The sequence below is a fragment of the Burkholderia sp. TSV86 genome (assembly GCF_001522865.1).
In the GTDB taxonomy this organism is placed as follows: Bacteria; Pseudomonadota; Gammaproteobacteria; order Burkholderiales; family Burkholderiaceae; genus Burkholderia.
On sequence record NZ_LOWB01000072.1, the window covers coordinates 57306 to 114976 of the forward strand.

Below are 57671 nucleotides of genomic sequence, written 5' to 3' on the forward strand. Positions count from 1 at the left end.
GGTGGTTCAAGTGTCAATGATCAGCGCGAATCCATGGGTAGGCGTATCGCAGGCAGTACATCGGAAGATTCTTCCGGCGAATTTTCAGTGGCTTCGTCCTCTCGGCAAGCTGCGCGGGTTGATAGTCTTTTGAATGCGGGTATCTCCGAATTTGATTCGATACAAAGAGAGCGTTTGAGAAATGCGTTTATGGAAAATATGAACGATCGGTATGGACGGTTGTTGATCGATAAAACTGAACCGGCAGTGCTTGATGGCCGTATCAGGTTTAATTTGCAGGGCGGTCCTCTGGATAATCATATGGATGTGTTGGATGCGGGGGATCATCATGCGCTTATTAGCGTTAATTTTCCAAATGATGATGTCGGGCAGAACGCAAGCGCTCTTCGTAGTGCGCTACGGCAGGCACTGAATATAAGCGACGATATCGACATAGTGCCCAGAGAAGACTTGTAATGCCGCGCTTGGGCTAGGGTTCAAATGCCGTAGCTGTTGGTGCGCTGCGCTTCGTTTGCGTGTCGATGCCTGCTATTTGTGCATATGCCGGCTGAAAGCGGCAGTCATGTTCTCGATCAGTTGACGTAGGGATGTGTACTCGCGTATTCAGTGGGCGGTACGCCGCGATTCGAGGGGCCGCTTGGTGATTCGCGTATTGCGCGCAAGCCGGAAATGCGATGTGGGCCGGATTGGACATTCGGCCCGCGCGTGATGAACGAGTGGTAATGCGGTGCATCCGGACCGGTGGCAAGCCGGGGGCGCAATCGCAGGCGCTGCGGGTGCCGGTGCGGCGCCCGCAGCGCAAATCACAAATAGAACATCCGGTCTTCGTCCGGCCGTGGCGGCTGCGCTTCCTCGGCCTCTTCGCCGCGATCCTCATAAAACGCGAGCACTGCCTCGAGCACCTGATCGGGATCGTCGATCACCTGCATCAGATTCATGTCTTCCGGATTGATCAGACCCATCGGGATCAACTGATCACGGAACCATTGCAGCAGGCCCTGCCAGAATTCGCTGCCCACCAGCACGATCGGCACGAGGCGCGATTTCTTCGTCTGGATCAGCGTCAACACTTCGGACAGCTCGTCGAGCGTGCCGAAGCCGCCCGGCATCACGATCACCGCGTCCGAATTCTTGACGAACGTGACCTTGCGCGTGAAGAAATGGCGAAAGCGCAGCGAGATATCCTGGAAGTTGTTACCGTGCTGCTCGTGCGGCAACTCGATATTGAGCCCGACAGACGGCGCCTTGCCGGCGTGAGCGCCCTTGTTCGCCGCTTCCATGATGCCGGGACCGCCGCCGGAAATCACCGCGAAGCCCGCGTCGGACAGCTTGCGCGCGATCTGCACGGTGAGCTGGTAATGCGGCGAATCGGGCTTCAAACGCGCGGAGCCATAGATGCTGACAGCGGGGCGGATCTCCGACAGATACTCGGTCGCCTCGATAAACTCTGCCATAATCGTGAACATCTGCCACGAAGCGCGAGCCTTCTTCGCTGTCGCGCGTTCTTGATCTGCGAGCGAGCGCAGGCTCGGAATCACTTTTCTCTTGTCCATAATGCCTGAAGAACGAAATCTGGAAGGTAAGACCCTGCTATTGGTTGACGGTTCGAGCTATCTGTATCGGGCTTACCACGCGTTGCCTGATCTGCGTGGCCCCGGCGGGGAGCCGACCGGAGCGCTCTATGGAATCATCAATATGCTGCGCCGTATGCGCAAGGAAGTTAGCGCAGAGTATAGCGCGTGCGTGTTCGATGCAAAGGGCAAAACTTTCAGAGACGATCTGTATGCCGAATACAAGGCGCATCGGCCGTCGATGCCGCCTGATCTCGCGCTGCAGATCGAGCCGATCCATGCGGCCGTGCGCGCGCTCGGCTGGCCGCTTCTGATGATCGAGGGCGTCGAGGCCGACGACGTGATCGGCACGCTCGCGACGCTGGCGCAGGCGCGCGGGATGAACGTGATTGTGTCGACGGGCGATAAAGATCTGGCGCAACTCGTCACCGAGCGTGTCTCGCTGATCAACACGATGACGAACGAGGCGCTCGATCGCGACGGCGTGCTCGCGAAATTCGGCGTGCCGCCGGAGCGGATCGTCGATTATCTGACGCTTGTCGGCGATACCGTCGACAACGTCCCCGGTGTCGAGAAATGTGGGCCGAAGACAGCCGTCAAATGGCTCACGCAATACGGCTCGCTCGACGGCGTCGTCGAGCATGCGCACGAGATCAAGGGCGTGGTCGGCGACAATCTGCGCCGCGCGCTCGATTTTCTGCCGCTCGCTCGCCGGCTCGTGACGGTCGAAACCGCGTGCGATTTGCAGCCGCATGTCGAATCGATCGGCGCATCGCTTGCGACGGGCAGCGAAAGCGTCGAGGCGTTGCGCGAGATTTTCTCTGCCTACGGCTTCAAGACCTGGCTGCGCGAGCTCGACAGCGTGGCCGCCGCGAACGGCGCCTTGGGCGAAACCGTCGGCGATGCGGCCGGTGCGCCGGGCGGGACCACCGCGCCGCTGCTGCCTGCCGCCGAGCGTCATTACGACACGGTGCAGACGTGGGAGCAATTCGACGCGTGGCTCGCGAAGATCGACGCGGCCGAGCTGACGGCGTTCGATACCGAGACGACTTCGCTTGACCCGATGCGCGCGCAATTGGTGGGCGTATCGCTGTCGGTCGAGCCTGGCTATGCCGCCTATATTCCGCTCGCGCATCGCGGGCCGGACCTGCCGGCGCAGTTGCCGCGCGACGAGGTGATCGCGAAGCTCAAACCGTGGCTTGAAGACTCGGGTAAGAAGAAGCTCGGCCAGCATCTGAAATACGATGCACAAGTGCTCGTGAACTATGGGATCGCGTTGAACGGCATCGAGCACGATACGCTGCTCGAATCTTACGTGCTCGAATCGCATCGCTCGCACGACATGGACAGCCTCGCGCTGCGCCATCTCGGCGTGAAGACGATCAAGTACGAGGAGGTCGCGGGCAAGGGCGCGCAGCAGATCGGCTTCGACGAAGTGCCGCTCGACAAGGCAGCCGAATACGCGGCCGAGGATGCGGACATCACGCTGCAGTTGCATCACGTGCTGTATCCGCAGGTCGCGCGCGATGCGGGGCTGCTGTCCGTCTATCGAGACATCGAGTTGCCGGTATCGTTCGTGCTGCGCAGGATGGAACGTACCGGCGTGCTGATCGATGCCGAGCGGCTCAATCGGCAAAGCGCCGAGATCGCGGCGCGGCTGATCGAACTCGAACAGCAGGCATACGTGCTGGCGGGCGGCGAATTTAATCTCGGCTCGCCTAAACAAATCGGGCAGATCTTCTTCGAGCGGCTGCAACTGCCCGTCGTCAAGAAGACGCCGAGCGGCGCGCCGTCGACCGACGAAGAGGTGCTGCAAAAGCTCGCAGAGGATTATCCGCTGCCGAAGCTGCTGCTCGAGCATCGCGGTCTGTCGAAGCTGAAGTCGACCTACACTGACAAGCTGCCGCGGATGGTCAATCCGGATACGGGGCGCGTGCATACCAACTATGCGCAAGCTGTCGCGGTGACGGGGCGGCTCGCATCGAACGATCCGAATCTGCAGAACATTCCGGTGCGCACGCCTGAAGGGCGGCGTATTCGTGAGGCGTTCATCGCGTCGCCGGGCTGCAAGATCGTGTCGGCCGATTATTCGCAGATCGAATTGCGGATTATGGCGCATATTTCGGAAGACGAAGCGCTACTGCGTGCGTTCGCGCAAGGCGACGACATCCATCGCGCAACCGCGGCCGAGGTATTTGGTGTGACGCCGCTCGAAGTCAGTGCCGATCAGCGGCGCATCGCCAAGGTGATCAACTTCGGCCTGATCTACGGGATGAGCGCGTTCGGTCTGGCGTCGAACCTCGGCATCACGCGCGACGCGGCGAAGCTTTACATCGACCGCTATTTCCTCCGTTACCCCGGCGTTGCCCGCTATATGGAACAAACGCGCGCGCGCGCGAAGGAGAAGGGCTACGTCGAAACCGTGTTCGGCCGCCGGCTGTGGTTGCCCGAGATCAACGGCGGCAACGGTCCGCGCCGTCAGGCGGCGGAGCGCGCGGCGATCAATGCGCCGATGCAGGGCACCGCGGCGGACCTGATCAAGCTGTCGATGATCGCGGTCGACGATTGGCTCGAACGCGGCGGCTTCGGCGCACGGATGATCATGCAGGTGCACGACGAACTGGTGCTCGAGGTGCCGGACGCGGAACTGGCCATGGTGCGTGAAAAGCTCCCCGAGATGATGTGCGGCGTCGCGAAGCTGAAGGTTCCGCTCGTCGCGGAGGTGGGCGTTGGCGAGAACTGGGAAGAGGCACATTGACGCACATCCTTGATGCCGTCGTGCGAACTCTTGGAAAATGCCGGCTGGCTATGCCGCGTGCGATCGCGATCCGGCGCATGGCACAGCGCGTTTTGCGCGACGCAGTCAGGCGAACCGGTTACGATGTGGCGTGACTGCGGATTGTGGCGATCGCGAGCGGTATCAAATCGTAAGGGACACTGAATGCATCGTTTCATCATCGTCGGCGGAGGCGCGGGCGGGCTCGAATTGGCGACTCGTCTCGGCGATCGCTATGGCGCGCGCGGCAATCGCCCGGCGCGTGCGCTCATCACGCTCGTCGATCGTTATCCGACTCATATCTGGAAGCCGCTGCTGCACGAGGTCGCGGCGGGCAGCATGGACCCATTTACGCAGGAACTCGAATACGCGGCGCAGGCGCGCTGGCATGGTTTCGAGTTTCATCAAGGGGAATTGACCGCGCTCGATCGCGCGGCGCGGCGTATCACGCTCGCGCCAGTGGCGGATACGGACGGCGCCGAGCTATTGCCTCAGCGCGAGCTGGAATACGACACGCTGATCGTCGCGATCGGCAGCACCACGCACTATTTCGGCGTGCAAGGCGCGCAAGAGCATTCGATCGCGCTCGACACCGTCGCCGAGGCGGAGCGATTCCGCAAGCGCCTGATTGCGGCGTGCATACGCGCCGAGCATCAGCAGCCCGACGCTGCCGGGCCGCGCGTCGATGCGTCGGGCCGTGCCGAGCCGCGCATCCAGGTTGCAATCGTCGGGGGCGGCGCGACAGGCGTGGAGCTGTCCGCGGAACTGCGCAATACCGCGCAGGTATTGTCGGCATACGGGCTGCACAAGCTCGATCCGCGTCACGACGTCGGCATCGTGCTGATCGAGTCCGGCCCGCGCATTCTGCCCGCGCTGCAAGAACGTGTGTCGACGGCCACCGCGGAGCTGCTCGACAAGCTCGGCGTGCGGCTGATGCTCGGCGAGCGTGTGACTGAGGTGGCGCAGGGTGTCGTGCGCACGGCGAGCGGCAAGAGTGTGCGAGCGGATCTGACTGTCTGGGCGGCCGGCATCAAAGCGCCGGCCGTGCTTGCCCAGCTCGACGGGCTCGAAGTGAACAAGCTGGGCCAACTGATCGTGCGTCCCACGCTGCAGACCGAAACCGATCCGAATATATTTGCGCTCGGCGATTGCGCAGGTTGCGCATGGACCGGCCATGACCGCAATGTGCCGCCGCGCGCGCAGGCCGCGCATCAGCAGGCGAGTTTTCTGTTGCGGGCGCTCGCGTGCCGGCTCGAAGGGCGGCCGTTGCCGGCATTTTCCTATCGCGATTTCGGCTCGCTCGTGTCGCTCGGCCATTTCAGCGCGGTTGGCAATCTGATGGGCGGGCTGATTGGCGGCAACATGCTGATCGAAGGGCTCTTTGCGCGCTTCATGTATATGTCGCTGTACCGGCTGCATATCGCGGCGCTGCATGGCTATCCGCGGATGGTGCTCGATACGGTCGCGCATTGGTTGCGGCGCTCGACGCTGCCGCGCGTGAAGCTGCACTGACGGCCGTTTTTTGCCGAACCAAAGGTTGACGCATCCCCGTGTTGTTCGGCATTGTGTGCGAGTCCCGCTTCTGCGGGGCGCAGCGCGATGCGTGCCGCGGTGATGCAGCGCATTGCGCTGCCCGGTTCGAATGCCTTCCCCGACGTCTGTGCGTCGCGGCGGCGGGAGGCAGACTAGAGGAGCGCATCGATGTTGAAATCCGAAGTCGACAGCCTGGTTCCACACATTCCGTTCGATCGCCGCAAGTTCGTCAAGACAGTGCTTGGCGGCACATTCGCGGCGGCGGTGCTGCCGGTGTCGGCGCAAACCATCATCACCGACAGCGCCGGCCTCGATGCCGGCACCGTCGAAATCCGCTCGGGCGACGCAAGAATTCCTGCCTACCGCGCTCAGCCTGCTGGCAAGCGCAACCTGCCCGTGATCGTCGTGATTCATGAAATCTTCGGCGTGCACGCGCATATTGCCGACATTTGCAGACGTTTCGCGAAGCTCGGCTATCTGGCGATTGCGCCGAATCTGTATGCCCGGCAAGGGGAGCCGTCGAAGTATCCGTCGATTCAGGCGCTGGTGGACGAAGTGGTTCGTAAGGTGCCGGACCGTCAGGTCAGCGAGGACCTCGATGCGACTGTCGTGTGGGCGGGCAAGAGCGGCGGCGATCTCACACGGCTCGGTGTGACGGGCTTTTGCTGGGGCGGCCGGCAGGCGTGGCTGTTTGCCGAACATAACCCGCGCGTGCGTGCGGCGGTCGCGTGGTATGGCAAAGTGATCGGCGAGACGAACGAGATGACGCCATTCAATCCGGTCGATCGCGCGGCGCAGTTGAAGGCGCCGGTGCTAGGCCTCTACGGCGCGAACGACGACAGCATCGCGCAGAGTTCGCTTGCCGAGATGCGTGAGCGCCTGAAGGCGGCCGACACGAAGGCGGCGCGTGAATCAGAGATCGTCGTCTACCCGGATGCGGGGCACGCGTTCTTTGCCGACTATCGTCCGAGTTACGTGAAGGCGGATGCCGCCGACGGCTGGAAACGCGCGATCGCTTGGTTCAAGCGTTACGGTGTCATGTGACGCAGCCGGTGCGGCGGCCGCTCGTGGCGCCGACGCAGGCGGTGTGATCGTTGCAATCGGCATCGTGTTGCCGGTGCGATTACGGTGTTGTGCGGCCCGGCTTGCGATCCGATTGCGGCGCGCCGCCGATGCCTGTTTGGATCGATCGGCGCGTGCCGTCCGCGCTCTTCGCTCTTTTCTGCGAACTGGTTACGGGTTGGGCCCGGTTGCGACCGGCCGCGATGGATCGGCGCTCCATTCGCTCCACGAACCCGCATAGAGCGCAGCGTCGTGCAGTCCGGCGATTTCCATTGCGAGCGCATTGTGGCAGGCGGTTACGCCGGAGCCGCATTGCAGGATTGCGCGGTTCGGCGGCGTCGCGCCGAGCAGAGCTTGAAACGCTTCGCGTAGTTCGTGACCGGACTTGAAGCGGCCGTCGGCCGTCAGGTTGTCCTTGAAGAAGCGATTGAGCGCGCCGGGGATGTGCCCGCCGAGCCGGTCCAGCGTTTCATTCTCGCCGCGATAGCGATCGGCGGCGCGCGCGTCGATCACGATCCTATCCTTGGTCGCCAGATTGGCGAGGACTGCTTGCGCGTCGACGACTGTCGCCAGTGGCGCGAGCGCGCGGAAGTCGCCCGCGCTGGCCTGCGGCTCATCTTGCGTCAGCGGCTGCCCCGCCGCTTGCCAAGCTTGCAGGCCGCCGTCGAGCACGGCGACCGAATCGTGGCCGAGCCAGCGCAGCAGCCACCATAGGCGTGCGGCGTACATGCCGCCTTGCGCGTCGTATGCAACGGCCTGCTGATTCTGCGCGCGCCCGCGAGCCTTCAGCGTTTCGGCCAACGCGTCGCGCGCGGGCAGCGGATGGCGGCCGTTCGTGCCGGTTTTCGGGCCGGACAGATCGCGATCGAGATGCAGATAATGCGCGCCGGGGATATGGCCGGCCGCATATGCTTGCTCGCCCGCGCCGGGATCGGCAAGGTCGAACCGGCAATCGAAAACGAGCACGCTGCCCGGTGCGGCTGCGAGCCGCTCGGCGAGATTGTCGGCGCTGATGAGTGTGGTGTAGTGAGTGTGTGGCATGACGCCCCCCAGGAGAAACGGGCCAGATGATCTAAGTCTAAACAAAAAAAGACGGGCCGAAGCCCGTCTTTCTTATCGATTTCGCCCGCCGGAACGAATCGGACCGGTATCGCGGCGCGCCGCTCAGATCGTGCCGAGTTCCCGGCGCAGGAACTCGTGAAAGTGCTGCATGCCATCTTCCATCGGGCTTTGATACGGCCCGGTTTGCGATTCGCCGCGCGCCATCAGCGCCCGGCGTCCGGCATCCATCCGCAGTGCGATCTCGTCGTCCTCGACAGCGGTTTCCATATAGGCGGCGCGTTCCGCTTCGACGAACTCGCGCTCGAACAGCGCGATTTCCTCGGGGTAATAAAATTCGACGATGTTCGTCGTCTTCTGCGGGCCGCGCGGAATCAGCCACGACACCACGAGCACGTGCGGATACCATTCGATCATCAAGCCCGGATAGTAGACCATCCAGATCGCGCCAAATTCCGGCGGCACGCCGTTGCGATAGCGCAGCACCTGGTCGTGCCACTTCTGATAGGTCGGGCTGCCCGGTTTCGCGAGCGCACTGTGCACGCCCACCGTCTGCACGCTGTACCAGTCGCCGAATTCCCATTTCAGATCGTCGCACGATACAAAGCTGCCAAGACCCGGATGAAACGGCACGACGTGGTAATCCTCGAGATAGACCTCGATGAAGGTTTTCCAGTTGTAGTCGCACTCGTGAATCTCGACGTGATCGAACAAATACTCCGAAAAGTCGAAATGGTGCTTCGTGCCGAGCTTCGCGAGATCGTGCACGACATTGCGGCCTTGCGCCTCGAACAACAAACCTTGCCAGTTTTGCAATGGCGTTGCGTTGAGATGCAGGCACGGCTTGTCGTCAAAGTGCGGCGCGCCGAGCAACTGGCCTTGCAGATCGTAGGTCCAGCGGTGCAGCGGGCAGACGATATTCTGCGTATGGCCGCGGCCGTTCAGCATGATCGCCTGGCGGTGACGGCACACGTTCGACAGCAGCTCGATCTGCGAAGCCTGGTTGCGCACGAGCACGCGGCCTTCGTTTTCGGCAGGCAGCGCAAAATAATCCCCCGCTTCGGGCACCATGAGTTCGTGCCCGACATAGCGAGGTCCATTCTTGAAAAGTGTTTCGATTTCGCGCGCAAGAAGCGTCTCATCGAAATAAGCGGTGACCGGAAGCTGGCTGTTGGCCGACTTCAACTGCAGAGCGTCGCTCAGATTGGACATTCCCACTCCCGATGAAAGCGTGAAAGCAGTGAACAACCCAACCATCGAAAATTCGATTTAGGGGAACCGGCGATTATACCCGGATCGGTATCCGTGGGGCGGGATAAGTGACTGATTTGTGTCAAAATTTTTGTGAGGGTGGCGTACCCGGCCAGCTTGCGGGGTGCGCGGCGCGGGGAGCGCAGGCTCTGGATGGCCAAGTCGTCAGGTCGAAAAATTCTCTTTTGCCGTAGAATGTCCGACTTGTTTTGAATTTTTACACCCCGTCCATGGCGAAAACCGCATCTCCAGGCACGCCCGCGTCCGACCCTGGTTCCGAGCCGCTGCCGGAGAATTATGAGATGGCGCTCGCGGAGTTGGAGGCGCTTGTCGCACGTATGGAGAGTGGGGCGCTGAGCCTCGAGGATTCGCTCGCGGCGTATCGTCGCGGCGCAGCGCTTGTTGCGTTTTGCCAACAGCAATTGGAAAAGGCAGAGCAGCAGGTGCGTGTGCTCGACGGTGCCGCGCTCAAGCCGCTTGCCGCCGGAACGGCCGCCGTGGACGGCGGAGACGACGATCTATGACATTCGACCAATGGACGCGTTCGGTGCTCGAACGCGTCGAGACCGCCCTCGGCCATTATCTGCCGGCTGAAACGGTGGCGCCCGCGCAACTGCACGAGGCGATGCGCTATGCCGTGCTCGGCGGAGGCAAGCGGGTGCGTCCGCTGTTGTGCCATGCTGCCGGGGAGCTCACGGGCGCATCCGAAACCGCGCTGAACGCAGCGGCAGCGGCGCTCGAAATGATTCACGTGTACTCGCTCGTGCATGACGATATGCCGTGCATGGACGATGATCCGCTGCGCCGAGGCAAGCCGACCGTCCACGTCAAGTACGACGAAGCAACGGCGCTCCTCGTCGGCGATGCGCTGCAATCGCAGGCTTTCATCGCGCTGACGGATGCCGCCGCGCTGCCGCTTGAGCGGCAGCCCGCGCTCGTGCGCGAGCTTGCGCTCGCGAGCGGCTCGATCGGCATGGCGGGCGGCCAGGCGATCGATCTTGCGAGCGTCGGCGTGGCGCTGACGCGTGAGGCGCTCGAAAAAATGCATCGGATGAAGACGGGGGCGTTGCTGCGCGCGTCGGTGCGCATGGGAGCGCTTGCTGGCGAGACGCCATCGGCCGATGCGATGCATGCGCTGGATGCATATTCGGCCGCGGTGGGGCTCGCGTTTCAGGTGGTCGACGACATTCTCGATGTCACCACCGATTCCGCGACGCTCGGCAAGACGGCTGGCAAGGACGCGGCAAATGACAAGCCGACCTACGTGTCGATCATTGGTCTCGACGCGTCGCGTGCGCTTGCCGAGCAACTGCGCGCCGATGCGCACGCCGCGCTCGAGCCGTTCGGCGCGCGGGCGCGCCGTCTGGCCGAACTGGCGGACCTGGTGGTCAACCGGGTGAGCTGACGAAAGCCCGCCGCCGCGTTCGCGCGTCTTGGCGCAGCGTGCGCGAAAGAGTGCGGGCGCGGATGTTTTCCTACAATGGAACGACGATGTACGACTTGCTGAAAACCATCGACGACCCGGCGGATCTGCGCCGTCTCGATCGTCGCCAACTGCAGCCGCTCGCCGACGAGCTTCGCGCGTTCGTTCTCGACAGCGTATCGAAGACGGGCGGCCACTTGTCGTCCAATCTCGGCACGGTCGAGCTGACGATTGCGCTGCATTACGTGTTCGACACGCCGAGTGACCGGATCGTCTGGGACGTCGGCCACCAGACCTATCCGCACAAGATCCTGACCGGCCGCCGCGACGGCATGAAGACGCTGCGCCAGTTCGGTGGCATCTCCGGCTTTCCGCGCCGTTCGGAGTCCGAATACGATACGTTCGGCACCGCGCATTCGAGCACGTCGATCTCGGCCGCGCTCGGGATGGCGATCGGCAACAAGCTGAACGGCGAGCGCGACCGTTTCTCGATCGCGGTGATCGGCGATGGCGCGATGACGGCCGGCATGGCGTTCGAGGCGATGAACAACGCCGGCGTGTCCGAGGACGCGAAGCTCCTCGTGATTCTGAACGACAACGACATGTCGATTTCGCCGCCCGTGGGCGCGTTGAACCGCCACCTCGCGCGGCTGATGTCGGGCCGCTTCTACGCGGCCGCGCGCGCGGGCGTCGAGCGGGTGCTGAGCGTCGCGCCGCCGGTGCTCGAGCTTGCGCGTAAGCTCGAGGAGCATGCGAAGGGCATGGTCGTGCCGGCGACGCTGTTCGAGGAGTTCGGCTTCAACTACATCGGCCCGATCGACGGTCACGATCTCGATTCGCTGATCCCGACGCTGCAGAACATCAAGGAATTGCGCGGCCCGCAGTTCCTGCACGTCGTCACGAAGAAAGGGCAAGGCTACAAACTCGCGGAAGCCGATCCGGTGCTTTACCACGGCCCCGGCAAGTTCAATCCGGCCGAAGGGATCAAGCCGTCGACGGCGCCTGCCAAGAAGACCTACACGCAGGTGTTCGGCGAATGGCTGTGCGACGCGGCGCAGCTTGATGCACGCGTGGTCGGCATCACGCCGGCGATGCGCGAGGGCTCGGGGCTCGTCGAATTCGAGAAGCGCTTTCCGGATCGCTATTACGACGTCGGTATCGCCGAGCAGCACGCGGTGACGTTTGCGGCGGGTCTCGCGACCGAAGGGCTGAAGCCGGTCGTCGCGATCTATTCGACGTTTCTGCAGCGCGCCTATGATCAATTGATTCATGACGTCGCGCTGCAGAATCTGCCGGTCGTGTTCGCGATCGATCGCGCGGGCCTCGTCGGCGCGGATGGCGCAACGCACGCGGGCGCATACGATCTCGCGTTCATGCGCTGTATTCCGAACATGACGGTGATGGTCGCCTCGGATGAGAACGAGTGCCGCCAGATGTTGCACACGGCGCTGCAGCAGCCGAACCCGACCGCCGTGCGCTACCCGCGCGGTGCGGGCACGGGCGTTGCCGCCGTCAAGGAATTCACCGCGATTCCGATCGGCAAGGGCGAGGTGCGGCGCCGTACAGCGCAGCCGGAAGGCAAGCGCGTCGCGATTCTCGCGTTCGGCACGATGGTTGCGCCGGCGCTTGCGGCTGCCGACGCACTCGACGCGACCGTCGCGAACATGCGCTTCGTGAAGCCGATTGATGCCGAGCTTGTGCGCGAGCTGGCTGAAACGCACGATTATCTCGTCACGGTCGAGGAAGGTTGCGTGATGGGCGGCGCGGGCTCTGCGTGCATCGAAGCGATGATGGAAAGCGGCGTGGTCCGTCCGGTGCTGCAACTTGGTTTGCCCGACCGTTTTATCGATCATGGTGATCCGGCGAAGCTGCTGTCGCAATGCGGCCTCGACGCCGACGGTATCGAGAAATCGGTGCGAGAGCGCTTTCCGGCACACGCGGCGAACGTCGCGAGCCAAGCGAAGCGCGTCGCGTAGGTGCCGCGCGACGTTTTTTCCCGGAAGAATTCCGAATCCACATGGGCCTGCGGGCCCATGTCGCATTTTTAGCGGTTGCGCTGCATGCGACCTCACGAGGATCAAATAAGATGAACCAAATGAATCCCGAATTTGCGATGCCCGACGTGCAAAGCACGGTCGATACCCGGCAGTTACCGATTCAGCGCGTTGGCGTGCGTGCCGTGCGCCATCCGCTGACGGTGCGCACCGCCACGGGCGATACGCAGGCGAGCGTTGGCATGTGGAACCTCGACGTGCATCTGCCGGCCGATCAGAAGGGCACGCATATGTCGCGTTTCGTCGCGCTGCTCGAGGCGAACGACGGGCCGCTGACGGCCGATTCGTTCCGCGCGATGCTCGCAACGATGTTGGAGAAGCTCGAGGCGCAGGCGGGGCGCATCGAGGTGTCGTTTCCATATTTCGTGAGCAAAACCGCGCCCGTGTCGAGCGTGCGCAGCCTGCTCGATTACGAAGTGACGCTGATCGGCGACGTGCGCGGCGGCGTGACGCGGCTGTTCGCGAAGGTGCTTGTGCCGGTGACGAGTCTATGCCCGTGCTCGAAGCAGATCTCGCAATACGGCGCGCACAATCAGCGCTCGCACGTGACGATCGACGCCGAACTCGCCGCCGACGTGCCCGTCGAGGATTTGATTCGGATTGCAGAGGAAGAGGCGTCGTGCGAGCTGTGGGGGCTGCTGAAGCGCCCGGACGAGAAATTCGTCACCGAGCGGGCCTATGAAAATCCGAAGTTCGTCGAGGACTTGGTGCGAGACATCGCGAAGCGGCTCGATGCGGACGAGCGGATTGTCGCTTATGTGCTCGAGGCCGAGAATTTCGAGTCGATTCACAATCACAGCGCATACGCGTTGATCGAGCGCGACAAGCGTTTGCCGGCGTAAATAATACGCGCCGCGCTGCGTTTTATGCAGCACGAGAAGGGCCGTTCGCAACGAACGGCCCTTCGTATTTCGGGCGCGGCTTATCGATCGAGCGGCAGCGGGTGCGTGCGGTTGTCATTGCCGGATGCCGCGCCGGCCGGCAGCCGGCGTGCGGCGCATGCGCGCTGGTCGGCAGCGTGGCCGTCGCGTCATACGTCGATACGCGGGCATGCCGGCAGCGTGTATCCGTTGCTGTCATGTCGGCGCGGCGAACGACGAGTGCCGCCGCTGTTTCGGCCGCGCGGTTGCGAGGCGTCCGGCATAAAGGGAAAGGGCAGCCGGATTTCATCTACCGCAGCGGGCATCGCCCTCAATGCGCAAGCGAAGCCAGGTCCCAGCGCGGTTTGACGGTGAATGCGTAATCACGGCTCGCCTGCGATGGCCAGCGCGCGAGCCGCAGCGCGCCCGCGAGCGCGATCATCGCGCCGTTGTCGGTGCAAAGCGCCAGGTCCGGGTAGTGAACGTCGAAGCCGCGCTTGGCCGCGGCCACCGACAACGCAGCGCGCAATTGCCGATTCGCGCCGACACCGCCCGCAACGACAAGCCGCTTGAGCCGCGTTTGCTTCAGCGCGGCGAGCGATTTCGCGACAAGCACGTCAACAGCCGCGTCGACGAAGCCACGCGCGAGATCGGCCTTCGCGCACTCGAGTGCCGCGCCGCTCGCATGCGCTGCTTCAAGCTTCTTCATTTGCGTGAGCACGGCGGTTTTCAGTCCGCTGAAGCTGAAGTCGAGATCGCCGGAATGCAGCATCGGCCGTGGCAGCACGACCGCGCCCGGCGTGCCGGCCTCGGCGAGCTTCGACACCTCCGGCCCGCCGGGATAGCCCAGGCCGATGAGTTTCGCGGTTTTGTCGAACGCTTCGCCGGCTGCGTCGTCGAGCGTTTCGCCGAGCGTCTCGTAGGCGCCCACGCCGGTAACGCGCATTAACTGCGTATGGCCACCCGATACGAGCAGCGCGACAAACGGAAACGGCGGCGGCTCGGCGACGAGGAGCGGCGACAGCAAATGGCCTTCGAGATGATGGATGCCGATCGTCGGCTTGTCCCACGCGAACGCCAACGCGTTCGCGATGCTCGCGCCCACCAGCAGCGCGCCTGCCAGGCCCGGGCCTTGAGTGAATGCGATCGCGTCGATATCTTCACGGCGTGCGCCGCTTGCGGCGAGCACGTTTTCGAGCAGCGGCAGCGCGCGGCGGATGTGGTCGCGCGATGCCAGTTCGGGGACGACGCCGCCGTATTCGCGATGCATCGCGATCTGCGAATGGAGTGCGTGTGCGAGCAAGCCGCGCTCGGAATCGTAGAGCGCAAGGCCGGTTTCGTCGCAGGAGCTTTCGATGCCGAGAACGAGCATGGTGGTGTTCAAAGGCCGCGAGCCAGGCGCGGCCGGGAAATCGACGTAACAGAAAAGTATACCAGTGCACACGCGGCCTGCCCGTGCGCGGAGCGCAGGCGCGTCACGGGTACAATCCGCGCCATGGAAAATTTCGATATCGCAGTGATCGGCGCGGGCGCTGCCGGGATGATGGCGGCTGCGGTCGCCGGCCGGCTTGGCCGGCGTGTCGTGCTGCTTGATCATTCGCCGCGGCTCGCGGAGAAGATTCGTATCTCCGGTGGCGGCCGCTGCAATTTCACGAACCTGTACGTGGGGCCGGACAATTATCTGTCGTCGAATCCGCATTTCTGTCGATCAGCGCTCGCGCGCTATACACCACGCGATTTTATCGGACTCCTGAAGCAATACCGGGTCACATGGCATGAAAAGCACAAGGGGCAGCTATTCTGCGATCATTCGAGCGACGCGATCATCGATGTGCTGAAGAACGAATGCGAAGCGGGGGGCGTCGCGTGGCGGCGGCCGGTGTCGGTGGAGGCGGTCCGGCGAGCCGAGGCGGGCGGTTTCGCGCTGGATACGAGTGCCGGCACGATCGCGGCGCGCGCGCTCGTCGTCGCGACGGGCGGGCTGTCGATTCCGAAGATCGGCGCGACCGATTTCGCGTATCGGATCGCCAAGCAATTCGGTCACAAACTGATCGACACCCGGCCAGCCCTCGTGCCGCTGACGTTCGCGGCCGATGCGTGGGCGCCGTTCTCGGCGCTCTCGGGGGTATCGTTGGAGGCGCGGGTGTCGACCGGGCCGAAAAAAGGCGGCGGCGAATTCGTCGAAGATATCTTGCTGACTCATCGAGGCTTGTCCGGGCCGGGCATCCTGCAGATTTCGAGCTACTGGCGCCCGGGCGAGCCGATTCACATCAATCTGGTTCCGCAATTCGACGCGGCAGACGAATTGATCAATGCTAAAACGGGGTCGCGGCGGCAACTCGGCACGTTGCTTGCCGAATGGGTGCCGGCGCGCCTTGCCGACGCGTGGCTCGTGGCGGCGCGCGTGCGTGCTGACGCGCGCATGGCCGATCTGCCCGACAAGACGCTGCGTGCGCTCGGCGGCGCGTTGTCGCGCTGGACACTCACGCCCGACGGCACCGAAGGCTACCGGAAGGCGGAGGTGACGAAAGGCGGGGTCGATACGCGCGAGCTGTCGTCGGCGACGATGATGAGCGCGCGGGTGCCGGGCCTCTTTTTTATCGGTGAGGCGCTCGACGTGACGGGTTGGCTCGGCGGCTACAACTTCCAATGGGCGTGGGCGTCGGGCGTTGCGGCGGGCCGGGCCGCAGCGGATTTCACTCGAGGCTTGACGGATTAGTGCGTTTGTGCCCAGCCTCTGCTATACTCGAAAGCCCTTTTCCCACAATATTTTGTGACGGATCATGACGATCATCCGCGTTAAGGAAAACGAGCCTTTCGAAGTTGCGATGCGCCGCTTCAAGCGCACGATCGAAAAGAACGGTCTGTTGACCGAGTTGCGCGCACGGGAGTTCTACGAAAAGCCGACCGCGGAGCGCAAGCGCAAGAAGGCTGCTGCGGTGAAGCGTCACTACAAGCGCATCCGCAGCCAGATGCTGCCGAAAAAGCTCTACTGAGTATTTCAGCGCCGCGTGGCTTGCCACGCGGCGCCCCGACGGCCGGCGCCGGGCGCGCGGGCCGTCGATGCCCGAATCGCAAAGGGCAGAGTGTGCAAACCCGCTTGGGAAAATGTCTCAAGCGGGTTTTTGTGTTGATGCCGCAAGGTGGCGGCGCGTGAGATTTTTCATACCGGGTGTGTGATGAGTTTGAAAGAGCAGATCAGCGAAGACATGAAGGCCGCGATGCGCGCGAAGGAAAGCGAGCGTCTTGCGACAATCCGCCTGCTGTTGGCCGCGATTAAGCAGCGCGAGGTCGACGAGCGCGTGACGCTCGATGACGCCGGCATTACCGCAGTCATCGACAAGATGATCAAGCAGCGCAAGGATTCGATCGGTCAGTTCGAGGCGGCGGGGCGTGCCGACCTCGTCGCTAAAGAGCAGGCCGAGGTGACGGTGCTCGCCGCGTATATGCCGGCGCAGCTCTCGGAAGCCGAGGTGGCGGCTGAAGTGCAGGCGGCCGTCGCGCAGACGGGCGCGGCTGGCCCGCAGGACATGGGCAAGGTGATGGGCGTGCTGAAGAGCAAGCTGGCCGGGCGTGCCGATATGACCGCCGTGTCCGCGCTCGTCAAGGCGGCACTGTCGAAATAACCCCGGCCGGCGCGACGCGCGCCCGCCTGTCAAACGGCCTGTAGGGGCCGCGGCGGTGTGCGTCGGCCGGCGCCTCTTCCGATCGATTCAAAGGTGATTCCGCACTCATTTCTGCAGGATCTGCTGAACCGCGTCGACATTGTCGACGTGGTCGGCCGGTATGTGCAGCTCAAGAAGGGCGGCGCCAATTTCATGGGCCTCTGCCCGTTCCACAACGAAAAGAGCCCGTCGTTTACGGTCAGCCCGACCAAGCAGTTCTACCACTGCTTCGGTTGTGGCGCGCATGGCACGGCGATCGGTTTTCTGATGGAACATGCGGGGCTCACGTTTCCCGAGGCCGTGCAGGAACTTGCGCAGTCCGTCGGGCTCACGGTGCCGCACGAGCCTTCGCCGTTGCGCGGCGGGGGCGCGGGCGATGGTCATGCGCCGCTGCCTGCCGCATCGAAGGCGGTTACGACCGCGCTGTCGGATGTCATGCAGACGGCGTGCGATTTCTACCGCAAGCAATTGCGCGGCGCGCCGAACGCGATCCAGTATTTGAAGCGGCGCGGCTTGACGGGCGAGATCGCCTTGCGTTTCGGGCTCGGCTATGCGCCGGACGGTTGGCAGAATCTGGAATCGGCATTTGACGACTACCGCCACGATTCGCTCGTCGATGCCGGCCTCGTGATCGTCAGCGAGAAAACCGATGCGAGCGGCGTTGCGCGCCGCTACGACCGTTTCCGCGAGCGGATCATGTTTCCGATTCGCAATGGGAAAGGGCAGGTGATTGGTTTCGGCGGGCGCGTGCTCGATGGCGGCGAGCCGAAGTATTTGAATTCTCCCGAGACGCCTTTATTTAATAAAGGCAGCGAACTTTACGGCTTGTTCGAGGCCAGGCTTGCGATTCGCGAGCATAAGTACGTGCTTGTCGTCGAAGGCTATATGGACGTGGTTGCGCTTGCGCAGCTCGGTTTTCCAAATGCGGTCGCGACCCTCGGCACCGCGTGCACGCCGATTCACGTGCAAAAGCTGCTGCGGCAGACCGATACCGTCGTGTTCAGTTTCGACGGCGACGCCGCCGGTCGGCGCGCCGCGCGACGTGCGCTGGAGGCGTGCTTGCCGCATGCGGCTGACAATCGGACGATCCGCTTCCTGTTCTTGCCGGCCGAACACGATCCGGACAGTTACGTTCGGGAATTCGGGACGGATGCTTTTTCGGAGCAGGTGAGGCGGGCGATGCCGCTATCGCAGTTTTTGCTGAATGAGGCGCTCGCGGGTAAGGAGCTGGACCAGCCGGAAGGGCGCGCGAAGGCGCTTTATGATGCGAAGCCGCTATTGCAGGCGCTGCCTGCGAACGCATTGCGCGCGCAAATCATGCACATGTTGGCGGATCGTCTCGGCATTACATTCGACGAGGTCGCCGCGCTGATCGACGTGGATGCGCGTATTGCCGCACCGGCCCGTCAAGCGCCTGCGCGTAGCGATAGGCGGCGGGTGACGGACAACGAAAAGCGCGCGCTGCGCAATTTGGTGATGCATCCGCGCATCGCGGCGATGCTCGACGACGAAAGCGTCAATACGCTGCGCATGCTGCCGAGAAACGGCGAACTGTTCGACGAAGTGATCGCTCATGCGCGTGCGCTGGGCGACGCTGCGGAGTTCCGGCTGCTGTCGGATGTATTACGTAATTCGGTTAACTCGGCCACGTACGACGAAATATTCAAGGAAATTCTGGTCTATGATGAAAATGTCCGCGACTTGATGCTACAGAATCCGGAGGGCGATGACGCGCTGCAAGGCGTGCGCGAGCAGGAACGGATTGCTGCGGAGGAACTTCAGGCAGCGGTGCTCAAAATGCGCTACGACGCGTGCCGCGACAGGCTCAACGCTTTGTCGAAGCGATCAACGCCCACTGCCGAGGAATTGGCGGAAATCAAGGACTTACATCACAACTTGGCAGACATGAAGCGAAGGCTGGGGTTGTAAACCGGCCGGGGAGGGGCTACCTCAACGTGCTATAATATAAGGTTTTCAGCGGTTTGTTTTCTGAGCGGAGGTGAATTTCGCGATGGCAAAGACTACCGGCGGGAAAAAAGCGGCGGGTAAGGCAGCCGAAGTGGCCCTGACGGGCCAGGCAGCCAAAACCGCGGCTTCTTCCGTGGAGTCGTCTTCGGCCGGCGCGACGCCTTCGGCGAGAAAGCAAACTGCGGCCGGCACCGCGAAGGCTGCGCCGGCGCCAGTGGTCAGCGCATCGCGGGCCACTGTGAAGTCCGGGACGAAGGCGGCCGTCAGGCCGGCTTCGGCGCGGGCGAGTGCGAAAAGCCTCAGGGGAGCGGCAGCCGGGCAGGACGAAACGGCAGTTGCTCGATCCACGGTCCAACCGGCTGTAGTCAAGCAGCCGCGAGTCGATTTAGCCGGTACGGCGAACTCCATGACGAAAAAGCTGAACGAAGTATCCGTCGATGACGACGCAAACCAAAGCGACGAGCAGCAGCCTGTCGCTGCGGCGGGTAAGGGCGAAAAGGCCAAGGCGCGAGATCGCCGCGCGAAGGAAAAGGCGCTGCTGAAGGAAGCGTTTGCGACGAGCCAGCCCGGCACTGCCGAAGAGCTCGAAGAGCGGCGTTCAAAACTGCGCGCGCTGATCAAGCTTGGCAAGGAGCGTGGCTTCCTCACGTACGCCGAGATCAACGATCACCTGCCGGACAATTTCACCGAGACGGAAGCGCTCGAAGGAATCATCGGCACGTTCAACGATATGGGCGTCGCTGTGTACGAACAGGCGCCCGATGCCGAAACGCTGCTGTTGAACGACAACGCGCCTGCCGCGTCGTCCGACGACGAGGTTGAGGAAGAGGCGGAAGTCGCGCTGTCGACCGTAGATTCCGAGTTTGGCCGCACGACCGATCCGGTGCGGATGTACATGCGCGAGATGGGCACGGTCGAACTGCTTACGCGCGAAGGCGAAATCGAGATCGCGAAGCGGATTGAGGATGGCCTGCGCCACATGGTGATGGCGATCTCCGCGTGCCCGACCACGATCGCCGATATTCTCGCGATGGCCGAGCGTGTCGCGAACGAGGAAATTCGCGTCGACGAACTCGTCGATGGCCTGATCGATCCGAACGCGGAAGATACCGACGGCTTCTCCGAAAAGGATGCCGGGGAAATCGAGTCGGAAGGCGAGGAAGCCGAAGAGGACGAAGAAGAGGAAGAGGACGACGACGACGGTTCCGCGCAGGCCACCGCCAACGCGGCTCAGCTCGAGGCGCTCAAGCGCGCGTCGCTCGAGAAGTTCGCGCTCATCAGCGAATGGTTCGACAAGATGCGCCGCGCGTTCGAGAAGGAAGGGTACAAGTCGAAGTCGTATCTGAAGGCGCAAGAAACGATCCAGAACGAGCTGATGTCGATCCGCTTCACCGCGCGCACCGTCGAGCGTTTGTGTGACACGCTGCGTGCGCAGGTTGACGAAGTGCGTCAGGTCGAGCGTCAGATCCTGCACATCGTCGTCGACAAGTGCGGGATGCCACGCTCGGAATTCATCGCGCGCTTCCCGGGCAATGAGACCGATCTCAGCTGGGCCGAAAAGATCGCGAGCGAAGGGCATGCGTACAGTGCCGTTCTGCTGCGCAACATTCCGGCGATCCATGAGCAGCAACAGCGTCTGCTCGATTTGCAGGCGCGCGTCGTATTGCCGCTGAAGGACTTGAAGGAAACCAATCGCCAGATGGCGGCGGGCGAGTTGAAGGCGCGCCAGGCGAAGCGCGAGATGACCGAGGCGAACCTGCGTCTCGTGATCTCGATCGCGAAGAAGTACACGAACCGCGGTCTGCAATTCCTCGATCTGATTCAGGAAGGCAACATTGGCCTGATGAAGGCTGTGGACAAATTCGAGTACCGCCGCGGCTACAAGTTCTCGACCTATGCGACGTGGTGGATCCGTCAGGCCATCACGCGCTCGATCGCGGACCAGGCGCGGACGATCCGTATTCCGGTTCACATGATCGAGACGATCAACAAGATGAACCGCATCTCGCGGCAAATCCTGCAGGAAACCGGTCTCGAGCCGGATCCGGCCACGCTCGCCGAAAAGATGGAGATGCCGGAAGACAAGATCCGCAAGATCATGAAGATCGCGAAGGAGCCGATCTCGATGGAAACGCCGATCGGCGACGATGACGATTCCCATCTTGGCGACTTCATCGAGGACACCAACACGGTCGCACCGGCGGATGCCGCGCTGCATGCGAGCATGCGCGACGTCGTGAAGGACGTGCTCGATTCGCTGACGCCGCGCGAGGCGAAAGTGCTGCGCATGCGCTTCGGTATCGAAATGAGTACCGATCACACGCTCGAGGAAGTCGGCAAGCAATTCGACGTCACGCGTGAGCGGATTCGCCAGATCGAGGCAAAGGCGCTGCGCAAGCTGCGTCATCCGAGCCGTTCGGACAAGCTGAAGTCCTTCCTCGAAGGAAACTAAGCGCGCCCAATCGCGATTACCGCCGCCGTGGTGTAAAAAGCGGCAGCAGTTTTATCGTGAACGGTTACAACTCGGCCCCGGCTTGTATGACCGGGGCTTTTTTTTGATTGGTGCTTTTCGGAAGTTGCGGCTACTGTGCTTCGATACGAAAGATCCCTGTATCGTGCGAGCTTCAGTAGGGTACAATCTGGCGCTCTGGGCCTCTAGCTCATGCTTGGTTAGAGCAGCGGACTTGATCAGTGTTGCCCTACGGCCCTTGCGGGTACGGGCAGCACAACACGGGTTGCCGCAGAGTAAGTTCACTCTGCTTTGCGGTAGAACTGCTCAAATTCGGGGAAACCTCTGCCGCTAAATAGTTGGTGCGCGGCGTGGCAATCCCGAGCGAAGCTCTCACTAGAGAGAACGTGTAGAGACTGGACGGGCAGGTCGTAAAGACAAGAGACAGTCCAGACCACAAACTCGAAAGGGGTGGCGAAAGCCATAGTTGGTAAGCATAATCCGTTGGTGCCGGGTTCGACTCCCGGGGGGCCCACCAAATATCTGTCTCGGGATGTCCGGGGACATCTGGAAACCCGCGTAGCTGAAAGGCTTCGCGGGTTTTTGCGTCTAGGGGGTGAGGGGATTTTTTGACATCTGAAGGGAGCTGGGGCGACATTGGGGCAAGTATTTCAACTTTAAGCCTATTCTGACCAGTTGCCCCCATGTGCTCGTCCGATATCGCCGTCAGGAACGCGAAGCTTGCAGATAAGCTTGTCCACTTGTTTGATGAGCGCGGACTGTATCTGGAAGTGGTTCCCAGTGGCGGTAAATGGTGGCGTTTTAAATATCGGTACGGGGGCAAGGAGAGGCGATTGTCTTTGGGTACGCTGCCGGTGCTGGAACTCAATGACGGAACCTGTATTGCCGAGCACCGCCATTACTGAATACCTTGACGCGCTCGATGGCGTATCTTTCTCGAAGATGCGCGGGATCATCGCGAGCGTGGTCTGCGCCACCGCACGGGCCGCACGCGCAATTGCCTGTCGCGCGCGATCTGCCTCGCAATGGCGTTCAAGCTGATCGAATCGGCCGAGCAGTCCTGACGGAAGATTCGCGGTATCGACAAGATCGAGTCGCTCTTGAAGGGTATTCCATTCGAAGACGGAGTCCCCCGTGACCGAGAGCACACCGGCCCCTCAACCGCTGGCCACCTGATCACGCTGATCTGACCACGTACACCAGAATTGACGATTGCTCACCGAGGCGCTGGAAGAAACGTTCGCCTGCTATGGCATGCCCGACATCGTGAACACCGATCGGGGCAGCCAGTTCACGGCGAGCGCATTCACCGAGGCCATGCTAGGCAGGGGCGTCCGGCTGTCGATGGACGGCAAGGGCTGCTGGCGTGACAACATGTTCGTCGAGCGGGTCTGGCGTAGCGTCAAGTACGAGGAGGTCTATCTGAGGGCCTACGAGTCAGTCATCCATGCCCGGCGCTCCATCGGCGACCTCGAGCTGTACAACCGGAAACGGCCCCATTCGAGCCTGGCGAATCGCACGCTGGATGAGGCATCCTTCGCGACGCTGCCGGCGATCAAATCGGCAGCATGATTGCCTCGGACATTCCACTTAAAAATCTCAGAAACTGTCCGAATGAGCGAGCCCACCTCTTAAACCGTTGGCCTCCACGAATTCCGTCCGACCTCAATTCGATGCACATCGATGACCGCGGCCATCTTGCGCTCGATGTCGCGTAGCAACCGGCCGAGCACGGTGCGCTATCGCTTGTCTGCCCATCCTACCGACTGGCGATAATCTACCAACTACCTGCGCATCGTGCTTGCAGTAACGAACAGCGCCAGCAGGAACGCGACCGCGGCGCTTGTCGCCGATACTGACAGCGCGTGCGCCAGGATGTGCCGGACGTTGTTCGGGGCAATGGTCGCGCTGATGGTCCACCTCGCGATGCATATCATTACGGCGGTTCCCAGTGCGCCGCCGAGATAATGTGTGATATTGACGAGGCCGGATGCTGCGCCCGCATCGTCGGATGCAACACCGGCCACGCCGGTGATTGCCAGTGGAACGAGCGCGGCGCCGGTCCCAAGTCCGAGCAGAATGATCGGCATGGCCAAACCGGGAAGGAATGGCGTATCGGGTTCGATCCGGCTCAACCACAGCATGCCTATGCAGGCGACCAACAGCCCCGCCATCAGCATCCTAGCGCTACCTAGGCGAGGTCAATTTTGGTACGCCCAGCAGTACCATCAGGCATTGCGTCACCGAGAGAGGCAAAAATATGGCGCCGGCTTCCAGTGCGCTGAAACCGAGCCCGCGTTGCACATATTGCGTCAGGAAGAAGAAGGTGCCCAGCATGCCGCCGACTAATAGCGATTTACTGAGATAAGCGCCTGCGCGCTGTGCATCGCGAAACAGCCGTAGCGGCATGATCGGCTGCGCGGCACAACTCTCGACCCACACGAACGTTGCTAGCAATACTACACCGACGACAATGGGCGCCACGATGCCGGAAAGTTGCGCGCCATCGTGGGCAGCTTGGACGAGTCCGTAGATGAGTGCTCCCATGCCGAGCGTGACAGCCAAAGCGCCGACGAGATCGATGTGCACCTTGCGGCCAATGCTGGCCGGAAGACATCGCTGACCCAGCATCAGCACGACGGCACCGATCGGCAGGTTGATCAGGAAGGTGGCCCGCCACGACACGAAGCTTGTCAACAAGCCCCCCAGTATCAGTCCCAGTGCACTGCCGCCGCCGGAAATGGCGGTATGCAGCATGAGCGCTCGCGCACGCGCTGGCCCCTCGGTGTACAGGGACATCAGCAGCGCGAGTATCGATGGCGCGGTAAAGGCGGCCGCTACGCCCTGAATCCCACGTGCGGCTACCAACCACGATGCCGAGGGCGCAAGCCCAGCTGCAACGGAGGCAACAACGAACAGGGTGGTGGCGGCCAGGAATACCCGCCGATGTCCGGCCATATCGCCAGTTCGCGCGCCGAGCAGCATGAAACCGCCAAAACCGAGCAGGTAAGCGTTCTGCACCCAGGAAAGGGTAGCAGCGGAAAAGCCGAGGTCCGCGAGAACTTGTGGCAGCGCAGTGTAGATCACGGTTCCGTCGAGCACGATCATCAACTGCCCGCCGAGGATGATGGTCAATGCCAGCGGGTGCGCCGACCTGCTCTGCTCCCCAGTCGCCGAAGCGGTGGAACGCATCATCAACATCGGCTCAAATTCCTTGCTCGTAATCGAGGTTGGCGATTTGCACGAGCGACAGGCCCATCTGCTCGTGTAAAAAGCGCACCATGGTCCAGTGCGGTGCTGAGTGCTTGTCGAATGGACCGAAGGTGTTCCGATAAAGCGGCAGCCACCGCAGCGCTTCCTCGATGACTTGCTCTCGGCTCGGCGATTGCCGATATTCTTCGTAAGGCAGACTTCGGTGCTCGATGAAGAAGCGGCCTGGTAGACTCGTTTCGCATAACGCGCGGTATTCCCGCGTTTGCAGGATCAGGTAGTGCCAGATTTCGTCGATCGACTGTTCGACTGGCAGAAACAAGCCGCCTAACTGCTTGGGATAAGCCGATATCAGGTAGAGATAGCGCAGGCACTCGATGACGGCATGTTCGGCCCGGGATTCGTTCTGCCCACTTTGCCGTGCCGCATATCGAACGACCTCGCGATACAATTTCTCGTCGAGCAGGGAGGTCAGCGCGACGGCGCTTACTGCTGCGGGCCGGCAAGCCGTTCGGTCTGTGCTCATTTCGTTAACCATGCGTATTTCCCTGATTTTCCGATCGCGATGTGCGGACGGTGTTCGATGGAGAGCGTTAGCCCAGTCGTATCTTCCACTGCCGCACGGAGTGTTGCGATTGCATCGGATGAAATCGGTTCGCCGTCGAAACACGTGTAGATCAGATGCGCGTGGCGCGCGTCGTCGGTCCGGAGCTGGTACAAGAAGATTTGGGGAGCAGCGGCTGCGATCAGGTCGTCGAAATCTGCCTGCGAAACGATTCGGCGCGGTGCGTGCAGCATTTCCTTTTCCCGACCACAAAACCGCATGAGCTTCGCTGGGTCCGCCGAACCATCGGTGGTTTGGACGCAGTCGCCCGAGCGGTAACGGATCAGCGGCATGAAGGGATTGCGGATACTCGACACAATCAGGCTGTAAATCCTGTTGTCGGATTCGAACGGCAGCAATTCCACCTGCATCTTGTCCAGGTAGGGGACATAACAGCCTTCCCGATTGCTGTAGTACAAGTAACCGAGTTCCGTGCTGCCGAACAGGTCGACGATCGGGCACGCGAAGTGGTGCTGCAGGAATCGCCTGACGTTGATGGGTGTGTATTCATACGCATGCACGATGCTCGCGGGGGGCGGGAGATGATGTTGCAGCCCAGCCTGGTAGAGCTTCAGCACGAAATGAGCGAGGTGATAGCTCGAACAGTCGAGATGATAGAGTCCCCGCGGGTGTAAGCGCGATGCCGCCTCGATATCGGTCAGCATCTGCTCCAGATCGTCGATCGTCCACTGCGACGGTTCAAGCGTTCGGTTCAGGTACAGCGTGCGTGCGTCGAGCCAGCGCGATTCGATATCGGAGGCACCAGCTGGCGTGCCGCCACGTTTTTTTGCGTTGGTGCGGATCACATGCTCGGTAGCCAGTACGGTCGTCAGCGAGACGCGCCGGCAGCCTTGCTCCCAGGTGAAACCGATGTCGGGATGTTCGCTCCAGAGCCGGTAGTAGGAGTTGAGCAGGAAATAGGGTGGACGAATGAGTTGCATCCGCGCGTGATGTGTTCCGGTCGACATGACGAACTCTGCTTCACCGGTGGCCAGCGCGTTCGCGACGCGCGGCGTCATCCAGTTGTCGGGAAAGTCTCGCGCTATCTCGGGCTTTTCGAGTATCGGAAATGCATTTTTCGCAATCGCTTGGCGATAAATAGGGATGTCGCGGACATAGTCGAGCATGTCCGCTGGCAACTGCAGATGGCGATGCATCAGTGGCTCCCACGAAGAAGAAAGACGGCTTAGCCCCGCGAAGTCCGGGAGCAACGCGATGACACAAGCCGGCAGATCGTGGGCGACCTGCCGGCTTGCTCAGTGCTCAGGAAGCGTTAGCTGATGCAGCCCGGCTTGGCTGCGGGTTGGGAAATACAACCTTGCTTGGCAACGGAGATGCAGCCGTTCTTCGCGTCGGAGATGCAGCCGGCTGAATTGGCCGCAACCCATTTGTTCCAGTTGGCATCCTGAGCGAGCTGCTTGATCAGTTTGTCCATATGCGAACAACTCCTGTTATGTAAATGAAAGGAGTGTGTTAGTAATGGCAAAAAATGTGTAGTTCATTTTTTTTTGATAGGTGAAAACCCTAGCTCCATCGACTTTGTTTAGCAGGGGAGGAGCCCAATGGGGCGCTTCGACGATTGCGATGAGAGGTGGCGCCGCTTGTTCGGATGTTGATGGCGGTGCAGAACCGTGCTTAAACGGCGGCGCAATGTTGAGCAATCCAGACGCATTAACCAGCGCTCACGTTCGGTATCGAATCTAATCAGCCGCGCGATTGGCGTCAGCGTCGGCGCTATCTCGACATACGCCGCGCGTGTCAGCGCGGCGGCACTCGATTGCGCTGCCATCGAACCGCTCGCCGACGACGAACTCGAGATCAGGTTGGACTTGCCAGCGGAGACGACAGCCCCGACTCGGCGAATCGAACCGGACTACGCGGCAATGCACCGGGATTTGCGTCGCAAGGGCGTGACGTTACAACTGCTCTGGGAAGAATACGTCGACGCCCACTCCGGCCAGCACACCTATCGCTATACGCAATTCTGTCAGCGATATAACACTGGGCCGCCGCGCTGAAGCGCTCGATGCGTCAGCAACACCGCGCCGGCGAGAAGCTGTCCGCCGACTGTTGGTGATCACCGAATCTTGACCCCGGTGGGGATGCGGCCATTTTCTTGGACTGATTTACGTCGTTAATCCGAGGCTTTCACGGTACTCAATGGGGCTGAGATAGCCAAGGGAGCCCTTGATCCGTTTTTCGTTGTACCAGCGAATATAGGCGTTCAGTGCTTCAACGAACTCCGCGATGGTCGTCGAACGCCAGTTCCCTGGATAGAACATCTCGGTCTTCAGCCTGCCGAAGAATCCCTCACTGGCTGCGTTGTCTGGTGAGCAGGCTTTACGCGATATGGATCGGATCAGTTTAACCCTAACCAAAATGAGCGTTCACGAAAAATTGCTGGAATGTTGGCCCGGGGGATATAAATCCCTTTCAAATAAATAACGCAATCAATCAGTTGAATATCCTTGAATTCCAATTCGGGCTCACTATAGTGATTACGGTTCGAGACGGAAATAGTTCGGCTAAATGGGATAGGGGACTGGACCCGGTTGAATGTGTGTGCCGAGCCGCGTCGCCAGGACGAGTTCGGCATACGGGGCGCGGGGCACAAGCGGAAGCGTATTGAATGGGCAAGGAATTTAATGGGTATTTCTCTGTAAATTTTAAGAAAATTACCCCTGATGCTGCATGACGCGAGGGCGTGGGGTATTCATTCTGGGGGATTAGTATGCGCAAGCGTGTGATGGTGGTCGTGGCAGCGTTGACTGCGGCCGGCGGCACCGGTTCGCCGATGGCATGGGCATGGACAGACGAAACGCCGTCGTCAGCAAGCCAATGCAGCCCAGTGGATATCAACGATGCCGGGGTGGGCGCCGAGAATTGCTTGGTGGGCAACGCGCGGATCGCATTCAAGACCCAATTGTCCGGCGGATCGACCCCACTGTCCCCGCTGTTATCCACCCCGGGTGGGGCGCCATGTTTAGCCGGCGCGATCAACAACGCGGTGGTGGGACAGGAGACCATCATTGGGGCGTGTGCGGACGGGAATAATGTGCCGCAAGGCGTGATGTGGGCGCATGGCGCCACTACGCCCACACAACTGCAGCCTGCCACCACGCTGCTCGGTCTGATTAGACTTGGCGTGTCGACGACCGCGGCCGCTGTCAACGATGCAGGGGTGGTTATCGGCCTGAGCACGGATGCCAATGGCACGGATGCGCCCACGTATTGGTCGGGGAGTGGGGTAGCGACCTTGCTGGCGCCCCCCTTGTTGGGATCGTCGGCTAACTGCGAACCGGCGTCGATCAACAATGTTTCCAGTCCGTCGGTGGTGGGGAATTGTCCGGGGGGCGGAGGCAAGAACAATCCGGTGTTATGGACAACCCTGTCATCCGGATATCAGACGCTGCCGATTCCGTCAGGCGCCAGTTATTGCAGTGCCAGGCACATTAATGCCGCCGGTCAAATTTTAGGCGAATGCGTCTACGGGACGGACCGCTACCAGGCGGTTCAATGGGGCACGGGTGGGACCGGACCGGCCGTATTGCAGACGGTCAATGGGAAGGTGGCGCCCCGGACTCAGGTGGCGGCGCAGAATGACGCGGGCGTGGTAGCGGTGAACTATCTGGCGGTGGGTAGCCAGAACGGTTTCAAGGAGCCGGCGGTGTGGAATCCGGCGAGTGGAAATACCAATGCGAGTGCCATCAGCCTACCGGCCGGGGCCGTGAAGGGAAGCGTGGGTGGGATTGGGAACAACGGCAAGCTGGTGGGGAATTTCGAAACGGCGTCAGGCGGTGTGCATCCCTTTCATGTGGAGCCGAACGGTGTGGTGGCCGTGGACGATGGGGATCCGGCGGGTGGATCGAATGCGGGGGTGATGGCGCTGTCGCGAGGTGGGGTGAACGAGTCAGTGACAGCGGAAGACTCGTCACAACATGCGCACGCGGAAGCGCAACCGATCCCCTGACCCCCCCCAAGGGAAAGGCCAGGGCGCGAAGTCGTGATCGTGATGAACCGCATGGCGGATCTTGTTCGTCTGCAATTCTTTCGTATCTCCTGAAATCCTGCTTCCGCGAGCCACACCGTCTTCATGCATGATTTATGCAGTAACGCCGTGGTGGATCATTAAGATTTATTCTTATCAGGCAACTTTATAAACTATGGAAATAAAGATGATTGCTATAGATGAAAGAAAGATAGCGCACTGGAATATGACGGAACACATTCGCGAATGGTTGGTTGCGCTCGCATGGTGTCTGTGCCTAAGTGCTTTTTTTACCATTTCGACAAGTGCAGTGGCTGAGAGAGTTTGTGCAAATTTAGGATTGGATAATCGCCCGGCAACCAACAAAGGATTTAAAGGATTTTGGGAGTGTGGAATCATGGGTAAATGCGGGGCTAAATATACGTGTTGGGAAAAATCTGCGAATCGTGGATCTGATATAATGACTTACCCTATCATTTTCCAACTCGATGAAGAAGCGATCTCCCAACGAGCTGACTATAATCATATTATTCTAACTCAATGAAGAAGCGATTTGCCGACGAGCAGATCATTCGCATCTCGCGCGAGGTCGAGATGCCGGAATGAGCCGGTGAAGGATCTATGTAAGCGGCACAACATTTCGGAATAGACATTCTATCGTTGGCGCAACAAGTTCAGCGCGGCGGCATGGACGTGGCGGACGCACGTCGGCTCAAGGAACTGGAATCAGAGAACGATCGGCTTAAACGCCTGATCGCCGAGCAGATGCTGGTAATCGATGGCCTGAAGGGGTTTAGCCGAAAAAAATGATCACCCCGACGGGCCGACGCGAGGCGCTGGAAGTCCTGCTCGGCGGGGGCTCTCGCAACGCAAGGCATGTCGCTGCCTGGGCTGAGCCGCCGAGTGGTGTTGAAGTTCGTAGATCCTGTTAACGTAACCGCCGATAGTTCCTGAGCAAGCTTGTCTCTCGATAGCGGCTAATCGCACGCAGCGCAGCCTCGAAATGACCTGCCCGGCGAAAAATCGAAGCAGGAACGGTATCGAGGAGCGTGGAGCCTGTCAGAATTTTAGTGTGACGAGGTCATGAGACGATAACTGCTCTTCCGTAAACTTGATTGTCTTCATGGCATGATGTGTCCAGTCGGACACATCATGCCGAATTTCTCTACTTTTGAACCGGACTATTTCTTGGGGCAGGGTCAGTATCAGCAGGTTCGGATTATCTCTGTCTAACTAAACAGTGAGCTTATTTTTGTTTTCAAACCAATGATTGGCCTTGACATTCCCTGGAATTTTTATCTCCAAGGGGCCCTTGAATTTTTCATCAAGTGCCTGGAGAATTTCCTTTCCTCCCATTTTTTTAATAAATAATGGAGGAAGGTTGAGTTTTTTGAGAATAATCGACTTCAGGTCGGAAAGTTTGCCTTTTACGGCAGAAGCTTTGCTCAAATCCTTTACGGCTATTAAATCCTGTGATGCGAAAAAATCTACATTTTCAAGTCCGAGCGATTCGAGTTCTTCAATATTTTCCACGTCGATCTCTGCATAGTGCGTTCTATCTGATAAAAATCCACGCTTAGGCACTTCTCCTTTAATTGAAAGAAGAAAGAATGTGAAAAATGTATTTCCAAGCCTCTCCCAGTCATCTCTGTTTGTATTGCTTCCGGATGCTCTTGAGTTATCTTCCTTTATGTTTTTGGCAGTCAGGTGGAAATTTGAGGCGATCTCATCGAATTTAGATGCTCCGGGCTCAAATTTTGTGTAATGTCTAATTGTGAATTTTATGTCCTTTGCTGCATTTAATATATTTTCGTTCGCCATATCTTGTTCGAATTTTATCAATCCGCCTGTTACGCGCTCCATTATCTCAAATGGAAGGTTTCTGTCGTGGGGGTCATAGGAGTCCCTGTATTGCTTCAAAAGCTCGTCCTTCGTTGTTGGCGCCAGGCCGGCGGCGTCAACCAACTTAGTTGGATTATTCATGACCATCCGATAGAGGTTAAGGCCATCTACCGTACCGGCCGGGTCGGGGTTGAGCCATCGTCCGATCCACGGCTGGTAGGCGCGCCAGCCGTAGTCGTATAGGCCGGTTGCATCGCGCTCCTTGCCCGAGTAGCGGACGTATTTCATGTCCGCCTCCACTTGACTGCACGCGGTCCACACCGCAGTTCCACCATACGGGTAGTACTCTTCCCGGCTGATCAGGTTCGCCAGCTCATCCAACTCCAGCCCGATCGAGTTGATCAGATCGCCGATGCCATAGCGCGTCGTGCCGTTCGCGATGCCCGGCGGTTGGCCAGTTTCCCAGTGCAAGGTTCGCGCGCTTAAACGGCTAGCGTCGACTTTGACTTCCTGTAGCGCCGCGACAACTTTCACGGCTTGCCCGTCGTCATTCATCGTTATCCGCAACGTCAGCCCAGGAAGGTAGATCACTTCCGATGTGCGGATCGTGCCCGACGTCCGCAGGGTTGCCTGCTTGCGCACCCGCATCCCGTCCGCGCCGTATTGGTATGTCTCGCGGTCCGGCTGGCTGGGGCGTGGAACCAGCGTGACACCCGAGAGCCGGTTGCGATCGTTCCAGTTCAGCGGCTGCAGCCGATCCGGCAGCAACATGCGCTGGTTACCCGACGCATCGAACCATGACCCGTCGTCAACACCAGCCGGGGTGAGGGTGCCGGTGGCATTTTGCTGGAGCGCATGGTTGCTACGGTCGGATACGACGATCTCTTGCGTGTAGTTCACCGCGCCCCGATGTTGGATTCGCGTCAGATTCCCGCCTCGGTCGTAGGTGTAGGCGCGGGTGGCCGTCACACGACCTAGTGCATCGAACAGCACTTCGTGTACGTTTGCATTCAGATCCACGATATGTTCAGGCATCAGAAAACGATAGTCGTGGCTGGCGGTGGTTTGATTGCCGACGGTGTCTGTCGTCTTCGTCAATACACAGGTGTACTCGTCGTATTCATATCTCACGAACCCAGTCAGCAAGCTTGTCCGCTGGCGTTTCGGACGATAGAACCCGGACGCGTTTCGATATTCGGTGTATCCGCGCGGTGCGATCCAGACTTGTGGTTCTGCCTCGTGATTGGGCGGCAGCAGGCGATCAGCCAGCCGATAGCCGGCGTTGATGAGCTGCGCGTCGCGCGCCGATTCAGTCAGCACGCCATCGAACGCATCGAGCGCCGGGGCGTCGAATTCGGCCGTCTCGATGTGATCGACGAGCGCTGTCAGGCCAGCCTGCGCTTCCGTATAGACTGTCAGCTGCTGCCCTGCGTAGGTGCGCGGCTGGGCTGCATCCAGCAAACCGCCCGCCTGCGTCAGCACCTCGAAATTGACTCCTCCTGGAGGCACCCGTTGCGCCCCGTAGGTCAGCACATTCCTACGCTGCCGGTAAGGAAGTCCTAGTCGCCATGCGTGCGCCGCGTCGAGATCGATGAACTGGCTCCGCGTCTCGTTCAAGATCAGGTTGCCTTGCTGGTCGTCGTAGCTGCTTGGCCAACTGGTGGCGGGCAGCGTGTCTGGATACGGATTGCGCTGTGGTTTCGGGCGACGCGGATAGTGGATAGCCCCGCGCCAACCAGATCGGCCAGTTGTGCCTGTGGATGAAGAAATTCGGGCGGCAGTGCATTGAACGGGATGAAATCCGACCATTGGTTGCCTTCCTTGAATGAAAAGTAACCGCCCATGTCAGGTTGAGCGACCAGCCAATCGAGACGAGCGTCACCGTCGATATCCATCAGCGCCAGCCGTACAGGCTGCATCCCGGGGACAGCGGGCAGTGCCTGCCAGTCGCCATACGCAACATTGTCGGTGCCGATCTCGCGTCGGATCGGTGCCCGGTAGCGCCAGCCGGTACTGTGACGAAACAACACGCCTGGCAGGCCGTCGCCGTACAGATCCACCATCTGGTAATGCACGCCGTCATTCAATTCGGCGACGCCATCGAAGACGCGATAGCTGTCGGTGAGCACTTTCGGGTCGAAGGTGCTGTACCCGAACTCGAGCGGCGCCAGACTTTGCACGGTGCCGTCGGTTTCATAGGCCAGAATCCGGGCCTGTGTGAGTTGGCTGAGCACCGCCGATTCGCGATACGTGAGAAGCAGGCGCCGGACCAGCGTATGGTCCTGCTTCAGCTCGTCCGGAAAGTGATGAAACATCAGCACCTGGCGGCACAACCGATGTGTACGCACCTCAAAGCCATACTGGTAGCGGGAGAAGCTGTCCGTGCGCAGCGGCCAAGTATGGCCGTGCGCAGCGGTGTAAGGCGGCGCCGTGTTGAAGTTGACGCCGCGCTCACCATAATCCAGCACGACACTGAACAACCAGCCGACGCTGCCAGCGTCGTCGTGATCCCAAAGGTACAGGTCGGTCGCGGCTGTCCGATTGCCATAGAAGACCTCGGCGAGATAGCGATTGGCCGAGTGATCGCGTGTTGCTTCGTTGCTTGCCGTGACGCCATCTCCATTTTCGGCAACATGGCGGTAATAGATATGCTCGCCGAATGGATTGACCGATTCCTCGATGCGCCATTCCGCGATCTGTTCTGGGTGGTCGGGGTTCGCTACGCGTGCGGCCGCCGTTTTGCCGAGACAATGCAGTTGACCGTTTGCACCATGAAGCAGCCAGAAGTCGTCCGTTGCGCGCTCGCCTTGCCAATGCTCGATCCGATCGAAAGCGCTTTCGATGCGCGGGAAATAGCGCGTGACACGGTATGTCGCGCCTAGGTCCTTGTCGTTGTAATGGGTGACCGTTGTCGCTACCGTTACGCCGTGTTCGTCGCGTTCGGCGACTAGCACCTCCTCGTCCGGGCCGACGAATTCGTCGGCGGGGCCGTTGTCGTAGCGCGGCACGCCGCGATTTGTTCGACGCCGAACATAGGGCAGTGCAAGTAGCCAGCCGATCCCGAATGTGCCGTTGCCCGCGCCACTACTGTAATTGAGCGTGAGGGTTTGCGCCTCGGTATGCGCGTCCATGACCAGTTGTTCTCCGCTCGAAATATTCTCGTCGTAGAGCGTGTAATAGCTGTCATGGCGCTGTTGCGCGGTGCTGCGGGTGGCTTCCAGTGCCTGCCGATCCGCGGCCAGTCCGTCGATGGTTTGCTGTTGCAGCGTGATCGCATAGCTCGACATGTCAAGAAGCTGTTGTTGCTGCAATTCCTCTTGGCTGGCGCGATCCGCTCTCTCTATCAGCGATAGCAAGGTGTCGCCAAAGCGGCTCAAGGTTGACACGGCGTTATACGCTCGCGGCAGAATCGCATTGAAACGATAGTGGGGAACCGTCAGCTGCGCGGCGCTGATGCCGCTCACGAGCGTACCCGATTGCGCGCGTTGCGAAAGCAGCGCGACCGGATCCGCCGGAGGGGCGTACAGTGGCAGCGATAACGGCTTGCCGTCGACCGTCAAGTTGTGCCGCAGGTTATACAGCCGTGCGTCTATCGCGTCCCAGTGTGCGAGCATCAGTGTATTCAGCGGTGCCTTGAAATACTTGTTGTCCGTCAGGCGAAGATAGCCGACGTGAGTGCTCGGCAGCGTCAGCCACTCTTTGCTGCCAGCGTCGGACGCCTGCTCGAATTCGCGCAATTCGTCATTGATCGCGGAGGCGAGCGTGTTCACGGTGCGCGGTATCCATGTGCTGCTCAACGATACGTCCGGACGCGGTCCTAGCAGTTCCACCGCCAGGTTGTAAAGCACCCGGGCCTGTGTCAGACCATCTCGTGTGAGTTGACGATACCACCGGTCGCCTTGCGAGATCAGGTTGCTGACATACGAAATGAAGATGGCTTTTTGATAGATCTCGGGAGAGGCATAAGCGAGCGCATCGGGGTCCAGCGGCGCTGCGAGAAGACGGGAAAAATTCCCCCGGTCGACCAACGGACGCACGTTCCAGTAAGGGGGCGGTTGGATGCCGTCCACGGACGGCTTTTTCCCCATCGCCGGATCGAAAATATAGTGCAGCCACTGGCGCGCTTGGTCGAACGCCTGGTCGTTGCCAAAGCGCCACGCAACCAGATATGGCAGATGGAAAAACAGCTCCCAGAAGTACAAGCCATTGGCGCCGCCGAAGTCCATCGGTTCGCCCTTGCGGTCATCGTCTTCGAGATCTGCTTCGAGCCGCTCTGCTTGCAAGACATAATCGAGTAGTGCATCGAGCCCCTTGTCCGCGGTTTCAATCAATTCGCGTACGAAGGTTGTATTCAGGCGTGTTTTGGCCGGCAGCGACGCGTCGCGGAAGTCCAGGTATTGAACCAGGCCTCGCTTGCTGTCGTAGCGTGATTTCAATTGAGGCGGGTTGAGCGGCGCCTTCAGGTCAATTTTTCGAGATAGACCTTGAACCATTTCCAGACGTAATTGAAATTTTTCATGTCGGTATTACTGGGACGATCGAAGTGATCGTCGCCGACGATCAGGCAAACAGAGATATAACGCTGTTCCGCCGTGAAATCGGATTCTGTAATTCGATGAGTTTTGCTATACGGTGCGCCGCGCGAGCTGTTGGTGAGCGTGTAGGAGGACTCTCCATAATCAACTTCATTTGATTGGGCTGTGTAGAATCGGATTCCCTCGAAGAATTTTCGAGTGTCACCGATCTTGCGGAAATTTTTGATCGAGGCAAGTTTGTTGTTCTTGTTGTCGAGAAAAAATAATGAATTGAGTGAATTGTTTTTTATGGAATTGTTTGTCACGTCCCGCCCGTCGGACAAGCGGCACCCGGAAATGTCAAGGGTCACGCTCGTCGGAGGGTCATCATCCCATGCTATGTAATCGTGGAGTCCGATGTTGACGTGGAAGTGGTCGTCAATCAAGCTGGCAGGTTTGCCTTGCTCGTCCAAATTGCACAGCGAGTATTGGTTTATTGGCAGGCTGTAGTCGCCAAATAAATCTTGCGAATACCTGATCGCGGTATTTTCAAACGTATAGAAATTGACGTTATTGTCAACGTCTTTTCCGAAAGTATTCGCGTCGTCACCATGATACCGGATGGTTACGCCCCATTTCCCATCTGGTCGACAGAAGCCGAATCCAGTATTGCTGCCAGAATTGGTGTCTTGCTGGGTGAACGTAAAATCATTCACAAAATCCGTCTTGAGCATGAGGGTGGCTTTTATTTCGAAGGGGCCTTTCATTTGAATGTAAGAATTCGGCCCGCGATTGCCTTGCACAAGATCCTCGATTCTCTTCCACCATTTTTCCAGATAGCTCTGGTCTTCTTTCGAGGAACCGTGAATGTCGCCGCCATCAGGCGCTCTTTCATTATCCTTGTATGCTTCTACCGACTCGATCTCGTACTTCTGCTTGTACAGCGCGTACTGCAAGGTATTATCAGTATCTATTCGATCCTTGAATATCGCAAACAGCTCTTCCTTGAGCTGCGGCCCCAATGGAACGTGATGGAATGCGGAGTCGCAATATTGGTAGCCATAGATGGTTGGGGAGTTTTTCCCCTTCTCACCCTCAGCATTGAAGTTCCGGACGAATACGCCTAGCATCAGCCGACCATACGGATTGGAGTCTGCGTCATGGCTCGGTTCGTGGCTATGATCCACCGTTGCCAACAGGTTGACGACGCGCAGATCAAAGTTTGACACTTCATCGATCGTCACCGAGGAGCGGTCGATCTCGCCGAATCCCGGGTCGCCTTGCTGCCGAGTCTTCAAACTCGTGCTGTTGGGCGCGGTCCACGAGTCGTCAAAACGCTTGTAACCGAACTTCACGCGATAGACATGGCGGGTGGTGTTGGCGCCCGCGCTGTCCTTGATCGGCACTGGATCGCGTTCGACCCAGGCGACATAGAGGCGTTCGTTATAGAACACGGGACGAACCGTGTGCTCCAGTATCGTGTCGCTTGCCAACGGCAGGTCGATCGGCAGCCAGTCGCTCCAGCAATTGGGTGTGACAGGCTTGCCTGGGCGCGCGCCGTTCTTGCTCAGGTCCATCTGCCGCCAGAAATATCGATATGGCCTGGTTGTGGTGCGTCCGATGAAGTAATACGCAGCCGTTTTCAACTCGTCTTGCGTGATATAGCCGCTTAGCAAATAGAGATTGCTGACAGCTTCAAATTGATTCAGATAGGCGAGCGCCGCACTTTGCACACGATCAGGGTCGAGCTGGTTCTGATTGAGCGTCGTTTCGAGATCCTTGAAATAATGGCTTTTCTCGAGGCGAGTAATCGGCGAAATGTAATCTTCCGCGTAATTTTGAACATCGACGCCGGCGGCCCACACGGCGTATTGGTTGTCGCCGTCGCGCCACGCATTCACATCCCCCGGCTCGACGGGTTGAAAGCCGGGTTCTGTGCCGTTGATGATGCGCGTAACGTATTGTTGGACGCTCGAAATCGCGCTGGCGACGCGGGTGGCGGGCACCTCATCGCCAACTTCGGGATCGATCAGCAGATATTCGTACAGATCCTCGATTGTGAGCGGCGTATTGCCGACGCCCTTCAAGGTCGGTGCGACAAAGCTCATATAGCCCGCCACCAGCGCATCGCGCTGGGACTCGTTCAATTGCTTTTCCATTGCGAACGGCATGGAGGTCTACCTCATTACGATTGGAGCGAGCCGGCATGTCGCGCGTTCGCATAATGGTTTGAGGAGGCTTGCATGCGTGTGTCATGTGCGGTTAGTGGCCGCCGCCGTTGGCATGAGTGGCACCCGCAACCGATGCCTGCCCGACGGCTTGCCAGATGTCGTAACCGCTGTCGCGGCTCAACTTGAAAGCTTGTTGCTGTTGGTTCACGGTCAGCCCGGTTTGGCTTTCCGCCTGTTGCAGTCTCAGCACGATATCCAGTTGCGGCACCGTTTTCGCGATGCCGCCCAGCACCGACCAGGCTGCGGAGACTTCACTGTGTTCCCAGCCCAGCAAGGCGGCCAGTGTGGTCGTCGCATGGCCTTGATCCGGCAGCACGGTCGCGTTGACTGCCTGCAGATAGGCCAGCACGTCGTCCTCGGTTCCATTGCTGCTGATTTGCGCCAGCAGCGCTTGATAGCGGCTTAGCATGTACATCATCTGCAGCGTGATGGTCTGGACGTTTTCCTTCGTCAACGCAAAGTACTCGGGATGAGCCAGTAACATCTGCAGGAGAGCGGGGCTCAGCGAGAAATACTGGCAGAGCAACGCACGACGCACCAATTCGCGTAAGACATTCAGCGGCAGTGGCGGGATATTCAGCGGCGTGGTAACGGAAGAATGCAGCGCCCAGGTCTCGCTTAGCCATTGGTAGATCGTATGTCCGATCCAGCGCATCAGCAGCGCGGGGAACGTCTGGGCCACATTCAAGGTTTGGGCGAGCAGGCTGATCGCCATGCCATGTTGGGTTTGGCGAGACTGAATGATCGTCGCGTTCAGCGCCGATTTCGCGAGGTTCTTGTCGTCGTCAGTCAGTGTCTGAGCATCAACGGTGTCATTGATCGCCTTGATGATCCAGGCATTCTGGCCGAAGATCTCCACATAAACCAGGTCGTCCGCGAGGTCGGTGATGAGGCCGGATGAATCCACGAGCCTCGCGGCAAACAATTTTTTCAGCCAGTCGATGCTGGGCGGAGCGCCACTCTGCTTGAGAAGCGTGTCGTCGACGAACGTGGCGGGCAGGGACTGCCAGACTTGCTGCATAAAGAACAACTGGCTGGCCGTTCCCTGAGCGTTACCTGCGTTGTTGCCGAGAATGCCGCCCGGGGAGAATGGCAGGTGATATTGTTGCTGCCAATTTGCAATGGCACTCAGCGCTTGCAACAGGCTGAGGAAGTCGTTGGTCAGCGGCGCGTCTTTCTGTGGCAGCGCGATGACGGGTTGGCCTGCCAGTTGTTGCCATACATCGTCGGTGCCGCCATCGATCTGGTCGATCAATGCGCAAAAATCCTCGGGGCGGATGCCGAGTGCGCGCGCGAGCGACGCGAGCCGATAGAACGCGGACACCACGAAGATGCTGCAATAGAGTGTCTGCTCATTGGGGTCGCCGAATTGCCGAGCGATCTTGTCGGCGAACAGCAGGAACTGACGGTGATTCAGTCCAAGTGCCGTGCATATTTTTTGGACGCGGTCATTATCGTCGTCGGTTGTTGCAGTATAGACGAAACTTTGGTTGTCGATCACGAACGGGGTGTCGAATGCGCCGCTGCTATTGAATATTTGATCGAGGAACGGCCGGTCTGGCGTGATGGCGAACGGCGTGACGATATAAAGCCATGCGGCAAACTGCTTGGGCGTGACGCCATACGTCGATTGATAGTGCTTGAAAACGCCGAGCATGCGCAACGTGTTGTCGTTCATCAGATAGGCTGGATTCTCTCCGTTCTCGGCTTCCATCACCGAGGTCACCAGGAGGTCGATATCCTCGAACGACAAACCAAGCCATTTCTGGAGCCGCACCATGCGGTTGACGCGATCCAGGCGATCGTCCGTCAGGTTGGCGACGGAAAGCGTGTCTTTGGCACTTTCCTTGAGATAGATCGCGTTGGGTAATCCAGCATGAATGTATTTCGCGCCATAGACAAAGGGCAATGCTGCTCCGGTCGAGACAGGGTAAATGCCATGTCCATTGGTGAAGATGGGATTGAGCCTCACGAAATTACCGGATTGAATGATTGTGTGCGTGAGCTTCCCTCCCGCGGTGGCACATAGCATTTTTTCGACATCGGGCACGGTCAATCCGGTTCGGGACGTCAATTCCGATATCGACGCCAATGCAAATACGTCGAGGTTTTCGCTACCGAAGCTCTTCTGGTAGAACTGTTTTTGATCGGTGTTGTATCGAGCTTGATGGTCGTTGCTCAGAAAAAGCGAGATGATCAGGTCGCGATACGGATGCGGCCGCGTAAATCCCTGGAAGCTGAGTCTGAATTGGTTGTACCAGGGCCCTTGAGATAAATTCAAGCTCAAGTTGTCGGCTTTGGCAAACCGGAGGACAGGCCGGGAGTCATAGGGTTCACCTTGGATGGCGACCGCATCATTGATTTGAAATAAGTTCTGGTCTTTATTGTTTCTTCCTCGGAGCGTAAGAAGCGACTTACTACTTCCGTTGGTGACGGAGAGTTCGATGATCGAGTCCAGCGTGGTCTCGCCCGACACGATGACTTGTCCTGGGCGGCCACTGTAGTCCTTGACGATGTCGTTCTGTAGCGGAAGAACAAAGGCGCCGCTCGAGTAATAGGCCTCGTAAGGCAGCGATTCTGTCAGCGATGGCCCACGCCACGTATCCGACAACTCCGATAGCGTGAGATGGCAATGTCCGAAATAGGCCGGTTCGATGATGATTCGCTGCTGCTCTGGTGAGAGCTGACTGGCCATGACTTGCAGGCGCACGAGCGCATTTGCTGCCACCTCGTTCAAGCTTGTACAGACCGCCCAGAAGTTTTGCGGAAAATGGAGGGACTGCGCCAGCGTTACGTCTTGCAGTGTCGTGCCGATGACACCTTGCGCGGCCTGGATTTGCTGATGTCCATAGTGATACGGCAGCGTGTTTGGGTAACGCGTTGTCGCAAGTAATGCGTTGACGGCATCTTGTCCGCTCAGCTGTTTGACGTTCTGAATCGCCGAACTGAGAATCTCGTTGACCAGTTGGATCTGCGGAATCACTTCGTTGAGTGCCGCATCGTTGATGATGAGTTGGCCAATATCCGGTCGACGGTTCGCTAACGTGTTCACGTTAGCGCCGCTATCTTCTTCCCCCAGCGCATAGTGATAGATATAGGCTAGGTAAGAGACCGGGCCGTCATTTGCCTCTGGCGAACCGACGGGCGCCTTGTTCTTCCAACTGCTCTTTTGATCCGGAAATAAATGTGAGTACTCGGGACCTTGCGCGGAGAATGCGCCATGCAAGGTTGAGTACTTGCGTTGAAATCGGTGGCCGATTTGGTGAGCGAAACCGATCGCCAAATCATAGATGTCTCCGGTGTGCCGACCAAGCGAAGCATGATGCTTGCGAATAAATTGCTCGCGGGAAATGCGAGTGAAATCGAACACGGAGCGGTATCCCAATTTCGCTAGCGGCTCCTTGTCGAGTTTAAAGATATCTTCGATCCGTGTGATGAAAGGGCTGGCCGACGTCATATCTCTCTCTGGGTAGGTATGGCGAATAATTGCCTAGTGAATTGCGTATAAATTCTGGATCCAATATGCGCATCCCGATTAACAATGATTCGATATGACTGGTTTGCGTGTTGGCGGGCGAAGCTATAAATTTAAGCGCGTGAATGTTCCGAATTCAACTGAAAGTGACCAATGCATGCTTGATGCGTGGGTACGATATGTGGTGCCACCAGGTCTGAATAGACTCGAGTGGGGGCGAAATGAGGCATCTGTTATCCAACGGAAACGAGGCATGGAATGCCAAGAACATTTGACGCAACTGCAGTCATGATCCGTTGGATACAGCGGATGCCGCGCTTCGGAATCGATCAATCGATAAAACTTGGAACGATCACGATGGCACCCAATTCTATCGAGGGTTCAATAATGAAATTGACGGTGCCGTTTTCAATCACGGGTATTCGGTAATTGTGCACAACACCGCATTGCTGTTCTTCTTCGAAGAGTTCTTCCGATTCTTGTCGGAGGGTGCGTTTCTGACGATACTCGATGGTAACTTTACCGTCTTTGGGAAACGCTTGTCCAGAAGGAGCGGTAAACGTAAATGCCATTTGCATCGACTGTGTTCCACCGCCCACATGGGCTGGTACGATAATCGGCTTGGTACTTACCTGGCCATGCTGAAATGTTCCGCTGTCACTATACGGAGAGGACAATCGTCGGTCGCTGCATTGCGCGCCCCAAGTCGTTCCGGGTTGCACGTTATGTGGTGTCAAAATAAAGTAGAAATGGCCGGGTTTCGAATTTAAATTGCTAATGGTTCCATATTGTGTAACATTGGAATTGGAACCTGAATTGAGTGAAATATTTCGTTGGGCTACGTTTGGATTTTCCTTGACCCATTGAGCGAATTTCGCATTACTCGAAAATTCAGTTGGAATTTGAAATTTCTTGTTTTTGTTGTTGACAACGGCAATGAAACACCAGTGTTTGTCGGGTGGCAGTTTGCTCAAATTGAAAGGCGCTTCTACCAATCCAATTTGATTTTGAGGAATGTTTTGACTGAAATTGGATCCGAAATTGATCCCAAATTGATTGTCTTGGGCTGGGAGTGTGACGGGATTCCATTTTTCTGGCGACAAAAATAAAGAGGACTCTGCGTAGTAAAGGTTGACGTTGCCATACGTGGTTTGCTCGGAGAGGTTTATATTTTTGCAGCGAACATAGACATTGTTGTTGAGATTGTTGACTATGGGCTGCGCAATGTCCCGATTGTAGGTATTGACGGCTTGTTCGTAGGTAAGAACCAGTGTTCCATACGGAATGATGTCTGGTGATACCCATTCCATGCCTTCGGCGGGTATGTTGCCGACGTCTTCAGGGTTGATACGCACTAGTAAACCAGAGTACTTGGACATGAATTTTCTCCCGATGAATTCTCTTTCGTGAATCGAATAGATGGCTTGAGCTGATTTTGACGGATGACATCGACTGCACAATCGTTCAGCGGTGATGCGGGAGTGCTATGGCGACCTATTGCCCGTGCCAAGGAGAAGCCACATTCGTTTCCTCACGCTTTATTTGGCGGTGCGTGAATGATTTGCCGGATGTGTCACTTAATATCGGAGGTTGGTCGATGAGTAATATTCGTTGGTGTTCAATGTTGCGTGTGAAGTACTTGTCTTCATTATTTCAGGTATTTTTTTGGGGGGCAACTAATAAAAAAGGTGGATCGGATGATTAATGCTAAGTCTTGTATTCCGGCCTCAATTGTTGTGTTGCGCGTGGATAATCTGATGGCTTGATACTGTTGTTGTGGTGCCGATATTGCGTTTTGTTTGGGATGACATGAACCTGCGCCGTTGAAATGGAAATACGCCGATCCTTCACATCGCATCCGGTGCGATTCATCCGGTTCAGGGGACTAGTGTCCGCTAGCAGTTGATTGACGGAATGTGCCGGGGCGATACAGGAGCGTCGGGTGCGTATGAGGCTAGGGTCATAGGGCCAAACGAGTGGATTGGGAGCGAAGCGAATGCCGCTTGTCACGCGATAGCAGCAAGTCATCATGCCGACGCCATGCCGGCTTGAGTTGAACGCGCATGACGCTTTGGCTACGTGCCCCCGGTATTCGGGTAAGACAGACTGAACCTTCGTCAGCACGGCCTGAACGCGGTGGCCGACTGCAAGTGCGGCGCGGGTCGTTCAGAGGCATTTTTCGTGCCGTTCTTCAATGGGCTGGCACCCGCGAATTGAAGTCAAGGTGGATGCAGACGGCTGCTCGACGCATCTCTCTGCATGCGCAGCGGTGGGCGGCACCCTTTATCGGGTTATTGGCTCGGGCAAAGCCGGCGGTGAACGCCCTGCAGTGTTATTCGCACGTGCGTTGATACCTCGCGATCGCGTGTCATGTGGAAGCATGGCGGGCGTCAATTAAGTCTCACATGCACCACTGCGACATTGACACATCTGAGCAGCGGCAATGTGTAGAGGACTCTTGATTCGATCAATCTTGAGACCATCATTTCACAATCGAATATGTCAGGGAAAAATCCTGCGGCGCATATATAACAAGCGGCTCTGGGGTTTCATAAGGAACGGATAGATCGCCCTCCACCCGGACCCTGCTCTTCGGCTCCAGCGGGCATGGCGCCATTGGCCCGAGATGTTGTCCGCGTCGGATCCGTAGCACGTAGTAGTGAGTGTTGGAGTCTCGAAGTACGTGGTCTTCGACGCTACCGATGTATGAAGGGTCGTTGCAGCTTCGCGCTTCAATTTTGGTCGCGCTCAACTTGATCCGATATTTGCCATCGTCGGGGCGCGATGGCAGTTCGAAAACAGCTCTCTTGTAACCCACCTCGGGGACCGGGTAGTGGTCGATCATGCTTGTACGCTCGGTTCCTGCGATTGAGCATGCCGCGAGATTCATCGACAACACAATTGCTGCCGGAATATATTTCGCTTCCATGGATGCCATCCTTCCGCTCACTGATCCTTCCGGGTTTTGTAAACTTCGACGCGTTGCTAACTAGCAAGCGGAATTTTCATAAATATATATGCGGTTATTTCCGTATCAATGTCGGACAATATCCATCTTCATCATTTTGTTGGGTCCCGCCAGCAATGGGGTGTAGTGGCTATGTGTCGAAGCCAGCGGAGTTCCACGCACAACGTTTCATCCTCATGATTCGATGGCCTGCCTCCTGTCGTCTGAGCGTGATAGATTACATGCCGTTAACTCAGTTCGGTATTGGTATGCATTAAATTAGGTTAAATCTCTGTCTCGACCTGAGCACCAACGGATATTTATTTCCTGTCAATAAGAAACGGGGCATCCTACGAAGAGATCTTCGATCATCGCAGCATGCTGGACGGCCGGGCTATGCGCCGCACTCCCTGCGATTGCGCAGGAGATGCTCGCGGCAGCCTGTTCTGCTACCCATGGGCCACCGTCCGGTTGCCGTTTGCGTCGATTTCGACCACGACGCTTTCCGACCGCTTCACTTTGAGCCCAGGGTTGACGGCGTGGTTTGACAGGATGTCGGCAGCGAATGTCATGCCGTTGTGGCGCTTGCCCCGATTCGTCACGAGGTCCGAATTGGATGTGTACTGATCAGCGCGTGGATTGACGAGGCGGCAATCGAGTGGTTCCGGCCGGCGCTACGTGATGGTCTGCCCAAAATCTTGCGCGCGGCCTTCGACTGGCATCCCGTTGTTTATTCAGTATTGGCGCCCCAGCTCTGTCATGCTTCTCCATAGCCGCAAAGAGTTCTGCGGCGGATGGAATCAAGACCGGTTGGGGCGCGCTCTATCGGTCAAACCCTTGATGAACCGCTGTCGACGCGCCACATTCGCGCGCCGCTGCGAATCACGACGAAAATTTGATCGCCGAAATCGAATGCGCGGGGAACGTCCAGTTGAACGACCCGGTTCCGACCTGGACGGTACGGCGCGCGATTTGTACTGCAGTCGCGTTGGCCGGATTGTTCTCGTCGGTAATGTTCGCGGAATTCAATGTCGAAACGCTCACGCTGTTGCCGCTCCGCGGGAGGCCTTGCGGAGAAACCAGTGCATTCACCGCATTTTCCGGGTCCTCGTTGATCACGATCAGATACGCGTTGCCGGCGGCATCGACGGTTGCCACGGTTTGCAGCGCCGCGAGCGTCTGGCCGTCGGAAAGCGTGCGCGCCGGATTGTTCGTGACTGCGCTGCGGACCAGCGTGCCGCCAGTGTTCTGGGTGAACAGCTTCATCGCGAGTGCCGTCGGGCTTTCGATCGTGTTCGGTCCGGGGCCCTGCAGCAGTGCGTTGTCGCTGGAGCTGATCGCGGCAAGGTCCGCCGGCGCGGTTCCGTATGTGTAGTCGCTCAAGACGTGCCGATCGGCTGCCTCGATGCCGTTGATCATCCATTGACGCAGAAACAAGCCGTGCATCACGCCTTCGCCGAGGCTGCGCGGAAAGTACGGCGCATACGCGGGCATGGTGCCCAGATGACCATATTCGCTCAGCAGCATGCCCACGCCGGCCGCGCGGGAACCGGCGTATTGTTTGATCGCCGCCTGAGTTGCCTGTACCTTGGCGGCCTGGCTGTTGGTTGACAGCATGACCTGACCGAAATAGTCCGACAATCCCGTGCTCTTCGATGCATCGAGCTTTGCATAAAGATGCTGGGCGACGCAGTCATACGCGTATTGGGATCCCATCAGCTTGAGGAATGTGTTGTCGAAGATCGACGAGCACACCTTGATCGCTGGATTGACTGCCTTGATTGCGTTGTAGTGGTCGACGAAGCCGGCATGCGTCGTGGTGTATGTCACGGTGATGGTGGCGCCTGCCGGCGGGATCGCGCCGTGGGTGCCATCGCCGAAGCGGATCGCACCGGTTGCATTGTCGAGCTGATAGAAGTTGCCCGCACCTGCCGCGGTGCCGATGTCCGGGACGGATTGCCATGCGACGCCGTTGACGTACACGGTATCGCTGGCTTGCGCGACCGACGCATAGCGCGCATAGAAAACTTGCCCCGCGGCGCCGCTGCTGATCGACGTCTCCGGTCGCCAGTCGTTTTGTGCGACGGCGGGCTCGGCGGTAAAGCGCGTGCTTCCGCCGAACGCATACAGGCATTCGCGCTTGTTTGCCGCACATGCCGGCTTGTTGAATGACACGGGCTCGCCGTTGATCCAGTAGGTCTGGTTGACGATGACTCCTTGGTAGGGAAGGTCGACCGACGGATCGTACTCGTTCCCCAGCTCGGCATACGCGATCTTGTAGGGCGCGGGATGACCGTTCGCTGCGCGCTTTGCCGCCCAGTCCACCCCGTTGACGGGCGCGCTGCCCTGCGGGGCGGTCATGTACGCGATGAAATTGGCGGAGTCTGCTGGGCCGGCAGTCGCGACATTGAGCATCAGGTCGCCCGTCGCGCCTGTCACGTCGAGCAGGTTGCCGTACTCGTCAGGGCCGAACGTGCTGTCCCGCGGCAATGCCAGGCTTGCAACCGGTATTCCGCCGACCTGCCCGCCGCGCTGCGCCTGAGGTCCGATTGCCCGCTCCCACTGGAATGTATTCGCGAGCGTGCCGGCCGGATAACGGATCATCGTGAAGCCGATGTCCTTGATCTGATCGGATACTTGTGGATACGTGATGCCTGTTTGCGGATCGGTGGTGCCGACGCCGTTGCTCAGCCATCGATGGTTGATGCCGAACAGCAGTGGATTGACCGTGCCGATGCGGGCGGTCGTATCGAACGATACGACCGGTTTGCCGGTACTCGTCACGCTGCTGCCGCATCCGGCGATGACGGTGGCGAGCGTGGCGCTTGCAAAGGCGCCGGCGAGCAATTGCGTTCTGCGTGTTTTGTACATGCTTGTCGTCTCCGGGCTGATCGGTATGTTGCGGACTGGCTTGCGACTTGTAAGCCCATATATGATCATAAATTCCGAATTGAAATCTAAAAACGATGGTTAACACCGATTTTATGATCAAAATTATGGGGCTGGAAAACGGCGCTTTTGTGCGCGCAGGGGCGGCCGGGCGATGCGGCGCGCCGCTGTAGGGCGCTTGAAAGGGAGTGGTGTGTGCCGGGAAGCTGCGAGGAGGCGTTGACGGGCCGCGGCGGACGAGCGATGGCACGGGCAAGGGCGGCGGCGGGCGGCTCGTTCGGCTGCGATTGCTTTTTCGGCGCGGAACCGGCAGCGGCGATCTATGCGATTACGCGGCGGGGAGCGTGCTGGCGTCTGAATTGTCCGGTTTGGTACGTCGGCTCCCGCGCTTGCGTGCCGATGTTTCTTCCGGGGCAAATTGCAGTCGTTCGAGCAAGGTGTGCCGCGCCTTGATCACGTGCGCGCTCATCAGCGTGCCGGCCGCCTCGACGTCGCGCTCGGCGATCGCGCTGATCAGATGGCGGTGATCGTTGATCACGCCGTGAAAGCGTTCGGCGCCGTAATCGAACCGATGCCAGAGCGCCGCGATCAGCAGCCAGTGGCGATCGAGCAGTGCGACGGCATCCGGGTTGTTCGCCACCGCGTTGATGCGGGCGTGGAATTCGCGGTTTGTGCGCAAGGCGGACTCGTAGTCTTCGGCATCGACATAAGCCTCGAAACGGGATTCGATGTCCCGCAGCGCTTCGACGTCTTCCGGCGTCGCGCGTATCACCATCTTGCGTATCAGCAGCACTTCCAGCGCGCTGCGGATATCGAAGACGTTGCCGATGAATTCGCGATCTACGGTACGGATGCGCGCGCCGCGGTTCGGTTCGATGACGAGCAGACCTTCCCCGTGCAGCGCCCTCAGCGCTTCGCGAATGGGCATCTGGCTGACGCCGTAGCGCTCGGCCAGATGCGCGATCGTCACGCGCGAGCCGAACGGCAGAATACCGGCGACGATATCGTCCCGGATTTTTTGTTGGACGTCCTGGATGTGAACCATGGCAAATACTGAATTCCGGCGTTCGGATGGAGCGGCCGCGCTGCGCGACCGGACGTATTGTCGCGCGTTCGTGAAATGCTGTACAGAATACGGCGCTACCTGAATAACGCGCGTTTGTCAGTCGTCCGCGGCGATACGGTATTCCAGCGTCTGGTACAACCGGACTGTGTCGACATCGAGTGTCGCTCCGTGTCCTGGGCGGTCGGACAAGCGCGCACGACCCTGATGCGGTGACGGTGGGCGTTGCGCGAGCAACGCGTCGAAGACAGGCGTTTCGTCGAATTGCATCTCGAGGCGCCGGAAGTTGGGCACGATCGCCGACAGTTGCAGGCTGACCGCGTGCGCGATCGGGCCGCTCGGATTGTGCGGCGAGAATTCCACGTGATAGCGGTCCAGCAATGCGGCGACCGCGAGCACTTCGCGCACGCCGCCCACGTATTTGACGTCCGGCATCATCACGTCGTAAGCGCCGGCGTCGAGAAACGGACGAAAGCCACCGACACCGATCGCTTCCTCGCACCCCGCGAGCCGGATGCCGAGATCGTTCGCGCGGCTGCGAATACGCCGGATCGAGTCCATCTGCTCCGGTATTTCCGGCACGGGGCATTCGAGCCAGTAAAGCGCGTAAGGCGTGAGTTCGTCGAGCAGCGCAAGCGAAGCGCAGGTATTCAACCGCCAGTGACAGTCGACCATCAGGTCGATCGACGCTCCGACGGCCGCGCGCGTGGCGGCGATGCGTTCGAGCCCGCGTTCGATGGCGGCGCGTTCGGTCGTTGGATCGGCCTGCTTGCCGTAGAGCGCCGCCTCGTCGAACGGCGCGATCTTGATCGCGGTAAAACCCGCGGCGACGGCTGCCCGCGCGCTCGCGGCGAAGTCGGCGGGCGTTCGCGCGCTGGTGCGGCGGTTGATGTTCGCATAGAGCGCCACCTCCGGATGGCGCACATCGCCGAGACATTGCGCAAGCGACTGCGATGCGTGCTTTGCGCGCAGATCCCACAGCGCATGATCGATTCCGGAAAGGATCGCGGCGGTAGGCAGGTGCGATACCGCCGACAGCGCGACGACCGGCTCGCCTTCGGCGACCGGCCGGTGCAGAAAACGCGGAAAAAGCGCGCGCGCGGCCTGTTCCAGGTCGCGCTCCCGGCCGGTCAGCGTCGCTTCTCCAAAGCCGGTCGTGCCGTCGCTGGCGGTCAGCTCGATAAAGGTCCACCAGGTTTTGTCTGTCACCTGCGCGACGCTCAACGCAAGGCTGGCGATGATTGGGTGTTGCATGAAGTTCCTCTCGAATATCGTGGAATGGGGCGGCCGGGATGCGCTTACAGGCGCCCGCCGCCGTCGACGGGAATGTCCGCGCCGGTGATGAAGGCGCCCGCGTCGCTCGCGAGCACAAGCGCGAGGTGCGCGACTTCCTCGGGTACGCCGGCCCGATGCATCGGGTTCGCGGCATGCTCGATCTGCCGCCACGCCTGCAGGTCGGCGCGGCGCCATGCGTTGCGCGGGGTGGCGATGAGGCCGGGAGAGAGTGTGTTCAGCGTGACTGCGTCGGCCGCGCAATCCCTGGCCGCATTCACGATCAGGTTGTGGTGCGCGGCCTTGAGCGCGGCGTAGACGCCGAGCTCGGCTTCCGGGCGCACCTGGTTCACGCTGCCGATCGCGACCACGCGCCCCCAGCGGCGCGAGCGCATGCCCGGCAGAACGTGCTGCAGGATCTCGACCGACGCTTCGAGGTTGATGCGGCTCAGGCGACGCATCGTTTCAACGGTGATTTGATCAAAAGACTGACGGATCTGTACGGATGCGCAGAGAATCACCACATCAAGCGCGCCAATCCGGCCGGTACTTGCGTTCACCAGCCGGCGGCCTGCGTCGGCGTCGGACAGATCGCACTCGATCTCGACCGCATGCACGCCGGCGGCTTGCAGTTGCGCCGCGAGTTGCATGGCCGCGTCGGGATGGCCGGCCTGGGTGTCCGCCGCGCGGCTGTAGTGAAGCGCCAACCGCGCGCCATGCGCTGCAAACAATTGCGCAATCGCGCGCCCGATGCCGAGGCTCGCACCGGTAATTAGCACGTTGCGTCCGGACAGGGACAATCGCGCGTCGGTAATGTTGCGATCGATGAAAGACATGTGGAGCAACTCCGTTCATTCCGGTACCGAATTGAACCGCTGTCGATATCGGTTCGACATCGGGGAATACACCTAATTTGATCAAATACATGCTTTGGTAGCATTCTTTATGTGTTAAATGCTATTTTTGTGATCAAATTTATTTGCATGAGAACCATGCCGGATATGCTGAATTTCGATATCGAAGCCATCACGCCCGCCCATGACACGCTGGGCGAGTCCCCGGTCTGGGACGAGGGCTCGGGACGTCTGTACTGGATCGATGTCCGGCGCGGGCGCGTGCAGGCGCTGACGGTGCGAACGGGGGCGCTCGACGCATGGCACTTCGAAGGACTGGTCGGCGGAATCGCGCTGCGGGCCGACGGGGCGTTGATCGTGGGCCGCCGTGCAGGCATCGAGATTCTCATGCCTGACGCAAAGGGCGGTCAGCTGCCCGGAATGTTGGCTGCCGCCGACGGGCTGGAGCCGCTCGCGCAGTTCCCGGACCATGGCGCCGATCACCGCACCAATGAAATGAAGTGCGACCGCGACGGCAATCTGTGGTGCGGCACGATGCGCGATTTCGGCAAGGATTCGAGCGGCTCGCTTTATCGGATCGATCGATCGGGCAATTCGAGCACGGTGAGGGGCGGCGTGACCATTCCGAACGCGCTCGATTTTTCCCCCGACGGCAAGTGGATCTATTTTTCGGATACGGCGACCGGCCGTATCGACCGTGCGTCGTATCAGTCGACGAGCGCAGAGATCGGCGAATGGCACACGCTGGTGGAGGCGGACGCCGCGCCGGGCAGGCCGGATGGCTTGGCGATCGATCGCGACGGCTACTTGTGGAATGCGCGTTACGGCGGCGCTTGCATCGCACGCTTCGATCCGCAAGGCAGATTGACTGCCACGCTCGCGCTGCCGGTCTCGCAGCCGACGTCCTGCACGTTCGGCGGGGAGCGTCTCGATACGTTGTTCGTCACGAGCGCCCGCCAACGGCTCGACGATGCGGCGCTGGCGCGAGAGCCGGCGGCGGGCGCGCTGCTCGCATGCCGGACGTCCTGCGTCGGTTTGCGTGCGGCGCGCTTCGGCGCCTGAGCGACGTAAGACGCGGGCGCGCGCCCGCTGATCGAGCCCGGCGGCAACCGGTGCCCGGACGGCAAGAACATTACTGACGGAGACAAACGCATCATGAAGTCACTCGCAATGGAATCGCCCGAGCGCATCGCGCGCGCGGTCAAATGGGCGCCCCGGCTGGTCGCGTTCGGCGAATTCATCGACGGCTACGATCTGTTGTGCATGGGGGCAGCGCTGCTTTTTCTGGGGCCGCAGTTTCATCTCGACGGCCCGACGAAGGGGTGGCTGGCCGCCGTTGCGTTTATCGGCACGGCGTTCGGGCTGGTTGTGTTCGGTGATCTTGCGGACCGCTTGGGGCGCAAGGTGATCTTCGTGGTCAATCTGGTGTTTTTCGTCGCCGCGTCGATTGCATCGGCCTTCGTCACGGAGGTGTGGCAACTGATGCTCACCCGTTTCCTGATCGGCGTGGCGGTCGGGATGGACATTCCGACGTCGCAGAGCTTTCTGTCCGAAATCGCGCCGGGGGCGCGCCGCGGGCGCATTGCCGGATCGCTGCCGAACATGATGTGGCTCGGCGGCGCGATCGCGAGCATCTTGATCGCGCTCGCGATCGAGCCGTTCGCGGGCGGCTCGACTTGGCGCTGGCTGTTCGGCCTGGCGGCGATCCCGGCGCTGGCCGTGCTGATCGCACGGCAGTTCCTTCCCGAATCGCCGCGCTGGCTGATCGCGCAAGGGCGCGTCGACGAGGCACGCGCGATCATGCAGGTACTGGGCTTGCCGATGCCTGTCGTCCAGCAGCGTGTCAAGCGCGAATACCGGACGCTGTTTTCCGGCGGAGGACTGCGCCGGCTGCTGTCGGTGAGTGCGTTCTTCGCGCTGCAGGCATTCGGCGGCGCAGTGGCGACGATTGCCAGCCCGCTGGTGTTCTCGACAATCGGCCTGCGCGTCGATCAGTCGCTTTATTTCGCATTGGGCGGTTTCGTGACCGGGTTGATCGCGGTGATGTTGGGCGCGCTGGTGATCGACCGGGTGAATCGGCGCCGCATGGGCATTTACACCTGCTTGGGCGCGTTCGTTTGCGGGATCGGGATGGCGGCGTTCGGGCAGTCGAACACGTATCTGCTGGCGGCCTTGTACGTTACCTATTCGCTGATCGTCTGGTTCGGCCCTGGCGTGCTGTCGTGGGTCTGGAGTTCGGAAGTCTTTCCGACCGAACTGCGTGGCCTGGGATCGGGTATCGCGCAATGCGCGACGCGCTTTGCGATCGCGTTGAACTTGATCTTCGCGCCGACGCTGGCCGCGAACTTCGGTATCGGCGGGCGTGCCGTTGACGAAGCGCCCGAACCCCCATCCGCTCGTCGATGCATAGCGACGCGAATCCTTCACCATCACCTGCACGGTCGTTGCCTGGCCGGGCACCGTCGCCGTCGGCAATTCGTCGGATTGCTTGCGTTTGTAGGCGAGCTTGACGAGGATCGTGCCGTCCGGGAACGGCAACGTTGCCTGCTCGAGCGCGCGGATCGCGGCCGGATTGCCGAGCACCACGCGCAATTCGTCGAGCGGCGCGGCTTCTTCGGCAGGCGCGACCATTTCCCATTTCCGATAGCCGGGCGGAATCGTCACGCCGTAGATCGGCGATGCGGCCGGTCTCGACGAGTCGGCGCGCGCGGCCGGACCGCTCGCGGCAAGCGTGCCGGCCAGCAGCGCGGCCGCGGCGAGCGCGCGAGCCGAACCGCGAAGCCCGATATTGATTGCCGAGCGCATCACAAATGCTCCACCTGCAGGATCGCATCGGCGAACGCCCGCGGTGCTTCCTGCGGCAAGTTGTGGCCGATGCCGCCGCTAATCGTGCGATGCTGGTAGCGGCCTGTGAATTTTTTCGCATACGCGGCGGGCTCAGGATGAGGCGCGCCATTCGCGTCGCCCTCCATCGTGATCGTCGGCACCGTGATCGTCGGTCCGGCGGCAAGACGCCGTTCGATTTCGTCGTATTGCGCTTCGCTGTTCGCGAGTCCGAGGCGCCAGCGATAGTTGTGAATCACGACGGCCACGTGATCGGGATTGCGGAATGCCGCCGCAGTGCGCGCATAGGTTGCGTCGTCGAACTGCCACTTCGGCGACGCGAGCTGCCAGATGAGCTTGTTGAACGCATCGCGGTTTTCTGCATAGCCGAGCGCGCCGCGCTCGGTCGAGAAGTAGAACTGATACCACCACTGCCATTCCGCCTTTGGCGGCAGCGGCTTGCGATTCGCTTCCTGGCTGCCGATCAGATAGCCGCTCACCGACACCAGCGCCTTGACACGCTGGGGCCATAGCGCCGCGATGATGTCGGCGGTGCGCGCGCCCCAATCGTAGCCGCCGAACACGGCGCGATCGATTTTCAACGCGTCCATCAGCGCGACGATGTCGACGGCCGTCGCCGCCTGCTGGCCGTTGCGCGGCGTATCCGGAGAAACGAACGTCGTCGAGCCGTAGCCGCGCAGATAAGGGATGATCACGCGATAGCCGGCGGCCGCGAGCAGCGGCGCGACATCGGCATAGCTATGGATGTCGTAAGGCCAGCCATGCAGCAGAAACACGGCCGGGCCGTTCTTTGGCCCGGATTGCGCATACCCCACGTTCAGCACGCCTGCGTCGATCTGATGGATCGTGTCGAACGGCACGCTGCCGCTGCTCGCGCGATTCGTCCGCGGCTCGTCGGCCGTCGATTGCGCACGGGCCGGACTGCCGAATCCCAGTTCGGCAAGGCTCAGGCCGGCCAGCGTCGTGCCTAGGATCAGACGGCGCCGGGTATTCACGGTATCGGGCATGATTCGTTCTCCATGATGGGTCGTTCACGAAAGCGCATTCGGCAAAGGCGCGGGCGCTCGGGAATCGCCGCGTGCGAACACGGTGCCGGTGACGCCACGCCGCCGCGCGCAACACTACGCTGACGTTTTATCCGAATCGGCCGCATGCTTTGTATCGTCGTGTATCCGCATCAGCGGGCGACACACAAGAATTCAAAATCCCGCGTCATGCATGCACCGCGCCGCCGCGCGGCTCACGTCGGGCGGCGGCGCGGCCACGCCGAAACCGTGTGGCGAGCGCGGATGTGCCGCCATACGGTCGCTCACGCATAGGCGGGTATCGGGGGTGGGGCGGGTGGGGGAGGGGTGAGTAAGTAGGCAGCCGACAGGCGCTTCGCCATACCGCCGGTTACATCGACGAAGCGCGCTCGAGCGTCAGAGATCGCCCGCGCGGCGCTTCGCCGGCGCGCGGGCGGGCGCGCGTTGCGCCCCCTTGAGCGTCAGCATGGCGCTCAGCCCGCCGCCGGCGCGATTGCGCAGCACCAGCGTAGCATCCATCGCCTGCGCCAATTGACGGGAAATTGCCAGCCCGAGCCCCGTGCCGCCCGTGCCCCGGTTGCGTGACGTCTCGATTCGGTAGAACGGCTCGAATACCTTGTCGAGCAGCTCTGCCGGAATGCCCGGCCCGCGATCGAGCACGTCGATGGCGACGCTTCCGTCCGCAAGCAGCGCCGCCTCGAGCGTTGCCGCCGCGCTGAATTTCAGCGCGTTGTCGATGAGGTTGCCGACCACGCGGCGCAGCGCCTGCGGCCGCGCGACGACCGGCGTCGCCACCCGCTTCGTGATCGACACGTCGTGGCCGGCATCGGCATAGTCGCAGACGAGGCTGTCGAGCAGCGCATCGAGATCGATGCTGCACGGCGCTTCCGCTACGCCGTGCAGCGTGCGCGCGTAAGTCACGCCCTCGCGCACCAGATTTTCCATTTCGAGCAGATCCTGGCGCAGCTTCGCGGCTTCGCCGTTGTCGTCCATCACGTCCACGCGCAAGCGCATTCGCGTGATCGGCGTCTGCAAATCGTGCGACACCGCGGCGAGTATCTGCACGCGCTCGGCCGTGTAGGCCGCGATGCGCTCCTGCATCGCGTTGAACGCACGCGCGGCGCGCGCCACCTCGGACGGGCCCGCTTCCGACATCCGCGCGCCTTTCAGGTCCGGCCCCAACCCGTCGGCGGCGCGCGCAAGCTCGTACAGCGGCCGCGTCGCGAGCCTGACCGCAAACCAGCAGCAACTGGCCAGCATCGCAAGCTGCGCGACGAGTACGAGCGGCAGCCAATGCGAAAGCGGCACGCCGGACATCGGCCGGAAATCGATCGTGAGCGGTGTGCCGTCGGTGAGCGTCAAATGGGCCTGAAAGCGTTCGCGGCCGCCCGGAATCGCATTCACCTTCACCGCGTATGTGCGACCTACTCCGTCCGTTATTGCTTGCGCGAAACGCTCGGACAGGTTCGCATCGATCGGGCCGCCGTTCTCTCCCGGCCCGAGGATGAATTGATAGCTGCGCCGGGAAAGCCGTGGCAGCCACCATGAGCGCTCCGTCCGCGGCAAGCGGTCGAGCAGCGCAACGGAGCTCACGACTTCGCGCTCGACATAGCCCGTCATCAGGTCGACGGTGGCCCGGTCGCGCTCCATCCACGTCAGCCAGAACGACAGCGCCTGCGCGAGCGCGAGCCCCACGAAAAGTATGACGGCGAGCCGGGCAAACAGCGTGCGCGGCCAATGCCAACCCGCGGACGATCTCATTGCGGCGCTTCGATCACGGTGACCGCCGACGAAAACACATATCCTTCGTTGCGCAGCGTCTTGATGTAGCGCGATTCGCGCGCCTCGTCACGCAAACGCTGCCGCAAGCGGCTGACCAGCAGGTCGATCGAACGGTCGAACGCGTCCGACTGGCGGCCCTGGGTCAGATTGAGCAGTTGATCGCGCGTCAGAACCCGCTGCGGATAATCGAGGAAGACCCGCAACAGCCGGTATTCGGCGCCGCTCAGCGCCACCATGGTGTTCTCGGCATCGAGCAGGTGACGCGCGGTGGTATCGAGCCGCCAGTCGCCGAACGCCAGCAGTTGCGCCACCTCCGTCACCTGCATGCCCGGCGGCAGCATTCGGGTGCGACGCAACACAGAACGGATCCGCGCGAACAGTTCGCGAACGGCGAACGGTTTGGCAAGATAGTCGTCGGCACCCATTTCGAGACCGACTATGCGGTCAGTTTCGTCGCCGCGCGCGGTGAGCATCAGCACCGGCACGGCGCGAAACCTGCCCGCGCGCAGATCCCGGCACAGAATCAGCCCGTCGTCGCCCGGCAACATCAGATCGAGCACGATCAGGTCGGGTGCGCCGCTTTCGAGCACATTGCGCATTTCGCGGCCGTTGGCGGCCAGCGAGACGCGCATGCCGTTCTTTTCGAGGTAGCTTCCCACCAGTTCGCGAATGGCGCGGTCGTCGTCCACCACGAGCACATGATCCGGCTTCTCCGTCATCGGTTCGTCTCTCTTCGTTTTTCCGTCCGCCACGCACGCTCCTGAATACACGGACAATACGCCGGATGCATGATTTCCGTGAAAATCGCCCCCGCCGCAACCCAAATGGCCATGATGACGCGTTTCATCTCGAGGCGATTGGCGCCCATGTCGCTCTCCATGCGGATGACGTGAGCTTTATAGCGCAACGTGTGGGCCGAGACGTATCCTAATGTATCCACGCCGCGGCCGGACACAACACCTTGCATTCGGCCCTTCGCGGCGACACATCCGGGATACAGAGCGGGCTTTCAATGGCGCCATGCCGTCCAATCGGACAACGGGAGCCTTGTCATGCCCAGCTTGCTCGAACCGCCGCTAGCGCTACTCGCGGGCCTGTTCACCGTTGCGTCGCGTTGCGTTCTGTCCGTGATGCCCATTCTGCTGGGTGCGGGCGCCGAATGTGCCGGCCGCGTGCGTTTGCTGTTCATTGTCGCCGGGTTCAGCGTGGCCTTTGCGACGCTGGCGCTGACGTTGGGCGCGATGCCGAGCGCCGTGCACGTCGCGCAGCACGCCGTCCGCGACGCCGCCACGGCCCTGCCGGCGCTGTTTGGCCTGCTGCGGCTGTGGCCCGGCCTTTCGACTGACTTCGGCGTTCTCGTGATCATCACGGCCGCCGCGATCGGCTTCCAGTACGACACGCTCGCCCTGAGCGTTCTCTCCGCGCACCTTCCTACCTTC

42 protein-coding genes and 7 pseudogenes (2 of these 49 cut by a window edge) are annotated in these 57671 nt (G+C 60.1%); 23 read left to right on the forward strand and 26 right to left on the reverse strand.

Translation table 11 applies throughout. The features are described from left to right. Window positions 1-456 carry the 3' end of a hypothetical protein gene (locus WS68_RS27580; RefSeq protein WP_156429464.1) on the forward strand. 804 nt of this gene lie to the left of the window's left edge, so only the last 456 of its 1260 coding nucleotides appear in the window; its start codon lies beyond the left edge, outside the window; the stop codon is at window positions 454-456. A 347-nt stretch (window positions 457-803) separates the two neighbouring features. Here WS68_RS27580 and WS68_RS11055 read toward each other — a convergent pair whose 3' ends face one another. Beyond that, window positions 804-1553 (reverse strand): TIGR00730 family Rossman fold protein, encoded by a 750-nt coding sequence (locus WS68_RS11055; RefSeq protein ID WP_059515132.1) that lies wholly within the window; start codon window positions 1551-1553, stop codon window positions 804-806. 1 nt (window position 1554) lies between these two features. Between WS68_RS11055 and polA the strand changes: the two genes are divergently transcribed. From polA to WS68_RS11070, 3 genes are all read left to right on the forward strand, one after another. Next, window positions 1555-4329, forward strand: coding sequence for a DNA polymerase I (gene polA / locus WS68_RS11060; RefSeq protein ID WP_059570870.1), 2775 nt, complete (start codon window positions 1555-1557; stop codon window positions 4327-4329). A 183-nt stretch (window positions 4330-4512) separates the two neighbouring features. Further along, window positions 4513-5859: an NAD(P)/FAD-dependent oxidoreductase gene (locus WS68_RS11065; protein ID WP_059570871.1), complete on the forward strand. Its 1347-nt coding sequence runs from the start codon at window positions 4513-4515 to the stop codon at window positions 5857-5859. A gap of 189 nt (window positions 5860-6048) precedes the next feature. After that, on the forward strand, window positions 6049-6924 hold the full coding sequence (locus WS68_RS11070; RefSeq protein ID WP_059570872.1) for a dienelactone hydrolase family protein: 876 nt from the start codon (window positions 6049-6051) through the stop codon (window positions 6922-6924). 189 nt (window positions 6925-7113) lie between these two features. Here the strand turns inward: WS68_RS11070 and WS68_RS11075 are convergent, their stop codons facing one another. Both WS68_RS11075 and WS68_RS11080 read right to left on the reverse strand, forming a co-directional pair. Beyond that, window positions 7114-7983, reverse strand: a complete 870-nt coding sequence (locus tag WS68_RS11075) for a sulfurtransferase (RefSeq protein WP_059570873.1) — start codon at window positions 7981-7983, stop codon at window positions 7114-7116. A 123-nt stretch (window positions 7984-8106) separates the two neighbouring features. Next, window positions 8107-9213: an aromatic ring-hydroxylating oxygenase subunit alpha gene (locus WS68_RS11080; protein WP_059570874.1), complete on the reverse strand. Its 1107-nt coding sequence runs from the start codon at window positions 9211-9213 to the stop codon at window positions 8107-8109. Window positions 9214-9482: 269 nt separating this feature from the next. On the opposite strand from WS68_RS11080, the gene WS68_RS11085 reads away from it, so the two are divergent. From WS68_RS11085 to folE2, 4 genes are all read left to right on the forward strand, one after another. Continuing rightward, complete coding sequence (locus WS68_RS11085) at window positions 9483-9776, forward strand: exodeoxyribonuclease VII small subunit (protein WP_059570875.1); 294 nt, start codon at window positions 9483-9485, stop codon at window positions 9774-9776. Further along, the gene (locus WS68_RS11090; protein ID WP_059570876.1) at window positions 9773-10657 is read left to right on the forward strand and encodes a polyprenyl synthetase family protein; all 885 of its coding nucleotides are present in this window, start codon (window positions 9773-9775) and stop codon (window positions 10655-10657) included. The genes WS68_RS11085 and WS68_RS11090 overlap by 4 nt, the downstream gene beginning before the upstream one ends. 86 nt (window positions 10658-10743) lie before the next feature. Next, window positions 10744-12651, forward strand: a complete 1908-nt coding sequence (dxs, locus tag WS68_RS11095; RefSeq protein WP_059570877.1) for a 1-deoxy-D-xylulose-5-phosphate synthase — start codon at window positions 10744-10746, stop codon at window positions 12649-12651. A gap of 110 nt (window positions 12652-12761) precedes the next feature. After that, window positions 12762-13571 carry a GTP cyclohydrolase FolE2 gene (folE2, locus tag WS68_RS11100; RefSeq protein WP_059570878.1) on the forward strand — a complete coding sequence of 270 codons (810 nt, stop codon included), beginning with the start codon at window positions 12762-12764 and terminating at the stop codon, window positions 13569-13571. Between the two features lie 349 nt (window positions 13572-13920). Here folE2 and tsaD read toward each other — a convergent pair whose 3' ends face one another. Next, window positions 13921-14961, reverse strand: coding sequence for a tRNA (adenosine(37)-N6)-threonylcarbamoyltransferase complex transferase subunit TsaD (gene tsaD, locus WS68_RS11110; protein ID WP_059570880.1), 1041 nt, complete (start codon window positions 14959-14961; stop codon window positions 13921-13923). Between the two features lie 39 nt (window positions 14962-15000). On the opposite strand from tsaD, the gene WS68_RS11115 reads away from it, so the two are divergent. The 4 genes from WS68_RS11115 to dnaG all read left to right on the forward strand — a co-directional run bounded on the left by WS68_RS11115 (window position 15001) and on the right by dnaG (window position 19183). Continuing rightward, window positions 15001-16308, forward strand: a complete 1308-nt coding sequence (locus WS68_RS11115; RefSeq protein WP_269434539.1) for an NAD(P)/FAD-dependent oxidoreductase — start codon at window positions 15001-15003, stop codon at window positions 16306-16308. A gap of 64 nt (window positions 16309-16372) precedes the next feature. Further along, window positions 16373-16585 (forward strand): 30S ribosomal protein S21, encoded by a 213-nt coding sequence (rpsU, locus tag WS68_RS11120; protein ID WP_004190342.1) that lies wholly within the window; start codon window positions 16373-16375, stop codon window positions 16583-16585. A gap of 183 nt (window positions 16586-16768) precedes the next feature. Next, the gene (locus WS68_RS11125; protein ID WP_059570882.1) at window positions 16769-17215 is read left to right on the forward strand and encodes a GatB/YqeY domain-containing protein; all 447 of its coding nucleotides are present in this window, start codon (window positions 16769-16771) and stop codon (window positions 17213-17215) included. Between the two features lie 93 nt (window positions 17216-17308). After that, window positions 17309-19183, forward strand: a complete 1875-nt coding sequence (gene dnaG, locus WS68_RS11130) for a DNA primase (protein ID WP_059570883.1) — start codon at window positions 17309-17311, stop codon at window positions 19181-19183. Between the two features lie 45 nt (window positions 19184-19228). On the opposite strand, the gene WS68_RS28890 is transcribed toward dnaG, so the two are convergent. Further along, entirely contained in the window at window positions 19229-19570 is a 342-nt protein-coding gene (locus tag WS68_RS28890; protein WP_059570926.1) for a hypothetical protein, read from the reverse strand. Between WS68_RS28890 and rpoD the strand changes: the two genes are divergently transcribed. The 4 genes and pseudogenes from rpoD to WS68_RS11150 form a co-directional block, all read left to right on the forward strand. Beyond that, the gene (rpoD, locus tag WS68_RS11140; RefSeq protein ID WP_231752994.1) at window positions 19461-21674 is read left to right on the forward strand and encodes an RNA polymerase sigma factor RpoD; all 2214 of its coding nucleotides are present in this window, start codon (window positions 19461-19463) and stop codon (window positions 21672-21674) included. The two genes, WS68_RS28890 and rpoD, sit on opposite strands and share 110 nt — an antisense overlap. Before the next feature lie 701 nt (window positions 21675-22375). Further along, window positions 22376-22597, forward strand: a complete 222-nt coding sequence (locus WS68_RS11145) for an Arm DNA-binding domain-containing protein (protein WP_059570885.1) — start codon at window positions 22376-22378, stop codon at window positions 22595-22597. A gap of 63 nt (window positions 22598-22660) precedes the next feature. Next, a pseudogene (locus WS68_RS29595) lies at window positions 22661-22868 on the forward strand (IS256 family transposase); the annotation flags it as partial. Between the two features lie 45 nt (window positions 22869-22913). Continuing rightward, window positions 22914-23264: pseudogene (locus WS68_RS11150) on the forward strand (transposase); the annotation flags it as partial. A 212-nt stretch (window positions 23265-23476) separates the two neighbouring features. On the opposite strand, the gene WS68_RS11155 reads toward WS68_RS11150, so the two are convergent. The 5 genes from WS68_RS11155 to WS68_RS28330 form a co-directional block, all read right to left on the reverse strand. Next, window positions 23477-23866 carry a hypothetical protein gene (locus tag WS68_RS11155; protein WP_156429467.1) on the reverse strand — a complete coding sequence of 130 codons (390 nt, stop codon included), beginning with the start codon at window positions 23864-23866 and terminating at the stop codon, window positions 23477-23479. 13 nt (window positions 23867-23879) lie between these two features. Further along, a complete protein-coding gene (locus WS68_RS11160) occupies window positions 23880-24893 on the reverse strand; it encodes an MFS transporter (protein WP_059570887.1) in 1014 nt (337 codons plus the stop codon). A 4-nt stretch (window positions 24894-24897) separates the two neighbouring features. Next, entirely contained in the window at window positions 24898-25440 is a 543-nt protein-coding gene (locus WS68_RS11165; protein ID WP_197419583.1) for a hypothetical protein, read from the reverse strand. After that, the gene (locus tag WS68_RS11170) at window positions 25425-26663 is read right to left on the reverse strand and encodes a hypothetical protein (protein WP_059570889.1); all 1239 of its coding nucleotides are present in this window, start codon (window positions 26661-26663) and stop codon (window positions 25425-25427) included. Before WS68_RS11170 ends, WS68_RS11165 begins: the two co-directional genes overlap by 16 nt. A gap of 116 nt (window positions 26664-26779) precedes the next feature. Further along, window positions 26780-26941: a hypothetical protein gene (locus WS68_RS28330; protein ID WP_197419584.1), complete on the reverse strand. Its 162-nt coding sequence runs from the start codon at window positions 26939-26941 to the stop codon at window positions 26780-26782. Window positions 26942-27209: 268 nt separating this feature from the next. Between WS68_RS28330 and WS68_RS26055 the strand changes: the two are divergent. Beyond that, window positions 27210-27574: pseudogene (locus tag WS68_RS26055) on the forward strand (IS21 family transposase); the annotation flags it as partial. A 58-nt stretch (window positions 27575-27632) separates the two neighbouring features. On the opposite strand, the pseudogene WS68_RS26060 reads toward WS68_RS26055, so the two are convergent. Then, window positions 27633-27872 (reverse strand): annotated as a pseudogene (locus tag WS68_RS26060) (IS3 family transposase); the annotation flags it as partial. Between the two features lie 365 nt (window positions 27873-28237). Between WS68_RS26060 and WS68_RS11175 the strand changes: the two are divergent. From WS68_RS11175 to WS68_RS11180, 3 genes and pseudogenes are all read left to right on the forward strand, one after another. Beyond that, a complete protein-coding gene (locus WS68_RS11175) occupies window positions 28238-29476 on the forward strand; it encodes a hypothetical protein (RefSeq protein WP_059570890.1) in 1239 nt (412 codons plus the stop codon). Between the two features lie 205 nt (window positions 29477-29681). Next, on the forward strand, window positions 29682-30038 hold the full coding sequence (locus tag WS68_RS27585) for a hypothetical protein (protein ID WP_156429468.1): 357 nt from the start codon (window positions 29682-29684) through the stop codon (window positions 30036-30038). Beyond that, window positions 30035-30386, forward strand: a pseudogene (locus WS68_RS11180) (transposase); the annotation flags it as partial. The gene WS68_RS27585 and the pseudogene WS68_RS11180, both read left to right, overlap by 4 nt. Before the next feature lie 341 nt (window positions 30387-30727). Here the strand turns inward: WS68_RS11180 and WS68_RS11185 are convergent. The 11 genes from WS68_RS11185 to WS68_RS11230 form a co-directional block, all read right to left on the reverse strand. Next, complete coding sequence (locus WS68_RS11185; RefSeq protein WP_231752996.1) at window positions 30728-33058, reverse strand: RHS repeat-associated core domain-containing protein; 2331 nt, start codon at window positions 33056-33058, stop codon at window positions 30728-30730. Then, complete coding sequence (locus WS68_RS28895) at window positions 32956-35829, reverse strand: SpvB/TcaC N-terminal domain-containing protein (protein ID WP_082709956.1); 2874 nt, start codon at window positions 35827-35829, stop codon at window positions 32956-32958. Before WS68_RS28895 ends, WS68_RS11185 begins: the two co-directional genes overlap by 103 nt. Beyond that, complete coding sequence (locus WS68_RS11195) at window positions 35796-38021, reverse strand: neuraminidase-like domain-containing protein (protein WP_059570893.1); 2226 nt, start codon at window positions 38019-38021, stop codon at window positions 35796-35798. Before WS68_RS11195 ends, WS68_RS28895 begins: the two co-directional genes overlap by 34 nt. Window positions 38022-38112: 91 nt before the next feature. Further along, window positions 38113-41538, reverse strand: coding sequence for a Tc toxin subunit A (locus WS68_RS11200; RefSeq protein WP_059570894.1), 3426 nt, complete (start codon window positions 41536-41538; stop codon window positions 38113-38115). 347 nt (window positions 41539-41885) lie between these two features. Continuing rightward, the gene (locus tag WS68_RS27590) at window positions 41886-42935 is read right to left on the reverse strand and encodes a hypothetical protein (protein ID WP_156429470.1); all 1050 of its coding nucleotides are present in this window, start codon (window positions 42933-42935) and stop codon (window positions 41886-41888) included. A gap of 1103 nt (window positions 42936-44038) precedes the next feature. Then, window positions 44039-44485 carry an ecotin family protein gene (locus WS68_RS11210; protein WP_197419585.1) on the reverse strand — a complete coding sequence of 149 codons (447 nt, stop codon included), beginning with the start codon at window positions 44483-44485 and terminating at the stop codon, window positions 44039-44041. 467 nt (window positions 44486-44952) lie between these two features. Further along, window positions 44953-45075: a hypothetical protein gene (locus WS68_RS27595; protein ID WP_156429471.1), complete on the reverse strand. Its 123-nt coding sequence runs from the start codon at window positions 45073-45075 to the stop codon at window positions 44953-44955. Between the two features lie 310 nt (window positions 45076-45385). After that, window positions 45386-47374, reverse strand: coding sequence for an alpha-L-arabinofuranosidase C-terminal domain-containing protein (locus WS68_RS11215; RefSeq protein WP_059570897.1), 1989 nt, complete (start codon window positions 47372-47374; stop codon window positions 45386-45388). Window positions 47375-47720: 346 nt separating this feature from the next. After that, window positions 47721-48437: a GntR family transcriptional regulator gene (locus WS68_RS11220; protein WP_059570898.1), complete on the reverse strand. Its 717-nt coding sequence runs from the start codon at window positions 48435-48437 to the stop codon at window positions 47721-47723. Between the two features lie 117 nt (window positions 48438-48554). Next, window positions 48555-49709, reverse strand: coding sequence for a mandelate racemase/muconate lactonizing enzyme family protein (locus WS68_RS11225; RefSeq protein WP_059570899.1), 1155 nt, complete (start codon window positions 49707-49709; stop codon window positions 48555-48557). 44 nt (window positions 49710-49753) lie between these two features. Beyond that, the gene (locus WS68_RS11230; protein WP_059570900.1) at window positions 49754-50563 is read right to left on the reverse strand and encodes an SDR family NAD(P)-dependent oxidoreductase; all 810 of its coding nucleotides are present in this window, start codon (window positions 50561-50563) and stop codon (window positions 49754-49756) included. 165 nt (window positions 50564-50728) lie between these two features. On the opposite strand from WS68_RS11230, the gene WS68_RS11235 reads away from it, so the two are divergent. After that, window positions 50729-51643, forward strand: a complete 915-nt coding sequence (locus WS68_RS11235; RefSeq protein WP_197419586.1) for an SMP-30/gluconolactonase/LRE family protein — start codon at window positions 50729-50731, stop codon at window positions 51641-51643. A gap of 108 nt (window positions 51644-51751) precedes the next feature. Next, window positions 51752-52921: pseudogene (locus WS68_RS28900) on the forward strand (MFS transporter); the annotation flags it as partial. A 12-nt stretch (window positions 52922-52933) separates the two neighbouring features. On the opposite strand, the pseudogene WS68_RS27600 reads toward WS68_RS28900, so the two are convergent. The 4 genes and pseudogenes from WS68_RS27600 to WS68_RS11255 form a co-directional block, all read right to left on the reverse strand. After that, window positions 52934-53386 (reverse strand): annotated as a pseudogene (locus tag WS68_RS27600) (cytochrome P460 family protein); the annotation flags it as partial. Next, window positions 53386-54432, reverse strand: coding sequence for an alpha/beta fold hydrolase (locus WS68_RS11245; RefSeq protein WP_059570903.1), 1047 nt, complete (start codon window positions 54430-54432; stop codon window positions 53386-53388). The gene WS68_RS11245 and the pseudogene WS68_RS27600, both read right to left, overlap by 1 nt. Before the next feature lie 414 nt (window positions 54433-54846). Further along, complete coding sequence (locus WS68_RS11250) at window positions 54847-56211, reverse strand: ATP-binding protein (RefSeq protein ID WP_059570904.1); 1365 nt, start codon at window positions 56209-56211, stop codon at window positions 54847-54849. Then, on the reverse strand, window positions 56208-56951 hold the full coding sequence (locus WS68_RS11255) for a response regulator (protein ID WP_059570905.1): 744 nt from the start codon (window positions 56949-56951) through the stop codon (window positions 56208-56210). The genes WS68_RS11250 and WS68_RS11255 overlap by 4 nt, the downstream gene beginning before the upstream one ends. Window positions 56952-57284: 333 nt before the next feature. On the opposite strand from WS68_RS11255, the gene WS68_RS11265 reads away from it, so the two are divergent. Further along, window positions 57285-57671, forward strand: the 5' portion of a protein-coding gene (locus WS68_RS11265) for a hypothetical protein (RefSeq protein WP_156429472.1). Its footprint extends 12 nt past the window's final position; the window shows 387 of its 399 coding nt (coding positions 1-387); its start codon is at window positions 57285-57287; its stop codon lies off the right edge, out of view.

Coding starts and splice junctions, on each gene's coding strand:
- WS68_RS11055 (WP_059515132.1), bottom strand. CDS start 1,553: ATGGACAAGAGAAAAGTGATTCCGAGCCTGCGCTCGCTCGCAGATCAA.
- polA (WP_059570870.1), top strand. CDS start 1,555: ATGCCTGAAGAACGAAATCTGGAAGGTAAGACCCTGCTATTGGTTGAC.
- WS68_RS11065 (WP_059570871.1), top strand. CDS start 4,513: ATGCATCGTTTCATCATCGTCGGCGGAGGCGCGGGCGGGCTCGAATTG.
- WS68_RS11070 (WP_059570872.1), top strand. CDS start 6,049: ATGTTGAAATCCGAAGTCGACAGCCTGGTTCCACACATTCCGTTCGAT.
- WS68_RS11075 (WP_059570873.1), bottom strand. CDS start 7,983: ATGCCACACACTCACTACACCACACTCATCAGCGCCGACAATCTCGCC.
- WS68_RS11080 (WP_059570874.1), bottom strand. CDS start 9,213: ATGTCCAATCTGAGCGACGCTCTGCAGTTGAAGTCGGCCAACAGCCAG.
- WS68_RS11085 (WP_059570875.1), top strand. CDS start 9,483: ATGGCGAAAACCGCATCTCCAGGCACGCCCGCGTCCGACCCTGGTTCC.
- WS68_RS11090 (WP_059570876.1), top strand. CDS start 9,773: ATGACATTCGACCAATGGACGCGTTCGGTGCTCGAACGCGTCGAGACC.
- dxs (WP_059570877.1), top strand. CDS start 10,744: ATGTACGACTTGCTGAAAACCATCGACGACCCGGCGGATCTGCGCCGT.
- folE2 (WP_059570878.1), top strand. CDS start 12,762: ATGAACCAAATGAATCCCGAATTTGCGATGCCCGACGTGCAAAGCACG.
- tsaD (WP_059570880.1), bottom strand. CDS start 14,961: ATGCTCGTTCTCGGCATCGAAAGCTCCTGCGACGAAACCGGCCTTGCG.
- rpsU (WP_004190342.1), top strand. CDS start 16,373: ATGACGATCATCCGCGTTAAGGAAAACGAGCCTTTCGAAGTTGCGATG.
- WS68_RS11125 (WP_059570882.1), top strand. CDS start 16,769: ATGAGTTTGAAAGAGCAGATCAGCGAAGACATGAAGGCCGCGATGCGC.
- WS68_RS11145 (WP_059570885.1), top strand. CDS start 22,376: ATGTGCTCGTCCGATATCGCCGTCAGGAACGCGAAGCTTGCAGATAAG.
- WS68_RS11155 (WP_156429467.1), bottom strand. CDS start 23,866: ATGGCGGGGCTGTTGGTCGCCTGCATAGGCATGCTGTGGTTGAGCCGG.
- WS68_RS11160 (WP_059570887.1), bottom strand. CDS start 24,893: ATGTTGATGATGCGTTCCACCGCTTCGGCGACTGGGGAGCAGAGCAGG.
- WS68_RS11165 (WP_197419583.1), bottom strand. CDS start 25,440: ATGGTTAACGAAATGAGCACAGACCGAACGGCTTGCCGGCCCGCAGCA.
- WS68_RS11170 (WP_059570889.1), bottom strand. CDS start 26,663: ATGCATCGCCATCTGCAGTTGCCAGCGGACATGCTCGACTATGTCCGC.
- WS68_RS28330 (WP_197419584.1), bottom strand. CDS start 26,941: ATGGACAAACTGATCAAGCAGCTCGCTCAGGATGCCAACTGGAACAAA.
- WS68_RS11175 (WP_059570890.1), top strand. CDS start 28,238: ATGCGCAAGCGTGTGATGGTGGTCGTGGCAGCGTTGACTGCGGCCGGC.
- WS68_RS27585 (WP_156429468.1), top strand. CDS start 29,682: ATGATTGCTATAGATGAAAGAAAGATAGCGCACTGGAATATGACGGAA.
- WS68_RS28895 (WP_082709956.1), bottom strand. CDS start 35,829: ATGGTTCAAGGTCTATCTCGAAAAATTGACCTGAAGGCGCCGCTCAAC.
- WS68_RS11195 (WP_059570893.1), bottom strand. CDS start 38,021: ATGCCGTTCGCAATGGAAAAGCAATTGAACGAGTCCCAGCGCGATGCG.
- WS68_RS11200 (WP_059570894.1), bottom strand. CDS start 41,538: ATGACGTCGGCCAGCCCTTTCATCACACGGATCGAAGATATCTTTAAA.
- WS68_RS27590 (WP_156429470.1), bottom strand. CDS start 42,935: ATGTCCAAGTACTCTGGTTTACTAGTGCGTATCAACCCTGAAGACGTC.
- WS68_RS11210 (WP_197419585.1), bottom strand. CDS start 44,485: ATGGAAGCGAAATATATTCCGGCAGCAATTGTGTTGTCGATGAATCTC.
- WS68_RS27595 (WP_156429471.1), bottom strand. CDS start 45,075: ATGACATTCGCTGCCGACATCCTGTCAAACCACGCCGTCAACCCTGGG.
- WS68_RS11215 (WP_059570897.1), bottom strand. CDS start 47,374: ATGTACAAAACACGCAGAACGCAATTGCTCGCCGGCGCCTTTGCAAGC.
- WS68_RS11220 (WP_059570898.1), bottom strand. CDS start 48,437: ATGGTTCACATCCAGGACGTCCAACAAAAAATCCGGGACGATATCGTC.
- WS68_RS11225 (WP_059570899.1), bottom strand. CDS start 49,709: ATGCAACACCCAATCATCGCCAGCCTTGCGTTGAGCGTCGCGCAGGTG.
- WS68_RS11230 (WP_059570900.1), bottom strand. CDS start 50,563: ATGTCTTTCATCGATCGCAACATTACCGACGCGCGATTGTCCCTGTCC.
- WS68_RS11235 (WP_197419586.1), top strand. CDS start 50,729: ATGCTGAATTTCGATATCGAAGCCATCACGCCCGCCCATGACACGCTG.
- WS68_RS11245 (WP_059570903.1), bottom strand. CDS start 54,432: ATGCCCGATACCGTGAATACCCGGCGCCGTCTGATCCTAGGCACGACG.
- WS68_RS11250 (WP_059570904.1), bottom strand. CDS start 56,211: ATGAGATCGTCCGCGGGTTGGCATTGGCCGCGCACGCTGTTTGCCCGG.
- WS68_RS11255 (WP_059570905.1), bottom strand. CDS start 56,951: ATGACGGAGAAGCCGGATCATGTGCTCGTGGTGGACGACGACCGCGCC.